The 53,894-nt window shown below is 70.5% G+C and carries 29 protein-coding genes and 2 pseudogenes; 21 read left to right on the top strand and 10 right to left on the bottom strand.

The annotated features are described in order from the left end of the window. From ACF088_RS40330 to ACF088_RS40300, 7 genes are all read left to right on the top strand, one after another. A partial coding sequence (locus ACF088_RS40330) for a type I polyketide synthase (protein ID WP_392380969.1) occupies positions 1 to 12,537 on the top strand: 12,537 nt, incomplete at its 5' end. Between the two features lie 46 nt (positions 12,538 to 12,583). After that, a complete protein-coding gene (locus tag ACF088_RS40325; protein ID WP_392380968.1) occupies positions 12,584 to 23,539 on the top strand; it encodes a type I polyketide synthase in 10,956 nt (3,651 codons plus the stop codon). A 540-nt stretch (positions 23,540 to 24,079) separates the two neighbouring features. Beyond that, on the top strand, positions 24,080 to 25,327 hold the full coding sequence (locus ACF088_RS40320) for an activator-dependent family glycosyltransferase (RefSeq protein WP_392380967.1): 1,248 nt from the start codon (positions 24,080 to 24,082) through the stop codon (positions 25,325 to 25,327). Positions 25,328 to 25,393: 66 nt separating this feature from the next. After that, complete coding sequence (locus ACF088_RS40315; RefSeq protein WP_392380971.1) at positions 25,394 to 26,461, top strand: glucose-1-phosphate thymidylyltransferase; 1,068 nt, start codon at positions 25,394 to 25,396, stop codon at positions 26,459 to 26,461. A 108-nt stretch (positions 26,462 to 26,569) separates the two neighbouring features. Further along, the gene (gene rfbB, locus ACF088_RS40310) at positions 26,570 to 27,592 is read left to right on the top strand and encodes a dTDP-glucose 4,6-dehydratase (RefSeq protein WP_392380966.1); all 1,023 of its coding nucleotides are present in this window, start codon (positions 26,570 to 26,572) and stop codon (positions 27,590 to 27,592) included. Next, complete coding sequence (locus ACF088_RS40305) at positions 27,589 to 28,611, top strand: NAD-dependent epimerase/dehydratase family protein (RefSeq protein WP_392380965.1); 1,023 nt, start codon at positions 27,589 to 27,591, stop codon at positions 28,609 to 28,611. The genes rfbB and ACF088_RS40305 overlap by 4 nt, the downstream gene beginning before the upstream one ends. A 10-nt stretch (positions 28,612 to 28,621) precedes the next feature. Continuing rightward, positions 28,622 to 29,851 carry a macrolide family glycosyltransferase gene (locus tag ACF088_RS40300; protein ID WP_392380964.1) on the top strand — a complete coding sequence of 410 codons (1,230 nt, stop codon included), beginning with the start codon at positions 28,622 to 28,624 and terminating at the stop codon, positions 29,849 to 29,851. A gap of 72 nt (positions 29,852 to 29,923) precedes the next feature. Here ACF088_RS40300 and rfbH read toward each other — a convergent pair whose 3' ends face one another. Beyond that, complete coding sequence (gene rfbH / locus ACF088_RS40295; protein ID WP_392380963.1) at positions 29,924 to 31,225, bottom strand: lipopolysaccharide biosynthesis protein RfbH; 1,302 nt, start codon at positions 31,223 to 31,225, stop codon at positions 29,924 to 29,926. Positions 31,226 to 31,889: 664 nt separating this feature from the next. Here rfbH and ACF088_RS40290 point away from each other — a divergent pair. The 3 genes from ACF088_RS40290 to ACF088_RS40280 all read left to right on the top strand — a co-directional run bounded on the left by ACF088_RS40290 (position 31,890) and on the right by ACF088_RS40280 (position 35,010). Then, the gene (locus ACF088_RS40290) at positions 31,890 to 32,327 is read left to right on the top strand and encodes a cold-shock protein (RefSeq protein ID WP_392380962.1); all 438 of its coding nucleotides are present in this window, start codon (positions 31,890 to 31,892) and stop codon (positions 32,325 to 32,327) included. A gap of 305 nt (positions 32,328 to 32,632) precedes the next feature. Continuing rightward, positions 32,633 to 33,856, top strand: coding sequence for a macrolide family glycosyltransferase (locus ACF088_RS40285; protein WP_392380961.1), 1,224 nt, complete (start codon positions 32,633 to 32,635; stop codon positions 33,854 to 33,856). 128 nt (positions 33,857 to 33,984) lie between these two features. Then, the gene (locus tag ACF088_RS40280) at positions 33,985 to 35,010 is read left to right on the top strand and encodes a methyltransferase (RefSeq protein WP_392380960.1); all 1,026 of its coding nucleotides are present in this window, start codon (positions 33,985 to 33,987) and stop codon (positions 35,008 to 35,010) included. A 74-nt stretch (positions 35,011 to 35,084) separates the two neighbouring features. On the opposite strand, the gene ACF088_RS40275 is transcribed toward ACF088_RS40280, so the two are convergent. After that, the gene (locus tag ACF088_RS40275) at positions 35,085 to 35,741 is read right to left on the bottom strand and encodes a dTDP-4-dehydrorhamnose 3,5-epimerase family protein (protein ID WP_392380959.1); all 657 of its coding nucleotides are present in this window, start codon (positions 35,739 to 35,741) and stop codon (positions 35,085 to 35,087) included. Between the two features lie 956 nt (positions 35,742 to 36,697). Here ACF088_RS40275 and ACF088_RS40270 point away from each other — a divergent pair. Both ACF088_RS40270 and ACF088_RS40265 read left to right on the top strand, forming a co-directional pair. Then, positions 36,698 to 37,426 (top strand): VC0807 family protein, encoded by a 729-nt coding sequence (locus ACF088_RS40270; protein ID WP_392380958.1) that lies wholly within the window; start codon positions 36,698 to 36,700, stop codon positions 37,424 to 37,426. A 307-nt stretch (positions 37,427 to 37,733) separates the two neighbouring features. Continuing rightward, positions 37,734 to 38,504, top strand: coding sequence for a thioesterase II family protein (locus ACF088_RS40265; protein WP_392380957.1), 771 nt, complete (start codon positions 37,734 to 37,736; stop codon positions 38,502 to 38,504). Between the two features lie 456 nt (positions 38,505 to 38,960). Here ACF088_RS40265 and ACF088_RS40260 read toward each other — a convergent pair whose 3' ends face one another. Then, positions 38,961 to 40,064 (bottom strand): Gfo/Idh/MocA family protein, encoded by a 1,104-nt coding sequence (locus tag ACF088_RS40260; RefSeq protein WP_392380956.1) that lies wholly within the window; start codon positions 40,062 to 40,064, stop codon positions 38,961 to 38,963. 901 nt (positions 40,065 to 40,965) lie between these two features. On the opposite strand from ACF088_RS40260, the gene ACF088_RS40255 reads away from it, so the two are divergent. Genes ACF088_RS40255 through ACF088_RS40245 form a run of 3 tightly spaced genes read left to right on the top strand, consistent with a single transcriptional unit; the run spans position 40,966 to position 42,876 of the window. Continuing rightward, the gene (locus tag ACF088_RS40255; protein WP_392380955.1) at positions 40,966 to 41,661 is read left to right on the top strand and encodes a type 1 glutamine amidotransferase domain-containing protein; all 696 of its coding nucleotides are present in this window, start codon (positions 40,966 to 40,968) and stop codon (positions 41,659 to 41,661) included. Then, positions 41,658 to 42,416 carry an SDR family NAD(P)-dependent oxidoreductase gene (locus ACF088_RS40250; protein ID WP_392380954.1) on the top strand — a complete coding sequence of 253 codons (759 nt, stop codon included), beginning with the start codon at positions 41,658 to 41,660 and terminating at the stop codon, positions 42,414 to 42,416. Before ACF088_RS40255 ends, ACF088_RS40250 begins: the two co-directional genes overlap by 4 nt. Positions 42,417 to 42,471: 55 nt before the next feature. Continuing rightward, positions 42,472 to 42,876 (top strand): nuclear transport factor 2 family protein, encoded by a 405-nt coding sequence (locus tag ACF088_RS40245; RefSeq protein WP_392380953.1) that lies wholly within the window; start codon positions 42,472 to 42,474, stop codon positions 42,874 to 42,876. A gap of 44 nt (positions 42,877 to 42,920) precedes the next feature. Here the strand turns inward: ACF088_RS40245 and ACF088_RS40240 are convergent, their stop codons facing one another. The 4 genes and pseudogenes from ACF088_RS40240 to ACF088_RS40225 all read right to left on the bottom strand — a co-directional run. Further along, complete coding sequence (locus tag ACF088_RS40240) at positions 42,921 to 43,121, bottom strand: hypothetical protein (protein WP_392380952.1); 201 nt, start codon at positions 43,119 to 43,121, stop codon at positions 42,921 to 42,923. Between the two features lie 58 nt (positions 43,122 to 43,179). Beyond that, complete coding sequence (locus ACF088_RS40235; protein WP_392380951.1) at positions 43,180 to 43,323, bottom strand: hypothetical protein; 144 nt, start codon at positions 43,321 to 43,323, stop codon at positions 43,180 to 43,182. Further along, the gene (locus tag ACF088_RS40230; protein ID WP_392380970.1) at positions 43,320 to 43,604 is read right to left on the bottom strand and encodes a LysE family translocator; all 285 of its coding nucleotides are present in this window, start codon (positions 43,602 to 43,604) and stop codon (positions 43,320 to 43,322) included. Before ACF088_RS40230 ends, ACF088_RS40235 begins: the two co-directional genes overlap by 4 nt. A gap of 172 nt (positions 43,605 to 43,776) precedes the next feature. Next, positions 43,777 to 43,896 (bottom strand): annotated as a pseudogene (locus ACF088_RS40225) (IS481 family transposase); the annotation flags it as partial. A gap of 196 nt (positions 43,897 to 44,092) precedes the next feature. Here ACF088_RS40225 and ACF088_RS40220 point away from each other — a divergent pair. The 3 genes and pseudogenes from ACF088_RS40220 to ACF088_RS40210 all read left to right on the top strand — a co-directional run. Continuing rightward, complete coding sequence (locus ACF088_RS40220; protein ID WP_327706969.1) at positions 44,093 to 44,314, top strand: hypothetical protein; 222 nt, start codon at positions 44,093 to 44,095, stop codon at positions 44,312 to 44,314. Positions 44,315 to 44,367: 53 nt separating this feature from the next. Continuing rightward, positions 44,368 to 44,724, top strand: coding sequence for a hypothetical protein (locus ACF088_RS40215; protein ID WP_392380950.1), 357 nt, complete (start codon positions 44,368 to 44,370; stop codon positions 44,722 to 44,724). Positions 44,725 to 45,119: 395 nt separating this feature from the next. Continuing rightward, a pseudogene (locus ACF088_RS40210) lies at positions 45,120 to 45,278 on the top strand (IS5/IS1182 family transposase); the annotation flags it as partial. A gap of 252 nt (positions 45,279 to 45,530) precedes the next feature. Here ACF088_RS40210 and ACF088_RS40205 read toward each other — a convergent pair. Then, positions 45,531 to 46,322 carry an alpha/beta hydrolase family protein gene (locus tag ACF088_RS40205; protein WP_392380949.1) on the bottom strand — a complete coding sequence of 264 codons (792 nt, stop codon included), beginning with the start codon at positions 46,320 to 46,322 and terminating at the stop codon, positions 45,531 to 45,533. Positions 46,323 to 46,444: 122 nt separating this feature from the next. Next, entirely contained in the window at positions 46,445 to 47,989 is a 1,545-nt protein-coding gene (locus tag ACF088_RS40200) for an FMN-binding glutamate synthase family protein (RefSeq protein WP_392380948.1), read from the bottom strand. Positions 47,990 to 48,935: 946 nt separating this feature from the next. Here ACF088_RS40200 and ACF088_RS40195 point away from each other — a divergent pair. The 3 genes from ACF088_RS40195 (at position 48,936) to ACF088_RS40185 (ending at position 52,122) form a co-directional block, all read left to right on the top strand. Further along, a complete protein-coding gene (locus ACF088_RS40195) occupies positions 48,936 to 49,676 on the top strand; it encodes a dienelactone hydrolase family protein (RefSeq protein WP_392380947.1) in 741 nt (246 codons plus the stop codon). A gap of 279 nt (positions 49,677 to 49,955) precedes the next feature. Next, positions 49,956 to 50,780, top strand: coding sequence for an AraC family transcriptional regulator (locus ACF088_RS40190; RefSeq protein ID WP_392380946.1), 825 nt, complete (start codon positions 49,956 to 49,958; stop codon positions 50,778 to 50,780). A 160-nt stretch (positions 50,781 to 50,940) separates the two neighbouring features. After that, entirely contained in the window at positions 50,941 to 52,122 is a 1,182-nt protein-coding gene (locus tag ACF088_RS40185) for a 4-hydroxybenzoate 3-monooxygenase (protein ID WP_392380945.1), read from the top strand. 463 nt (positions 52,123 to 52,585) lie between these two features. Here the strand turns inward: ACF088_RS40185 and ACF088_RS40180 are convergent, their stop codons facing one another. Next, on the bottom strand, positions 52,586 to 53,416 hold the full coding sequence (locus tag ACF088_RS40180) for a PIG-L family deacetylase (RefSeq protein WP_392380944.1): 831 nt from the start codon (positions 53,414 to 53,416) through the stop codon (positions 52,586 to 52,588). Positions 53,417 to 53,894 lie beyond the last annotated feature (478 nt).

The following is a 53,894-nucleotide window of genomic DNA, read 5'->3' as shown; positions in this document are numbered from 1 at the left end:
CGGCCGCGGGGGACGGTGCTGATTACGGGTGGTACGGGTGCGTTGGGTGCTCGTGTGGCGCGGTGGGTGGCTGAGTGTGGTGCGGAGCATGTCGTTCTGACCAGTCGTCGTGGCTTGGAGGCTCCTGGTGCGGTGGAGCTGGAGGCGGAGCTGTCTGGCCTGGGTGTGCGGGTGACGGTGGCGGCTTGCGATGTCGCTGATCGGGGTGCGGTCGAGGAGCTGCTGTCGGGGTGTGCGGTGGATGCGGTGGTGCATGCGGCGGGTGTGGTGGATTCCGTGCCGTTGGGGGATGCGGGTGCGGGGCATTTTGCTGAGGTGATGGGGGCGAAGGTTGCCGGTGCCGTGGTGCTGGATGAGGTGCTGGGTGATCGTGCGCTGGATGCCTTTGTGGTGTTCTCGTCGATTGCTGGTGTGTGGGGGAGTGGTGGTCAGGCGGCGTATGCGGCGGGTAATGCCTTCGTTGAGGGGTTGGTGGAGGCGCGTCGTGCGCGGGGTGTGGTGGGTTGTGCGGTGGCGTGGGGCCCGTGGGCCGGCGGCGGGATGGCCGGTGTGGAGGGTGCGGAGGAGCATCTGCTGCGTCGTGGGCTGAAGGCCCTCGATCCGGGGCTGGCGGTGTCGGCGTTGGAGTCGGCGGTTGGTGCGGGTGAGGGTTCGGTGGTGGTGGCGGATGTGGAGTGGGAGCGGTTTGCTCCGGCGTTCACGAGTGCTCGTCCGAGTCCGTTGCTGGACGACCTGCCGGAGGTGCGGGCGGCGTTGGCTGTCGGCGCTGGTGCTGGCGCTGGCGTTGGTGGTGAGGGTTCTGGTGCTGGGGTGGTGCGGGAGCGGTTGTCGGGGCTGTCGGTTGTGGAGCGAGAGCGGGCGCTGCTGGAGTTGGTGCGTACTCACGCCGCAGCGGTCCTCGGCTACCACAAGCCGGAGTCGCTTGAAGCCCGTTCTGCCTTCCGGGACTTGGGCTTCGACTCGCTGACCGCTGTGGAGTTGCGCGGCCGGTTGAACACCGAAACCGGTCTGCGGCTGCCCGCCACCGTCGTCTTCGACTATCCGTCGCCGGTCGATCTGGCGCGCTTCCTGGGCGATGAGCTGTTCGGGACCGGGGCGGACGCGGTACCCGGTCTGCCGGTGCTGGCGTCCACCTCGGACGATCCGGTGGTCATCGTCGGGATGAGTTGCCGGCTTCCCGGTGGGGTGGCCAGCCCCGAGGACCTGTGGCGGCTGGTGGCCGGGGCCGAGGACGCGATCTCCGAGCTCCCTCATGACCGTGGCTGGGACCTCGATGGCCTCTACGACCCGACCCCGGGCCAGCCTGGGAAGAGTTACTCGCGCCATGGCGGATTCGTCAGCGGGGTCGACCAGTTCGATCCGGCGTTCTTCGGTATCAGCCCGCGTGAAGCGGTCGCGATCGACCCGCAGCAGCGGCTGCTGCTGGAGTCCTCCTGGGAGGCGCTTGAGCGTTCCGGCATTGATCCGCAGACGTTGCGGGGGAGCCGGGCCGGGGTTTTCGTCGGTTCCAATGGCCAGGACTACCCCGCCCTGCTGCTGAGCACTCCGGAGGGCCAGGACGGCTACCTCGGTACCGGGAATGCAGCAGCTGTGGTGTCGGGCCGGGTGTCGTATGCGCTGGGCCTTGAGGGACCGGCGGTGACGGTGGACACGGCGTGTTCCTCGTCGCTGGTCGCCCTGCATCTGGCGGTGCAGTCTCTGCGCTCGGGCGAATGTGATCTGGCGCTGGCCGGCGGTGTGACCGTGATGTCGACGCCGGGTGCGTTCATCGAATTCAGCCAGCAGCGTGGCCTTGCTGCTGATGGCCGGTGCAAGGCGTTCTCGGATGCTGCGGATGGCACCGGTTGGGCTGAGGGTGCTGGTGTGTTGGTGGTGGAGCGGTTGTCGGATGCTCGGCGTCATGGTCATCGGGTGTTGGCTGTGGTGGCGGGTAGTGCGGTGAATCAGGATGGTGCGTCGAATGGTCTGACGGCGCCGAATGGTCCGTCGCAGCAGCGGGTGATCCGGCAGGCGCTGGCGGGTGCGGGGCTGTCGCCCGCGGATGTGGATGTAGTCGAGGCGCATGGCACGGGAACGTCCCTGGGTGACCCGATCGAGGCGCAGGCGCTGCTTGCGACGTACGGGCAGGATCGGGATGAGGACCGGCCGTTGTGGCTGGGGTCGGTGAAGTCGAACATCGGTCATACGCAGGCGGCTGCGGGTGCGGCCGGTGTCATCAAGATGGTGCTGGCGCTCCAGCACGGTGTGCTGCCGCAGACGCTGCATGCCGATGAGCCGTCGTCGCACGTGGACTGGTCGGCGGGCGACGTGCGGCTGCTTACCGAGGCTGTGGCGTGGCCGGAGGGGGAGCGGCTGCGTCGGGCCGGTGTGTCGGCGTTCGGAGTGAGCGGCACCAATGCGCATGTGGTGATCGAGCAGGCTCCGGTGGAGGAGAGCGCGGAAGCCGGGCCGGTTGGTGATGTGGGCGTGGTGCCGTGGGTGGTGTCCGCGCGGAGTCGGGAAGGGGTGCGGTCGCAGGCGCAGCGGTTGTTGGCGCATGTGGAGGCCCGCCCTGAACTCGGTGTGCCGGAGGTGGGGTTTGCCCTGGCCACGACACGTTCGGCATTTGAACACCGGGCCGTCGTCCTCGGCACCGAGCGCGGTGCGCTCGTCGACGGTCTCAGGGCGTTGGCCACGGGGAGCGAAGCTGCTTCCGTGGTGAGCGCTCTGGCTGCACCTGAAGCGCGCTTGGCGCTGCTGTTCACCGGGCAGGGTGCGCAGCGGTTGGGGATGGGTAGGGAGCTGTATGAGGCGTTCCCGGTTTTCGCCGATGCGTTTGACTCTGTCTGTGCGCACTTTGACGGCGAGCTGGCTTCGCCTCTGAGGGATGTGGTGTTCGGTGACGAAGGCGAACTGCTGAATCAGACGGGGTTCACTCAGCCGGCGTTGTTCGCGGTGGAGGTGGCGCTGTTCCGGCTGGTGGAGTCGTTCGGTGTGCGGCCCGACTATCTGGTGGGTCATTCCATCGGTGAGTTGGTGGCCGCGTACCTCGCCGGTGTGCTGTCCCTCCCGGACGCGTGCCGTCTGGTGGTGGCCCGTGGTCGCCTGATGCAGGCACTCCCGGCGGGCGGCGCGATGGTCGCCCTTCAGGCCACCGAGGACGAGGTGTTGCCGCTGCTGGAGGGCCAGGAGCAGCGGGTGAGCATCGCCGCGGTGAACGGACCGCGGTCGGTCGTGGTCTCCGGTGAGGAGTCCTCGGTTGCCGAGATCGCCGGGCGCTTCGAGTCTGACGGCCGGAAGGTAAAGCGCCTCAAGGTCAGCCATGCCTTCCACTCTCCGCTGATGGAGCCGATGCTCGACGAGTTCCGTGCCGTCGCGGAAGGCCTGACATTCGAAGAGCCCCGTATCCCGGTGGTCTCGAATGTCACCGGCACGCTGGCTACGTCACAGGAGCTGACCTCCCCCGACTACTGGGTGCGGCATGTCCGTGAGGCCGTCCGCTTCGCCGACGGCATTCGCTGGCTGGCGGAGCACGAGGTCACCCGGTTCCTGGAAATCGGCCCGGACGGCACCCTCACCGCCATGACACAGAGCTGCCTCGACAGCGACAGCGACAGCGACATCGACAATGACAGCGACATCGACAATGACAACGACAGCGACATGGATGCGGATCTGGACGCGGACCACGTCCTCATCCCCACCCTGCGCGGCGACGACCGCGGCGAGATAGCCGCCGTACTCTCCGCCGCCGGGCGCGCATTCGCCCACGGCATCGCCATCAACTGGCAGACCTTCTTCCCCACCACAGCCACCGCCACCCAAACCAAGACCGACACCCCCACCCCCACCCCCATCGACCTCCCCACCTACGCCTTCCAACACCAGCGCTACTGGCCCCGGTTCACGGGCTTGCCGACGAGTGATCTCGGTTCTGCCGGGCTGGAGTCCGCCCAGCACCCCTTGCTGGGTGCTGCCGTCTCCCTGGCCGGCAGCGCGGACGGTGCGGACGGCTTCGACAGCGGGTACGGCTCGGCCGAGGGCGGCGCCGTGGTGTTCACGGGGCGGGTGTCCGTCGCTGCGCAGCCCTGGCTCGCCGAGCATTGCGTCTCGGGCTCGGTTCTGCTCCCCGGTACCGCCTTCCTGGAGCTGGCCGTCCGTGCCGGGGACCAGGTCGGCTGCGGGCAGGTGGAGGAACTGACGCTGCAGGCGCCGCTGGTCCTGCCGGAGCGGGGCGCCGTACAGCTCCAGGTGGCCGTCGGGGCCGCGGACGAGACCGGGCGCCGGACGCTCAGCGTCTACTCCCGGCCGCAGGATGCGCAGGCCGGCCAGACCTGGGTACGCCATGCCGTCGGCGTACTCGGCACGGACGGCGCGGCCCCCGGGGCCGGCCTGTCCCAGTGGCCGCCCGCCGGTGCGGAGCCCCTCTCCGTCGAGGGGCTGTACGAGGGGCTGACCGCAGCGGGGTTCGGCTATGGGCCGGTTTTCCGCGGTCTGCGCCAGGTATGGAGCCGTGGTGACGAGTTGTTCGCCTCGGTCGAACTTCCGGAGAGCGCCGTCGCCGAGGCGGCCGGGTTTGGACTGCATCCGGCATTGCTGGACTCGGTGCTGCACGCGCTCGGACTCGTGGAGTCGGACCGGGCGGAGGAAGGCCGGGCGGACGAGGACCGGGCGGAGGAGGACCGGGCGGAAGAGGGCCGGGGCAGGCTGCCCTTCTCCTGGTCGGGTGCGACGCTGCACGCGTCCGGAGCGTCGGTGCTGCGTGCCCGGCTGACCGTGCACGGTTCCGACTCGGTCGCCCTGGAGCTGGCCGATGCCTCGGGCGGACCCGTCGCGACGATCGACTCCCTGGTGCTGCGGCCGGTGTCGGCCGACGGGATCGCCCAGGCCAAGGCGGGCGGCCAGGACACCACGCTGCACACGATGGACTGGATCCCGCTGCCGGAGCCCTCCGGGGCAGGCGGGTCCACCGCGCCCACCGCGCCCGCGGTATCCGTCGGTGCGGCCATCGACCTGTGCGACGGCACTCACGGCACTGACGGCACTGACGGCACCGACGGCACCGACGACACCGACGGCGCCCACGGTGCCGACGACCGACTCGATCTCTCCGCGATCGGCGCGTCCGTATACCCGGACCTCGGATCGCTTCCCCGGGACGAGGTGCCTTCCCACGTCCTGCTGCGGCTGGACGTTCCTGACGGCGACCCGGCCGCCGCCGCGCACACCGCGACCCACCGGACGCTCGCGCTGCTCCACGCATGGCTGGCCGAGGAGCGGTTCGCCGCGGCCCGGCTGGTCGTCGTCACCCAGGGCGCGGTCACCGTGGACGAACGGCGACCGGACCCGGCGCTGGCCGCCGTGTGGGGGCTCGTCCGGGCCGCGCGCTCGGAGCACCCGGACCGGTTCACGCTGGTCGATCTGGACGGGGCGAGCGAGTCCCTCGCCGCGCTCCCCGCCGCACTGGCCGGCGACGAGCCCGAACTGGCCGTACGCGCGGGCCAGGTGTACGTCCCGAGGCTCAGCCGGCACGTACGGCCCGATGCGCTGCCGGTGCCCGGGGAGAGCGGGGCGTGGTGCCTGGACATCGCGGAGAAGGGCACGCTGGCGAACCTGCACCTCGCCGAATTTCCCACGGCACAGGCCGAGTTGGGTGTCGGACAGGTGCGGATCGCGGTGCGTGCCGCCGGCCTGAACTTCCGTGATGTGCTGAACGCGCTCGGCATGTATCCGGGTGACGCCGTGGCGCTGGGGATCGAGGGCGCCGGTGTGGTCACCGAGGTCGGTCCGGGAGTGACCGGGTTCTCCCCGGGCGACCGGGTCATGGGGTTGTTCACCCAGTCGTTCGGTCCGTTCGCGGTGGCCGATGCGCGCACCCTCGCCCGCATACCCGAGGGCTGGTCGTTCGCGCAGGCGGCGTCGGTTCCGGTGGTGTTCCTGACCGCCTACTACGCCTTGGTGGACCTGGGAGAGCTCCAGGCGGGCGAGTCGGTGCTGGTGCATGCCGCCGCGGGCGGTGTCGGTATGGCCGCGGTGCAGTTGGCGCGGCATCTGGGCGCGGAGGTGTTCGGCACCGCGAGTCCGGGGAAGTGGGAGACGCTGCGCAGCTCGGGTCTGGACGAGGCGCATATCGCGTCCTCGCGTGATCTGGACTTTGAGGGGTCCTTCCTCGCCGAGACCGGTGGCCGGGGTGTGGATGTGGTGCTGGACTCCCTGGCGCGGGAGTTCGTGGACGCCTCGCTGCGACTGCTGCCGCGCGGCGGCCGCTTCCTGGAGATGGGCAAGACCGATGTCCGTGACCCGCAGGAGGTCGCGGCCGCGCACGAGGGCGTGCGCTACCAGGCGTTCGATCTCTTTGACGCCGGTCCGGAGCGGATCGGCGAGATGCTGACGGCACTCGTCACCCTCTTCGAACAGGGCGTGCTGCGACCCCTGCCGCTCACCGCGTGGGACGTACGCAAGGCGCCCGAGGCATTCCGCTACCTCAGCCAGGCCAAGAACGTCGGCAAGGTCGTACTGACGATGCCGGTTCCTCTCGATGCGGAAGGAACGGTCCTGGTCACGGGTGGGACGGGTGGTCTGGGCGCGTTGGTCGCCCGGCATCTGGTGACCGAGCACGGGGTCCGTCATCTGGTGCTGTCCAGTCGCCGGGGGCCGCAGGCTCCGGGTGCCACCGCACTGCGCGACGAACTCGCCGCCCTCGGCGCCGAGGTCACCGTCGCCGCCTGTGACACCGCGGACCGCGAGGCGCTGCGCGGGCTGCTCGACTCCGTACCGCCGCAGCACCCGCTGACCGGGGTCGTGCACACGGCCGGGGTGCTGGACGACGGCGTGCTGTCCTCGCTGACGCCCGAGCGGCTGGACGCCGTGCTCGTGCCGAAGGCGGACGCGGTGAGCGCACTGCACGAGCTGACCCGGGGCGAGGACCTGGCGGCGTTCGTCGTCTTCTCCTCCGTCGCCGGCATGTTCGGCGGCTCGGGACAGGCGAACTACTCGGCGGCGAATGCCTTCCTGGACGCGTTCGCCCAGGCCAGGCAGGGTGCGGGGCTGCCCGCCACCTCACTTGCCTGGGGCCCGTGGGCTCCCGGCGCGGGGATGACCGGCGAGCTGGCGGATGCCGATCTGCAGCGGATGGCGCGTGGCGGCATGGTGCCGTTCACGGCCGAGCAGGGCATGGCGGCGTTCGACGCCGCATTCCGTACCGCCGAAGCGGTGTACGCCCCCGTGCGGCTCGACCACGCCGCACTGCGGGCACCGCACTCCGCGCCGCCGGCCCTGCTGCGCGGTCTGGTGACCGGGTCCGCCCGGCGCTCGGCCGCGTCGGCGGCCTCCGGCGACGCCGCGCAGGGCCTGCGCACCGGACTGGCCGCGCTGCCGGCCGCCGAGCGGGAACCCGCGGTGCTGGAACTGGTGCGTGCGCAGGCGGCGCTCGTGCTCGGGCACGCCGGCCCCGAAGCCGTCGAACCGGCCCGGGACTTCCGTGGCCTGGGCATCGACTCGCTCACCGCCGTCGAGCTGCGCAACCGGCTGGGCGCCGCGACCGGTCTGCGGCTGCCGGCGACCCTCGTCTTCGACTACCCGTCGCCGACGGCGCTGGCCCGCCAGGTGTGCACCGAACTGTTCGGGGACGACGAGGCGGCCGCCGCCCCGGTGGCCGTGGCCGGCCGGCCGGCGAACGGCGAGGAGCAGCTCGCCGTGGTCGCCATGAGCTGCCGGTTCCCGGGCGGGGCGGGCAGCCCCGAGGAGTTCTGGCGGCTGCTGGCCGACGGCGTGGACGCGCTGTCGCCGCTGCCGGCCGACCGCGGCTGGCAGACCGGTGACGACGCGGCCCGCGTCGAGGGCGGATTCCTCTACGACAGCGGCGACTTCGATGCGGACTTCTTCGGGATCTCGCCGCGTGAGGCGGTCACCATGGACCCGCAGCAGCGGCTGCTGCTGGAAATCTCATGGGAGGCACTGGAGCGGGCCGGCATCGACCCGGCGTCGCTGCGCGGCAGCCGCACCGGGGTGTTCGCGGGCACGAACTACCAGGGATACGGCTCGGCCGCCCACGCCCTGCCCGAGGGCACCGAGGGGCAGCTGCTCACCGGCCACGCCACCAGTGTGACGTCCGGCCGGGTCTCCTACACCCTCGGTCTCGAAGGCCCCGCCGTCACGGTCGACACGGCCTGTTCGTCGTCGCTGGTGGCGCTGCATCAGGCCGCCCAGGCCCTGCGGCTGGGGGAGTGCGATCTCGCCTTCGCGGGCGGGGTCACCGTGATGGCCACCCCCGGTGCCTTCGTGGAGTTCGGGCGGCAAGGAGGACTGGCCGGCGACGGGCGGTGCAAGGCGTTCGCCGACGACGCGGACGGCACCGGCTGGGGCGAGGGCGCGGGCATCGTCCTCGTCGAGCGGCTGTCCGATGCGCGGCGCAACGGGCACCCGGTGCTCGCCGTGCTCCGCGGCTCCGCGGTCAACCAGGACGGCGCCTCCAACGGTCTGACCGCCCCCAACGGGCCGTCCCAGCAGCGGGTCATCCGGGCCGCGCTCGCCAACGCCGGGCTCGACGCCCCAGAGGTGGACGCGGTCGAGGCACACGGCACCGGGACGTCGCTGGGCGATCCCATCGAGGCACAGGCGCTGATCGCCACCTACGGCCAGGGCCGCGCGGCGGACCGGCCGTTGTGGCTGGGCTCGGTGAAGTCCAACATCGGACACACCCAGGCCGCCGCCGGCATCGCCGGTGTGATCAAGATGGTGCTGGCCCTCCGGAAGGGCGTCCTGCCCCGCACGCTGCACGTCACCGAGCCGTCCTCGCACGTCGACTGGTCGGCGGGTGAGGTGCGGCTGCTGACCCGGGCCGTGGAGTGGCCGCAGCACGAACTGCCGCGCCGGGCCGGGGTGTCCTCGTTCGGGATCAGCGGCACCAACGCGCATGTGGTGCTCGAAGAGTACGGGTCGGTTGACGGCGGACCGGAGGGGACCACTTCGCTCGACGGCGTCGCGCCCGCCGATGTCGTGCGGGCCGGGGACGACGGGGACGACGGGGCCGGCGACCTGCCGGGGCCCGTGGTCTGGCCGCTGTCCGCCCGGTCCGGCGCCGCGCTCCGCGATCAGGCGAAGCGGCTGCGTGCCCACCTCACCGACCGCCCGGACCTGCCGGTGGGCGACCTCGGGTACTCGCTCGCCACCACCCGGGCCGCCTTCGACCACCGGGCGGCGCTGGTCGCCGAGGACCGGGACGGGTTCCTCAAGGGCCTCGCCGCGCTGGCCCGCGGGGAGGACACGGCGGAGCTGGTGCGCGGGCGTGCGGACACCGGCGGGAAGCTCGCCTTCCTGTTCAGCGGCCAGGGGTCCCAGCGCGCCGGCATGGGACGCGAGCTCCACGCGCGCTTCCCCGCCTATGCGGCGGCCTTCGACGAGGTCTGCGCGGAGTTCGACCGCCACCTCGAACGGCCGCTGCGCGAGGTCGTCTTCGCGGACGAGGGCACGCCCGTGGCCGCGCTGCTCGACCGCACCGCCTACACCCAGCCCGCGCTGTTCGCCGTGGGAACCGCGCTGCACGCGCTCGTCACGTCCTGGGGCATCCGGCCCGACGTCCTGATCGGCCACTCCATCGGCGAGCTGACCGCCGCGCATGCCGCCGGGGTGCTGACCCTGGAGGACGCGTGCCGGCTGGTCGCCGCCCGCGGCCGGCTGATGCAGGCACTGCCGGAAGGCGGCGCCATGATCGCCGTACAGGCCGCCGAGGAAGAGGTCTCGCCCCTGCTGGCGGGCCTGGCGGACCGGGCCGGGATCGCCGCGGTGAACGGGCCGTCGGCCGTCGTCGTCTCCGGCGCGCAGGACACCGTCACCGAGATCGCCGGACAGCTGGCCGAGCGCGGGCGAAAGACTAGGCGTTTGCGGGTCAGCCATGCGTTTCACTCTCCACTGATGGACGCGATGCTGGCGGAGTTCGGCGAGATCGCGCGGGGAGTGCGCTACGCACCGCCGCGCCTGACCGTCATCTCCAACCTCACCGGGGAACCGGCGGCCGCCGCCGACCTGACCTCGCCCGACTACTGGGTGCGGCATGTCCGCGAGGCCGTCCGCTTCTGCGACGGCATCCGCCGGCTGGAGGCCGACGGCGTACGGACCTACCTGGAGCTGGGGCCCGACGGCGCGCTGGCCGCCACGGCATGGGAGAGCCTGCGCGCACCCGGCGAGGAGGCCGCCGCGCTGCCCGTGCTGCGGCGCGATCGACCCGAGGTGCGCAGCGCCCTGCTGGCCGCGGCGAGCCTGCACGTCCGCGGTCTCGGCACCGGGCCCGCCGCGCTGTACGGCGAGGGTGCGCGCCGCGTCGAGCTGCCCACCTACGCCTTCCAGCGCCGCCGGTACTGGCTGGAGCCGGCCGGCCCGCAGACCGGGGCCGAGGCGGCGCAGACGGTGGACGACCAGTTCTGGGCCGCCGTGGAGCACGCCGACCCGGGCGAGCTGGCCGAACGCCTCCACCTGGCCGGTGACGCTCCGCTGCGCGAGGTACTGCCCGCGCTGTCCTCGTGGCGCCACCAGCAGCGCGAACGCACCGTCGCCGACGGCTGGGAATACCGGGTCACCTGGCGGCCGGCCGGCGATGCACCGGCTCCCGTACTGTCCGGGACCTGGCTGCTCGCCCACCCCGCGGGCCACGGCGGCCGCGCCTGGGAGACGGCGATCGCGGCCGGGCTCACCGCCCACGGCGCGGCCGCGGTCGTCCCGGTCGAGGTCGACTGCGCCCGCGCCGACCGCACCTCACTCGCCGACCAACTGGGCACACTGCTGGGCGAGTCGGGCCCCGTCGACGGGGTGCTGTCCCTGCTGGGCACCGACCAGGAACCGCACCGCAGCGGGCCCGCCACGCCCGGCGGACTCGCCGCGACCATGGCCCTCGTCCAGGCGCTCGACGACCTGGGCACCGGCGCACCACTGTGGTGCGCGACCACCGGAGCCGTCGCGGTGCGCGAGCGCGAGGCCGTGCCGTCCCCCGCCCAGGCCGCCGTCTGGGGCCTGGGACGGGTCGCCGCGCTGGAGCACCCGCAGAGCTGGGGCGGTCTGGTCGACCTGCCCGCGGAGCCCGATGAGCGGGCCGTGGAGCGGCTGTGCGCGGTCCTGGAGGCCGGGCCGGGCGAGGACCAGGTCGCCGTACGCGGCTCGGGCGTGTTCGTCCGGCGGCTGGTCCGGGCCCAGGCCCCAGGCGCCGCACCGGGCACCGACGAGCCGTGGGCGTGCACCGGCACCGTACTGATCACCGGCGGCACCGGTGCGCTCGGCGCACACGTGGCCCGCCGGCTGGCAGACCGGGGCGCCGAGCACCTGATACTGGCGGGCCGGCGCGGCGCGCAGGCCGAGGGTGCGGCCGAGCTGCGGGCCGAACTGACCGCCCGGGGCACCCGGGTGACGCTCGCCGCATGCGACGCCGCCGACCGTGACGCGCTGGCGCGGCTGCTGGCCGAACACCCCGTCGACGCGGTGTTCCACGCCGCGGGAGTCCTCGACGACGGGCTGCTCACCGGACTCGACGGGGCCCGCCTGGACGCCGTGCTGCGGTCCAAGATGGCGGCCGCGACGCAGCTGCACGAGCTGACCGACGGCCTGACGGCATTCGTGCTGTTCTCGTCCTTCGCCGGCACGGCGGGGGCGACCGGCCAGGCCAACTACGCCGCCGCCAACGCCTATCTGGACGCCCTCGCCGAGCACCGGCACGCCCTCGGCCTCCCTGCCACCTCCCTCGCATGGGGCCCGTGGGCCGGCGCCGGAATGGCGGCCGGCGGCGCGGGCGACGAGCAACTGGCCGAGCGCCTCACCCGGGGCGGTATGGGCACACTCGACCCGCGGCTCGCGGTCGACGCGCTGGAGCGGGCCCTCACCCGTGGCGACACCACACTGACCGTGGCCGACGTGGACTGGGCCCGGTTCGTACCCGGCTTCACCTCGGTGCGGCCCAGCGCGCTCCTCTCCGACCTGCCGGAGGCCCGGCGGGCGGCCCCGGAACGCGAGCCCGCGGACGGCGACGGGCCGGGCGGTCTGCGGGCGCTGCGCGCACAGCTGGCCGGGCGGAGCGAGACCGACCAGGAACGCGTCCTGGTCACCCTCGTCCGCACCCATGTCGCCGGTGTCCTCGGGTACGACGCGGTGGACGCGATCGACCCGAAGCGGGCGTTCAGCGAGCTGGGCTTCGACTCGCTCATGGCCGTCGAGCTGCGCAATCGGCTCGGTCTCGCCACCGGTACGCAACTGCCCGCCACGCTGCTCTTCGACCACCCGACCGCCGCGGCCCTAGCCGGCCACCTGCGGAGGCGGGTCGCCGCAGGGGACGCGGCCGGAGGGCTGCCCGCGCTCGCCGAGCTGGACCGGCTGGAAGGCGTGCTGGGAGAGGTGCCGCAGGACGATCCACAACGCGCCAGGATCGCCTCCCGGCTGCAGATGCTGCTCGCGAAATGGAACGAGCGGCAGGACACGGAAGCAGAGGCGAAGGACGACGCCGGGGTGAGCGACCGGATCAGCTCCGCCACCGCCGACGAGATCTTCGACTTCATCGACAACGACCTCGGCATGTCATGAGCTGCCGACCGCAAGAGCCCGGAAACCGCCGCGTGGATGAGGATGCATGAACGAAAAGAAGCTCCTCGAGTACCTCAAGAAGGTCACCAACGACCTTCACCAGACCCGGCAGCGCCTGCAGGAAGTCGAGGCCGGGCTCCAAGAGCCCGTCGCGATCGTGGGGATGAGTTGTCGTTTTCCCGGTGGGGTGGCTTCGCCGGAGGAGTTCTGGCGGTTGTTGGCGGGTGGGGGTGATGCGATCGGTGAGTGGCCTGGTGACCGTGGCTGGGATGTGGCGGGGTTGTATGACCCCGAGCCGGGTGTGGCGGGGCGTAGTTATACCCGGGCCGGTGGGTTTCTCGATGATGTGGGGGGCTTTGATGCCGCTTTCTTCGGGATCTCGCCGCGGGAGGCGGTGGCGATGGATCCGCAGCAGCGGTTGCTGTTGGAGACGTCGTGGGAGGCGTTGGAGCGGGCCGGGATCGACCCGGTGTCGTTGCGCGGCAGCCGTACCGGCGTCTTCGCGGGCACCAACGGGCAGGACTACACCGCGCTCCTGCTCGGTGCCGCGGAGGAGCTGGAAGGGCATGTCGGCACCGGCAACGCCGCCAGCGTCGTATCCGGCCGGGTCTCCTACGCGCTGGGCCTGGAGGGGCCCGCGGTCACGGTGGACACCGCCTGCTCGTCCTCGCTCGTCGCCCTCCATCTCGCGGCGCAGGCGCTCCGGTCGGGGGAGTGCGACCTCGCACTGGCGGGCGGTGTCACCGTCATGTCCACCCCCGGCCTGTTCGTGGAGTTCAGCCGCCAGCGCGGACTGGCCGCCGACGGCAGGTGCAAGGCGTTCGCGGACGCGGCCGACGGCACCGCCTGGGGGGAAGGCGCGGGCATGCTCCTGGTCGAGCGGCTGTCCGACGCCCGGCGCCATGGGCACCCCGTACTCGCCGTCCTCCGTGGCTCGGCGGTCAACCAGGACGGAGCGAGCAACGGTCTGACGGCCCCCAACGGCCCCTCCCAGGAACGCGTCATCTGGCAGGCCCTCGCAGGCGCGGGCCTGGCCACGGCGGACGTCGACATGGTGGAGGCACACGGCACCGGCACGACACTCGGGGACCCCATCGAGGCCCAGGCGCTCCTGGCGACGTACGGGCAGGACCGGGACGCGGAACAGCCCCTGTGGCTGGGCTCGGTGAAGTCGAACATCGGACACACCCAGGCCGCCGCCGGAGCAGCGGGCGTCATCAAGGTCGTGCTGGCCCTGCGCGAAGGGCTGATGCCCAGGACCCTGCACCTCGACCGGCCGTCGTCACACGTCGACTGGTCGGCGGGCGAGGTGTCGCTGCTCGCCGGGGCCGAACCGTGGCCCGACCGTGGGCAGCCGCGCCGGGCGGGAGTCTCCTCCTTCGGCGTCAGCGGCACCAACGCCCATGTCATCCTCGAACAGGCCCCGGTGCAGGATCCCGCCCCCGGGGTGGATGGTGCCCCCGAAGCGGACGGTGGTGCTCCCGGGGCGGACGCCGCCTCCCGTGAGCTTGCCTTCCTCGTCTCCGCGCGCACCCCGGAATCGCTGCGCACGCTCAGTGCCCGGTTGCGCGAGCGGCTGTCCGACGAGCCGCCGGTGCCGCTGCCGGACATCGCCTGGTCGCTGGCCACCACGCGCTCGGAGTTCACACACCGGGCGGCCGTGATCGCCGGTGACCGCGACGAACTGCTCCGCGGCCTGGACACGCTCGCCCGTGACACCCCGGCCGCGGGAGTCGTACGCGGCACGAGCGGCAGGGACGGCCGTACCGCCTTCGTCTTCCCCGGCCAGGGCTCCCAATGGGCCGGTATGGCCACCGAACTGCTCGATACGGACGAGGAGTTCCGCGCCGCATTCACCGAGTGCGCGCAGGCCGTGCAACAGTTCTCCGGCTGGTCCCTCCACGAGGTGTTGCGCGGTGCCGAGGGAGCGCCGTCACTCGACCGCGTGGACGTCGTCCAGCCCGCGCTGTTCGCCGTGATGGTCGCACTGGCCAGGCTCTGGCGCGCCCGCGGTGTGGAGCCCGACGCCGTCGTGGGGCACAGCCAGGGCGAGATCGCCGCTGCCTGCGTCGCAGGGGCACTGACCCTGGAGGATGCCGCCCGCATCGTCGTCCTGCGCAGCCGGGCACTGACCGCGCTCGCCGGGCGCGGCGGCATGATGTCCGTACTGCTGCCGCTGACCGACGTGGAAGAGCGGCTCGCCCACTGGGGCGACCGGCTGTCGGTCGCCGCCGTCAACGGTCCCCGCTCCGTGGTCGTCTCCGGTGAAGCGGACGCCCTCGACGAACTGTTCACCGCCCTCGAAGCCGACGGCGCACAGGTCCGGCGGATCCCGGTCGACTATGCGTCCCACTCGGCGCATGTCGAGGAGATACGCGAGCAGTTGCTCACCGAGCTGGCACCGGTCCGTCCGCGCAGCAGCACGACTCCGTTCTTCTCGACGGTGACCGGCGACTGGATCGACACCGCCCGGCTGGACGCCGAGTACTGGTACCGGAACCTGCGCCGGACCGTACGCTTCGAACACGCCGTCCGCGCCCTCGGCGAACAGGACTACCGCGCATACATCGAGACCTCGCCGCACCCTGTGGTGACGACGGCCGTACGCGACACACTCGACGCGCTCGACATCACGGATGCCGCCGTCGTCGGCACCCTGCGCAAAGGGGAGGGCGGCCACCGGCGTTTCCTCACCTCGCTCGCCGAACTGTCCGTCGCCGGCGGACCCGTCGACCGGCGCGCGGTCCTCGGCCCCACCCCGGCCGGCCGCACCCCCCAGCGGATCGACCTGCCGACCTACCCCTTCCAGCGGCGCCACTACTGGCCCCGGCCCGCTCCCGAACTCCACGGCAACCCCGGCTCGTCCCTCGACACCCGCTTCTGGGAGGCCGTCGAGTCCGGCGACGCGGAGACGCTCGGCGCCGCGCTGGCCGTGGACTCCGGGACCCTCACCGGGATGCTGCCCGCCCTCTCCGACTACCGCAGGCGCAGCCGCGAGGGAGCCCTGACCGACTCGTGGCGCTACCGCGTCACCTGGAAGCCCGTCCCCGCCGGCGCGGCTCCGGCGGCCCTCAGCGGCACCTGGCTGGTGGTGGCAAGCGGTGACGACGCACCGGCCGACGGCGTGGTGGAGACACTCTCCGCCGCGGGAGCACACCCGGTGACCGTGCCGGTGGAACCCGAGCACGACAGGGCCGCACTTGCCGACGCGATCGGGGCGGCCCTGCGGGGCACGGCATCCCCGGACGATCAGCTGCCCTCGGTCACCGGCATCGTCTCCCTGCTCGCCCTGGACGAGGACGACCACTCCGCCCATCCCGGCCTGCCCAGAGGCTTCGCCGCCACCGTCGCGCTCGTCCAGGCACTGGACGACAGCGGCGTCGCGGCCCCGCTGTGGTTCGTCACCCGTGGCGCCGTGGCCACCGATCCGCAGCAGGGCGTTGCCGCGCCGGGGCAGGCCCTGGTGTGGGGCTTCGGCCGCGTGGTCGCCCTGGAGGAGCCGGAGCGCTGGGGCGGACTGCTCGACCTGCCCGAAACCCTGGACCCGGCCGCGGGCACCGCCATGGTCCGGGCGCTCGCCGGTATCGGCGACGAGGACCAGCTCGCGATCCGGCCGAACCGTGTACTCGCCCGGCGACTGGTCCGCGCCGCCACCGGCGAACTCGACACCACGCACCGGTGGACACCCACGGGCACCGTCCTGGTCACCGGCGGAACCGGTGCGTTGGGGCGGCACGTTGCCCGCTGGCTCGCCCGAAACGGCGCACCGCACCTGCTGCTCGTCAGCCGTCGTGGCGCCGACACCCCCGGCGCCGCGGAACTGGCCGAAGAATTGGCGGAGTGGGGCACCCATGCCGAATTCGCGGCCTGTGACATCGCCGACCGGGACGCGCTCGCCGCGCTGCTCGACGAGATCCCCGCCGACCGGCCGCTCACCGCAGTCCTGCACACCGCCGCCGTACTCGACGACGGGACCATCCAATCCCTGACGTCGGAGCAACTCGCGAGTGTGCTCCGGGTCAAGGCGGGCGGCGCACGCAATCTCGACGAACTGACCAGGCGGCACCCCCTGTCGGCGTTCGTGCTCTTCTCGTCCACCGCCGGCACCATCGGCGCGCCGGGACATGCCAACTACGCCCCCGGCAACGCCTACCTCGACGCCCTGGCCCAGCAGCGCAGGGCGGCCGGACACCGGGCCACCTCCCTCGCCTGGGGGCCCTGGGCGGAGAGCGGAATGGCCGAGGGCACCGTGGGCGAGCGACTGCGTCGGCACGGCGTACGCGTCATGGACCCGCAGTTGGCCGTGGCCGCATTGCAACGGGCTCTCGACCACGATGACACCGCACTGGCCGTCACCGACATCGACTGGGACACCTTCGCGCGCGCCTTCACCACGGCCCGCGCCCGCCCCCTGATCGCCGACCTGCCCGACGCTCAGCGGGCACGTACCGCCGCCGAACCGACGACGGAGGAAGCGGCCGCAGGACCGGCACTCGCCCGGCAGCTCGCCGCGCTCGACGCAGCGGAGCAGCGCCAGGCCCTGTCGGAACTCGTCCGCGCCCACGTCGCCGCCGTCCTCAACCACACCGACACCGACGAGATCATCCCCCATCGAGCCTTCCGCGAGCTGGGCTTCGACTCCCTCATGGCGGTCGAGCTCCGCAACGCCCTCAGTGCAGCCCTCGGCACCCGGCTCCCGGCCACGCTCATCTTCGACCACCCGACCCCGGCCGCGCTGGCCGGCCGACTGCGCACGGAACTGAACCTCGACGACGCGGCCGCGCAGCCCGCGCCGGCGCCCACCGCACCGGCGACCCACGATGACGACCCCGTCGCGATCGTGGGGATGAGTTGTCGTTTTCCCGGTGGGGTGGCTTCGCCGGAGGAGTTCTGGCGGTTGTTGGCGGGTGGGGGTGATGCGATCGGTGAGTGGCCTGGTGACCGTGGCTGGGATGTGGCGGGGTTGTATGACCCCGAGCCGGGTGTGGCGGGGCGTAGTTATACCCGGGCCGGTGGGTTTCTCGATGATGTGGGGGGCTTCGATGCCGCTTTCTTCGGGATCTCGCCGCGGGAGGCGGTGGCGATGGATCCGCAGCAGCGGTTGCTGTTGGAGACGTCGTGGGAGGCGTTGGAGCGGGCCGGGATCGACCCGGTGTCGTTGCGCGGCAGCCGTACCGGCGTCTTCGCGGGCACCAACTACCAGGACTACAGCTCCCGTTCCCTCGCCCCGGCGCCGGACGCGGAGGCACACCTCGGCACCGGCAACTCGGCGAGTGTCATGTCAGGACGCCTCTCGTACACCTTCGGCCTGGAGGGGCCCGCGGTCACCGTGGACACCGCCTGCTCGTCCTCGCTCGTCGCCCTCCATCTCGCGGCGCAGGCGCTCCGGTCGGGGGAGTGCGACCTCGCACTGGCCGGCGGTGTCACCGTCATGTCCACCCCGGGGCTCTTCCTGGACTTCAGCCGCCAGGGGGGTCTGGCGGCCGACGGACGGTGCAAGGCGTTCGCCGACCACACCGACGGCACCGGCTTCTCCGAGGGCGTCGGTGTCGTGCTGGTCGAGCGGCTCTCCGACGCCCGGCGCAACGGGCACACGGTACTGGCCCTGCTGCGCGGCTCCGCCGTGAACCAGGACGGTGCATCGAACGGCATCACCGCGCCCAACGGTCCTTCGCAGCAGCGGGTGATCCGGGCAGCCCTGAGCGGCGCCGGTCTGTCCGGCACGGACGTCGATGCCGTCGAGGCACACGGCACCGGCACGACACTCGGGGACCCCATCGAGGCCCAGGCGCTCCTGGCGACGTACGGGCAGGCCCGGGAGACCGAACGGCCCCTGTGGCTCGGCTCGGTCAAGTCGAACATCGGGCACACACAGGCCGCTGCCGGCGTGGCCGGCCTGATCAAGATGGTCCTGGCGCTCCAGCACGGCCTCCTGCCGCCCACCTTGCACATCGACCGGCCTTCGACGCATGTGGACTGGTCGGAGGGGAACGTACGGCTGCTCACGGACCCCGTGGAGTGGCCACGGACGGACCGGCCGCGACGGGCAGGCGTGTCCTCGTTCGGCATCAGCGGCACCAATGTGCACCTGATCCTCGAACAGCCCCCCGCCGCCGAAGCCCCGTCCGCCGAAGCCTCGTCCGATGCAGCCCCGTCCGGCCCCGTTCCCTGGGTGATCAGCGGCACCACACAGGACGCGCTCCGGGCCCAGGCCGGACACCTGCTCGCGCACCTGCAGTCCAGGCCCGAACTCGGCCTGCACGACGTGGGGCTGTCGCTGGCCACGACCCGGTCGGCGTTCGAGCACCGCGCCGCGATCGTGGGCGATCACCGCGACGAACTGCTGAGCGGCCTGAGCGCTCTGGCGGCCGGTGAGTCCGCGGCGAATGTCGCCACCGCAGTGGTGCGGGGCGAGGGCGGAACGGCCTTCTTGTTCGCGGGGCAGGGTGCGCAGCGGTTGGGGATGGGCCGGGAGTTGTACGAGGCCTTCCCGGTTTTTGCGGATGCTTTTGATGCGGTGTGTGCGTACTTCGATGGTGAGTTGGCAACGCCGCTGCGGGATGTGGTGTTCGGCGCGGATGCGGATGCGGATGCGGGTGTGGCGGGTGCGGGTGTGGGTGCGGGTGCGGAGAGGCTGAATCTGACAGGTTTCACCCAGCCGGCGTTGTTCGCCCTTGAGGTGGCGTTGTTCCGGTTGGTGGAGTCGTTCGGTGTGCGGCCGGATTACTTGGTGGGTCATTCCGTTGGTGAGTTGGTGGCGGCTCATGTGGCGGGGGTGTGGTCGCTGGAGGATGCGTGTCGTCTGGTGGCGGCTCGTGGCCGTTTGATGCAGGCGTTGCCGGCCGGTGGGGCGATGGTTTCCCTCCAGGCCACCGAGGCCGAGGTACTGCCGCTGCTGGAAGGGCATGCGCAGCGGGTGAGTATCGCCGCGGTGAACGGTCCGCAGGCGGTCGTGATCGCCGGTGAGGAATCCGCGGTCGCGCAGATCGCCGGGCGCTTCGAGTCCGAGGGCCGGAAGGTGAAGCGGCTGCGGGTGAGTCATGCCTTCCATTCGCCGTTGATGGAGCCGATGCTCGACGAGTTCCGCGCCGTCGCGGAGAGCGTGAGCTACACGCAACCCCGTATCCCCGTGGTTTCGAACCTGACCGGCGAACTCGCCATGAAGGCGGACCTGATGTCCCCCGGCTACTGGGTTCGGCATGTGCGGGAGGCGGTCCGTTTCGCCGACGGCATCCGGTGGCTGGAGGGGCAGGGGGCGACCCGGTTCCTGGAGATCGGGCCCGACGGCACCCTGACCGCCATGGCCCAGGGCTGCCTCGCCGCCGTCGACCGTGCGCTGGTCCCTGCACTGCGCAAGGACCGGTCCGAAACCCACAGTCTCATGACCGCGGTCGGCCGCCTCCACACGTCGGGCGTCCGCCTCGACTGGTCCGCGCTGCTTCCCGGCACCCGCCGCGTCGAGCTGCCGACCTACGCCTTCCAGAAGCGGCGCTACTGGTGGGACGCCGTGGCCGGGGCGGGCGACCTCGACTCCGTAGGGCTGAGTGCGGCCGACCACCCGCTGCTCGGCGCGGCCGTCACCGTGGCCGGTTCGGATTCCGTGGTCTTCACCGGGCGGCTCTCCCTGGCCAGCCACGCATGGCTCGCCGACCATGCGGTGCTGGGCCGGGTGATCCTCCCGGCGACGGCCTACCTCGACCTGGCGATCAGCGCCGGTGACCGGACCGGATGCGACCATCTCGCCGAACTCACCCTGGAGGCGCCGCTCGTCGTTCCGGAGCACGGCGCGGTCCATCTCCAGGTCGCCGTGAGCGCACCCGACGCCGCCGGGTGGCGGCCGTTCACCGTGTACTCCCGGCCCGTGGAGGGGGGCGACGGCACTCCGTGGACACGGCACGCACAAGGCGCGCTGGCCACCGCTCCCCGCAAGGAGCCGGGCAACCTGAGCAGTTGGCCGCCCGAGGCCGCCGAGCCCGTCGGACCGGGCGACTGGTACGAGGCCTTCGCCGAAGCCGGGTTCGCCTACGGGCCCGTGTTCCAGGGGCTCGGTTCCGTATGGCGGCTCGGTGACGAGCTGTTCGCCGAAGTCGCGCTGCCCGAGCCGTACCGGGGCGACGCCGCACGGTTCACGCTGCACCCCGCGCTGCTCGACGCGGCCGTCCAGACGCTTCTCGTCGGCGGCCGGGATGCGGGCGGCGCAGGTGACGGCAGGGCGATGCTGCCGTTCGCCTGGCGGGGGGTGACCCTCCACGCCGAGGGGGCCACCGCGCTGCGGGTGCGTCTGACGCCCGCCGGGGACCCGGCCACCTTCTCGGTGCTGGTCACGGACACCGCCGGCCGACCCGTCGCCAGTGCCGACGCGCTGACCTTGCGCACGGTGACCCGCGCGCAGCTTCCTGACGCCCGTCCGGCAGGGCCGGCCGCCCCGCTGCGCCTCGACTGGCGTGCCGCAACCTCCCTGCCCCCGCGACCCGAGGTGGCGCGGTGGGCCGTGCTCGGCAGCCCGGTCGGCGGCGGTCCGGCGGACGCCGGCATCGCGGAGGCACTGGACGACGCAGGCGTGCACGCGGAGTCGTACGCCGACCTCGACGCGCTGGCAGCCGCCGCGGCCACCGGGATGACGATGCCCGACACCGTCCTGCTGCTGTGCGGTCCGGAGACCCGTGAAGACGCCCTGAGTGTCCGGGAACTCCTCGCCACCACCCTCGCCACCTGCCGTCACTGGCTCGCCGAGGAACGGTTCGCCGGCTCCCGGCTGGTGCTCGTCACCCGGGGCGCGGTCGCCGCCGAGGCCGGCGAGGACGTCAGGGATCTTGCGGGCGCGGCGCTGTGGGGACTGGTCCGCTCCGCGCAGCTGGAACACCCCGACCGATGGCGACTCCTGGACCTCGACCACAGTGTGGCGTCCGGGGGCGCCCTCGCGGACGCCGTGGCCGCCGCTCATCCGCAGGCGGTGCTCCGTGCGGGCGAGCTGCGCCTGCCACACCTCGGCAGCGTCGAAGCTCCGGGGGCTCCGGGCTTCGCGTTCGACCCGGAGGGCACGGTGCTGGTCACCGGGGCCACCGGCGCATTGGGACGGCTCACGGTCCGTCATCTCGTCACCCGTCACGGTGTCCGGCATCTTCTGCTGGCCAGCCGCAGCGGGCCCGCGGCCGACGGGGCAAAGGCGCTGCTCGCGGAGCTGGCCGAGGAGGGCGCCGAAGCATCCCTGGTGGCCTGTGACCTCTCCGAACGGGAAGCCGTGGCGGGGCTGCTCGACTCGATTCCGCAAAACCACCCGCTGACCGCCGTCGTGCATATCTCCGGGGTCGTCGACGACGGCGTGCTGACGACGCTCAGCGACGAGCAGATCGATCGGGTGCTCCGCCCGAAGGCCGATGCCGCCCGGCTGCTGCACGAGCTGACGAAGGACCGGAAACTGTCGGCGTTCGTGCTCTTCTCCTCCGCGGCCGGCACCTTCGGCTCGGCGGGGCAGGCCAACTACGCGGCCGCCAACGCGCTCCTGGACGGTCTGGCCCACCACCGGGCGGCCCAGGGGCTGCCGGCGACCTCGCTGGCGTGGGGACTGTGGGCCGAACGCAGCGGGATGACGGCAGGACTCGCCGACACCGACCGATCGCGTATGGCCCGGGACGGCATGCGGCCACTCTCCGCCGACGACGGGCTGGCCCTGTTCGACGCCGCGCTGACGGCGGGTGACCCCGCCCTGGTCACCGTAGGTCTGGACAGGGGTGGACCCGGGCCGCTGCCGGGCAGCGCGGCTCCCGGTCGCCCCCGTCGTACGGTCCCCGCCCCCGGAGAGGACAAGGACGACCTGCTCGCACGGCTCTCGGCCGCCGGCCCCGCCGAACGGGAAGCGCTCCTGCTGGAGGTGGTACGGCGCCGGGTTGCGGGAGTCCTGGGCCACGGGTCGTCCCAGGAGATCGAACCGGACCGTGGCTTCACCGAGTTGGGCTTCGATTCGCTGACCGCCGTGGAGCTGCGCAACCAGCTCGGCACGCTCACCGGCACGCGGCTCCCGCCCACGCTCGTGTTCGACTTCGCCACCCCGCGGGAGCTTGCGTCCCGGTTGGGGAAGGAACTGGCCGCACCCGCCCTCCCGCAGCCCGGCTCCGGGGGATCCGATGACCGGCCCGCCGGGACGGAACCGACGCAGGACACGATCGGTGCCCTCTTCCGGACGGCGTGCGAGTCGGGACGGATGGACGAGGGGTTCGCCCTGCTGCAAGCAGCCGCCCGACTGAGGCCGACCTTCGACACGCCGGAGGAGTTCGGGGCCGATTGTGCGCCCGTGCGACTCGCCCGAGGAGGCGAATCCTCGGACGCGGGTGCGCCGGCCCTGATCTGCTTCAGCTCGTATGTGGCGCTCGCCGGCGTGCACCAGTACGCCAGGTTCGCCACCGCCCACCAGGGCCGACGCGACGTATGGGCGCTGCCGACACCGGGTTTCGGCCGGAGCGAGCCGCTGCCCGCCTCCTTCGATGCGGTCGTGCGGCTGCAGGCCGAGGCAGTGGTGCGGTGCGCCGACGGCGCCCCGTTCGTACTCCTCGGCTCCTCGTCCGGTGGCATCCTGGCACTGGCCGTGGCGCACTACCTGGAACAGTCGGGGACTCCGCCGGCCGGTGTCGCGCTGCTGGACACCTATCTGCCGCGCGAGGACTCGCCCTTCACCCGATTCGCCGGAGAGATGATCGGCGGCATGTTCGACCGCGAGTCGCTGTTCGCGCACATGGACTCGGACCGGCTCACCGCAATGAGCTGGTACATCCACGTCGTCGGCGCATGGTCGCCGGACCGCCTCTCCTGCCCGGTGTTGTTCGTGCGTTCCAGCGAGCCGCCGGTGACCGTCGAGCAGGCGGGACCGCTCGCACCGCACGAGTGGCAGGCCTCCTGGGACGGCGCGGACACCGTGGCCGACGTGCCGGGCAACCACTTCACGATGATGGAGGCCCATGCGGGCTCCACGGCGAGGACCGTCGCCGCATGGATGGACACCGTCTGAAGCCCGGCAGCCGCACGCGGGCACCTGGCACGGGCGAGGCAACGGCGAGGCAACGGCGAGGTGTGTCCGGTGTCCGACTCCGTCCTCACTTCGGACTCCACCCGCGCCGTGGCCGGAGCGAACTCGGCGAGCGCATGGCCGGAGCGAACTCCTGTGACCGGAGCGAACTCCTGTGATCGGAGCGAACTCCTGCAGGCACGCCGGAAGCTCCTTGCCGGTCCGCTCCGTGCGCCGCACGCTCCCCGGGACCGCGGTGTCCGTGGCCGGCAACCGGTCGACCCGTGCCCGAGGACATGCACGTTCCCCGACACGTCCCGCCGGACCGGGCACGTGTTTGGCCGGGAGGCATCTACCGGCCCGGATCCGAGTCCCGGTCCGGCCGCCATTGTCTGGAGGAATCCCCAGACCATGGCGGCGCCGTACCACAGGGCACTGCCGCAGAGCACAGGATGAGCAAAGGCGCCATCCGCGATCCGGCCATGCAGGTGCCTGACGGTTACATCGAGGCCACCCAACTGTTCGAGACCGAGAGGGGATCCCATGCGTGTGCTGTTCGCCGGGCTGTCGGAGAAGTCGCATCTGTATTGCATGGTGCCACTGGCCTGGGCACTGACCGCGGCAGGACATGAGGTACGGATGGCGAGCACGCCGGCGCTCACCGACATCATCACCGGCACCGGTTTGGTCGCGGCCCCCGTGGGCCGCGACCACGGAATGCACCAGGCCATGGCGCTGGCCCGCGACTCGCAGGACGAGGAGTTCGCCAACTGGAGCCGACTGGGACCGGGCGAGGTGGACTGGCCCTCCCTCCGCACCCGCTACGAGCTCAGCGTCCCCTACGGCTTCGCGCTGTACAACGACCCGGTGATCGACGATACGGCCGCACTGGCGCAGAGCTGGGAGCCACAGCTGGTCGTCTGCGACCCGCTCGCCTACGCCGGTGCCATCGCCGCCCGCGTCAGCGGTGCCGTCGATGTCCGGCTGCTGTGGTCCGCCGATGTGTACGGGAGGGCACGGCGCACCTACGTGGACCTGATGAGCCAAGTCCCTCCCGATGAGCGCGTGGACCCGCTCGCCGACTGGCTCGACAAGCGCGGTGCACCGTTCGGCGTCTCCTGCGACGAAGAACTGATCAACGGGCACTACACCATCGACACTCTGCCTCCGAGCCTGCGGCCGCCCAGCGCGCTGCGGGAACTGTCCATGCGCTACGTGCCGTACAACGGTGCCGCGGTGTGGTGGGACTGGCTGCGCGAGGCACCCGAGCGGCCGAGGGTCTGCGTGACCTTCGGCTGGAGCAACACCGAGGCGTACGGCGGTGACTACGTCTCCGTTCCGGAGATCCTCGGCGCGCTGGCCGGCCTCGACATCGAGGTGGTCGCCGCGCTTCCGCCACGGCAGCGTGCGGCGCTCGGCGACATACCGGCCAACGCGCGCGCCGTCGAAGGCGTGGCGCTGGACACCCTGCTGCCCAGCTGCTCGGCCATCATCCACCACGGCGGCTGGGGGACCTACTCCACCGCCCTCGTCCACGCCGTACCCCAACTCGCCCTGTCCACCACGGTCGCCGACCTGGAGTGGCGGGGCCGGTCTCTGGAGCACGCCGGCGCCGGGATCTTCGCGCACCACAGCGAGGCCGGCGCCGACCTGGTGCTCAGCCACACCCGGCAGATCCTCGACGATCCGGGCTTCGCCTCGGCCGCGCGGCGTCTGCGCGACGAGTCCGCGGCGATGCCCAGCCCGCGCGACATGGTCGCCACATTGGAGCAACTGGTCGCGGAGCGCTGACCAGGCCGAGTCGGCCCGCGACCGACAGGCTCTCCCCCTGACACTACTCGCCCTTGGATGGAAACCGTGAAGGCTCTCGTGCTCTCGGGAGGCGCTGGTACGCGCCTGCGGCCCATAACCCACACCTCCGCCAAACAACTCGTCCCGGTCGCCAACAAGCCCATCCTCTTCTACGTGCTGGAGGCCATCGCCGACACCGGCATCACCGACGTCGGCATGATCGTCGGTGACACCGGACCGGAGATCCGCGAGGCGGTCGGGGACGGCTCACAGTTCGGTCTCCAGGTGACCTACCTGCCCCAGAGCGAGCCGCTCGGCCTCGCCCACGCCGTCCTCATCGCCCGGGACTTCCTGGGCGAAGACGACTTCCTGATGTACCTCGGGGACAACTTCATCTCCGGCGGCATCACCGATCTGGTCGAGGACTTCCGCAAGGAGCGCCCCGACGCCCAGCTCGCCCTCAGCCGGGTCCCCGACCCCACCGCCTTCGGCGTGGCCGAGTTGGATGCCGACGGCCGGGTGGTGGGGCTGGAGGAGAAGCCACCGCATCCCAAGAGCGACCTGGCGCTGGTCGGCGTCTACCTGTTCACCCCCGCGGTGCACGAAGCGGTGCGGGAGATCGAGCCGTCCGCGCGGGGCGAGTTGGAGATCACCGACGCGGTGCAGTGGATGGTCGAGGACGGCCGGGACATTCGTTCCGGTGAGCTGTCCGGCTACTGGCGCGACACCGGCAGCGTCGCCGACATGCTGGAGGTCAACCGGATGCTGCTGGAGAGCCAGGAGCGCTGCATCGAAGGCTCGGTGGACAGCGCGAGCGAACTCCTCGGCCGGGTGTGGATCGAGCGTGGTGCGACGGTCCGCGGCTCGCGGATCGTCGGACCGGCCGTGATCGGTTCCGGCACGGTCCTCACCGACTCCTACATCGGGCCCTTCACCTCGATCGCGGAGGACTGCCGCATCCACGACAGCGAGCTGGCCTCCTCGATCGTGCTGCGCGGCGCGTCGTTCGAGAGCGTGCGCCGAGTCGAGTCCTCGCTCGTCGGACGCAACGCGCACGTCACGCTCGCACCCCGGCACCCCGTGGCACACCGGCTCGTGCTCGGCGACCACGCGAAGGTGCACATCCAGTCCTGAGACCGTCCCCGCGGGGTCGGCCGACCCACCTCACCCGTACCGAACAACCGGAAGGGAGGAGGGCGCTGTTCACCGGCCTGGGTCCCAGGCCGCCGCGCCACATCCTCGATGAGCCCCACGAGACTCCTGGTGACCGGCGGCGCCGGCTTCATCGGTTCGCACTACATCCGTACGCTGCTGGGTTCCCCCGGGGCGGACGACCTCCACATCACCGTCCTCGACAATCTCACCTACGCGGCCAGCCCGGAAAACCTCGACGAGGTCCGCCATCTGGACGGCTTCCGCTTCGTCGCCGGAGACATCTGCGACGAGGCGCTCGTCGCCGAACTCGTCGCCGGACACGACCAGGTGGTTCACTTCGCCGCCGAGTCACACGTCGACCGCTCCATCCGCAACTCCGTGGAATTCGTCCGCACCAACGTCCTGGGCACCCAGGTCCTGCTCGACGCCGCGCTCCGGCACGGGCTGCAGTCCTTCGTCCACGTCTCGACCGACGAGGTCTACGGCTCGATCGCCACCGCATCGAGTTCGGAGGCCCACCCCCTCAGCCCCAACTCGCCGTACGCGGCCTCGAAGGCCGCCAGCGACCTGGTCGCCCTGGCCTACCACCGCACCCACGGCCTCGACGTACGGGTAACGCGCTGTTCCAACAACTACGGCCGGAGCCAGTTCCCCGAGAAGGTCATCCCGCTCTTCGTCACCAACCTCCTGGACGGCAGGAAGGTCCCGCTGTACGGGGACGGGCTCCACGTCCGCGACTGGCTGCACCTCGACGACCACGTCCAGGGCATCGAATTGGTACGCACCCGAGGCCGCGCGGGCGAGGTCTACAACATCGGCGGCGGCACCGAGCTGAGCAACCGGGAGCTGACCGAGCTGCTGCTGGAGGCCTGCGGGGCGCCGTCCACCATGGTCGAGTACGTCACCGACCGGAAGGGACACGACCGGCGCTACTCGGTGGACTGGACCAAGATCCACACCGAGCTGGGCTACGAACCGCGCAAGGACTTCACCGACGGTCTGGCCGAGACGGTCGCCTGGTACCGGGACAACCGGGACTGGTGGGAACCGCTCAAGGCACGCGCCGAACGGCTCGCCGAGACATGCCGAGGGCGGAGGGCAGCATCGTGAGCAACGCGGAAGACCCGGACGGCAGGCACCGCAGGGTGATCGTCCTGGGTGCGACCGGATCCGTCGGCCGCCATATCACCGAGGCGGTCCGCGCCGCCGGCGAGGAAGTGCTGATGGTGGCGCGCCGGCCGGGCACCGCGACCGGGGCGGGGCGATCCTTCCCCATGGACCTGATCGGCGAGGGACCGGACCCCCTGGCCCGCCTCATCGACGCCGAGCGGCCCTACGCCGTGGTGAACGCGGCCGGCGCCGCATGGGTGTCTTCTCCGGAGGTCATGCAGCAGGCCAACCACGCGCTGGTCGACAACGTGCTGGCGGCCATGGCCGCCGCGTCCTGGCGTCCCCGGCTGGTCCACCTGGGCTCGGTGCTCGAGTACGCCCCGCAGCCGCCGGACACCTCGTTGGACGAGCAGGCGCCGACCCGGCCGACCTCGCTGTACGGACGGACGAAGCTGCGGGGCACCGAAGCGGTCCGCACCGCCTTCGCGGCCGGGCAGGTGGAGGCGGTCGTACTGCGGGTGTCGAATGTGATCGGTGCCGGCAATTCACCGGGCAGCCTGCTGGGGCAGGTCGCCGCGCAACTGCGCGCCGCGGAGGCGGACGGGGAAGCGGTGGTGCGGGTCAGCCCGCTGCGGGCGAGCCGGGACTTCGTCGACGCCCGGGACACCGCGGACGCGGTGCTGGCCGCGGCAGCCTTGCCGGTCGGCGGAGAGGTCATCAACATCGGGCGGGGCGAGGCGGTCCCGGTGCGCACCATGGTGGAGCGGCTGATAGCCGCCAGCGGTAAGCAGGCACGGATCGTCGAAAAGGCGGAACCCGGGGGAGTGCGGGCCCACACCGACCTGAACTGGATGCGGGTGGAGACCAGCAGGGCCAGGCGGCTGCTCCACTGGACGGCGCGCCGCAGCATCGACAGCTCGGCACGCGACCTGTGGGAGGGCACCGCCCCCGGCCCGGCCCGCCGCCCCCCGGACGACCCGGCAGCCCACCGTGCCGGCCCCGCCCCGACCAGAGAGTGAAGGTGTCGAAGTGTCAGCATTCGCAGACGCCCCCCCACGGCATGTCGCTGTGTTCCTGTTCGCCGACTTCGGGCACATCAGCCCGACGCTCGGCCTGACCCGTGAACTCGTCCGCCGCGGCCACCGGGTGACGTACTTCGTCGACCACCAGTACAGCGAGGTGATCGAGCAGACCGGCGCTCGGGTCGTGGGCTACACGTCCCGGCGCGGTGCGTTCTTCAAGGAGCCCTACGCCGACGCGGCCCGCCTGGCCGCCGAAGGCCTTGACCTGATGGTCGAGTCGATGGAGCGGGTCCATCCGCTCGCGCTGTCCGTCCTGGCGGCCGACCCGCCGGACATCGTGCTCTACGACTTCGAGTCGTTCCCGGCCGCGCGGATGACCGCGCACCTCCTCGGCTGCGTCACCACCGTGCAGCTGGGCGTCAGCCATGTGTCGAACGAGGCGTTCTCCCTGCGAGAGCTGCTGTTCGACCCCGAGGACCCGTCGATCCGCGAGGGCGGGGCGGCAGTCCTGCGGTTCGCCCAGGACAACGGCCTCACCCCGGAGGGGCTGGGCCGCTTCGTGCGGGAGTGGGACGAGCACAACCTCGCCTTCCTGCCGCGGGAGTTCCAGATCGAGGGCTCCACGTTCGACGAGCGCTTCGCCTTCGTGGGACCCACGGTCACCGTGCCCGAGGGGGACGTGCCGTGGTCGCCGCCGGCCGACGGCAGGCGGCTGGCGCTGGTCTCGCTGGGGACCGAGGCCAACCAGCAGCGCGACTTCTTCCGTACCTGTGTGGACGCCTTCGACGGAGCCGACTGGCACGTGGTGATGACGATCGGCCGCGACGGGGACCTCGCCGGCCTCGGCGCCCTCCCGCCGCACGTGGAGGCCCACCGGTGGCTTCCGCACCCGGTGGTGCTGCCGCACGCCGACGTCCTGGTCTGCCATGGGGGCATGGGCAGCGTCATGGAGGCGCTGTCCTTCGCCACACCGGTGGTCGCGGTGCCCCCGCAGAGCTTCGAACTCACCTTGACCGCACGGCGCCTGGACGAGCTGGGCCTGGGCCGGATGATCAGTGGCGACGAGCTGACCGCGGATACCCTCGCCGCTGTCGTGGGCGACATCGTGGCCGACCCCGAGAGCCCGGAGCGGATGGCGCGGATGCGGGCGAACACGGTCGGGGCCGGGGGCGCGGTCCGGGCGGCCGGCTTGCTGGAGCAGTGGGCCGGCCGGGCCGACTCGGACCCGCCGGGCTGACCCCGCGCGTCGACAGCCGGCGGCCGGTGCCCACCACCCCTCGGGGCGGTGGGCACCGGCCGCCCGGGCTTGTCAGGTACGGCTGGTGACGAACTCGGTGATGCTGCGGATGCTGTGGTCGATCATCTCGTCGGTCAGCCCGGGGAAGACCCCGATCCAGAAGGTGCGCTCGGCGATGATGTCACTGTTGGTCAGCGGCCCGCTCACCCGGAACTCCCGCTCCAGGTAGGCCGGGTGCCGGGTGAGGTTGCCGGCGAAGAAGCGGCGGGTGGCCACCCGCTGGGACTCCAGATGGTCGATCAGTTCGGCGGCCGAGAAGGGCGCGCTGTCCTTGACAGTGATCACAAAACCGAACCAGCTCGGGTCGCTGTCCGGCGTGGGCTCGGGAAGCAGAAGATGGGGCAGACCATCCAGCCCGGCGCGCAGCCGTGCCCAATTGTGCCGACGGGCGGTACCGAACTCCTCGATCCTCGCGAGCTGGGTGAGCCCCAGCGACGCCTGCAGATCGGTCGACTTCAGGTTGTACCCGATGTGCGAGAAGATGTACTTGTGGTCGTAGCCGTGCGGCAGGGTGCCCATCTGCTGGTCGAAGCGCTTGAAGCAGCGGTTGTCCTCGCCGGGCTCGCACCAGCAGTCGCGCCCCCAGTCCCGCAGCGACTCCACGAACCGGGCCAGCACCATGTTGTCCGTCACCACGCAGCCGCCCTCGCCCATGGTGATGTGGTGGGCCGGATAGAAGCTCTCCGTGGCCAGGTCCCCGAAGGTGCCGGTCAGCTTGCCGCGGTAGGTGCTGCCCAGCGCATCGCAGTTGTCCTCGATGAGGAACAGCCCCCGATCGCTGGCGATCTTCGCGACCTCCTCGACGGCGAACGGGTTGCCGAGCGCATGGGCGATCATGATGGCCCGGGTACGCGGGCCGATGGCCGCCTCGATGCGCTCCGCGGAGGCGTTGTAGGTGCCGAGTTCGACGTCGATGAAGACCGGCACCAGACCGTTCTGAAGGATCGGGTTGACCGTCGTGGGGAAACCGGCTGCCACCGTGACGACCTCGTCGCCGGGCACCAGCCGCAGGTCCTCCAACTGATGCGAGGTCAGTGCACTGAGCGCCAGCAGGTTGGCTGACGAACCGGAGTTGGTCAGATGCGCCTTCCGCAGTCCGAAATGCTTGGCGAGCGCGCGCTCGAACTTGCGGGAGCTGGTGCCGGCCGCGATCCGGAAGTCGAGGGCCGCTTCGACAAGGGCGACTCGGTCGTCCTCATCGAGGACCGCGCCCGACGCCCCCACCGGCGTCACCCCTGGCACGAATCCGGACGCGATGTTCTCCTGGTGGTAGCTGCGTACCAGTTCCAGAATGTCGCTCTTGCTGTACCCCATCGGTTGCCGCCTCCTGTGAGTGTCCTGCGGGATGATCCGTCGCGCCGCCGCGGGGCGCGATCCGTGATGCGCGGCGCGGAGCGCGGATGGCGGAGCGCGAATGGCCGACGATTGCGGGGCCACACGTCACACCGGTTGCGCGTATCCGGTCGGCTGGTCGGGCAATTCACTTCAGCACGGCCTTCCGGCAGGAAGCCAGGGAGACTTGCGAAGTCTAGGAATTGCCGTAGAGCCGGAGCAGTGAGCAGTGACCCGTCACTGCTGGGTAACCCATCGACGTACTCGTCCACAGCGCTGTCAATTGCCAGGCGAGTGGGGGCTTTCCCGCCGGGCTGCATGGAGCGCGGCGGCATCGGCAAGGTCCCGGGGCAGTACCTCGGGCAGAGTGCGGGTGATAATGTCCTGTCGATTTCTCAGGCACCCGGACGGCTCTGCACGGCGAGCGGGGTGACCATATTGAATCCGCCCCCTGGGTCGCGTGACACCACGATGATCGGCCGTGCGAGGGGTGGGACAGCAGCAGGGACGGGCGGAGGCAACGGACTGTGCCCCGCCCCGCGCCGGATGACCTGCCCGAGGTCTGATCGGAGTCCGGTGCAGGATCTGGCGCCCGGCTCCGGGGCGTGAGGGGACCGTGTAAGTGGTTGATGTGAGGGGAAAAGTGGTGGCTACAGGTACAGTGGTGCGTTTCGACGAGGTGCGCGGTTATGGCTTCCTCGCTCCCGACACCGGCGGTGAGGACGTCTTCGTCCATGTCAACGACTTGAGGGACGACAAGCAGCTGTTCCGCAGTGGACTCAGGGTGGAGTACACCGCGGAGGCCGGGGATCGCGGGCTCAAGGCCAGCGACGTACAGGTGCTGGAGCCCGTGCGGACGGCCGCGGTGCGGCGGCAGGCTCCGGTGGCCGGCGGGCCGGAACGGCCGGGGAGCGCAGAGTCCGACGAGGACCTGCTGTGTGATGTCCTGTCCCACACCGAATTCCGGAACGAACTGACCGAGGCACTGCTCGACGCGGCTCCCTCGCTGACCGCGGCGCAACTCGTGCAGGTGCGCAGGCGGGTCCTGGAACTGGTCCAGGCGCACAACTGGATCGAGGCCTGATCCACCGCCCCGGCGGGGCGGAAATGACAGGGCGGAGGAATCGGGCCGTCCGGGTGCCGCGTGCGCCGGACACACTGATTCCTCCGCCCTGTGGGTTTCTCTCCACCCTCCTTATGACCTCCGGCACCGTGTGACCGCTTGCGGAAACTGAGGAATAAACCAGTCATCCAGCGCGGTCGTTGACTCGTCGTTCCGGCCCCAGCACTCTCGCACTGTCCCCGAATCCGGGCATTGCCTCGCGCCGGGATACATGTGCTCAGCCGGGACTTCCGTGCGTCCCGCACTCAACGAGGAGAACCGCCGCCGTGTCCAGCCATATTGCCGTTTTCTGCATTCCTGCCCACGGACATATGCGTCCCGCCTTGGCAGTCACCGAGGAACTGGTGCGCCGCGGCCACCGCGTGACCTTTGTGGCGCCCGAAGGATTCACCCTGACCGTCAGGGAAACCGGGGCGAGCGTGGTGCCCTACACCTCACCACTGGCCGAGGCGTACGCCGCCTTGAAGGATGCGGATCTCCCCCCGGACCACCTGGCCTGGTACGCGGTCATGCTCCAGATCGAGAGTGAGGAAGTGATCCGGGCGGCCGAGGAGCACTTCACCGACGATCTGCCCGATCTCCTCTTCCACGACATGTCCCTCGCCTTCGCGGGCCGGGCCCTGGGAACGCTCTGGAACCGCCCCGCCGTCCAGTCCACCCCCGCCATGGCGTCCAACGCCCACTACTGGGAATTCGGCACCATGTTCGCCATGATGGGCTTCCCCGAGGATCACCCGGCGGTGCCCGAACTCTTCCGCCGCGCCTCGGAGTTCGCCGAGGAACGCGCGCTCTCCGTGTCCACCGAGGAACTGCTGGGTTGGCAGATGCCGGTGGAGGGCGTGGTCTACGCACCCCGGGCGTTCCAGACCGCCGAGGAGACCTTCGGAGACGAGACCGCCTTCGTCGGGCCGTGCTTCCTCACCGAAGACCTCACCGCCACCTGGGACACCCCGCAGGACGGTACTCCACAGGACGACACCCCCCTGGTCGTGATCTCCATGGGCACCCTGTCCCATGCGCAGTCGGAATTCTTCCGTACCTGCGTGCGTGCGCTCACCGGCCAGCCCTGGCGCGCCGTCATCACAGTGGGCAACGGCTTCGACACCGCCACGCTGGGGACCGTACCGCCCAACATCGAGGTGTATCCGTGGGTCCCGCAGGTCGCCGTCCTGGAACACGCCGATGCCTTTGTCACCTCCGGGGGCCTGGGCAGCCTCATGGGCGCGGTGCACACCGGCACCCCGATGCTCATGGCCCCCCACCTGCCGGAGCACCGGATCACCTGCGAACGCGCGGCGGAGCTGGGGCTCGGTGAGCTGCTCGACCCGGGGGAGGCCACTGAGGAGCACATCCTCGCCACGCTGCAGCACCTGATCACCGACGAGGCCACGCGGACACAGCTGCGCCGTATGCGGGAACTGACGGAGGCGGCCGGCGGGGCGGCGCGGGCGGCGGACGTGCTGGAATCGCGGATCCGGGCGGCTCGCTGAGCCCCGATCCCCACCGACGGCGCGGCCCGGGCGGAGAGCGAAACGGACCGCGCCGCCTGCGGTGTCCTCTCCACATCCGCCGAGCGCCGTACGGATACGTCTCGTGACCTACCCCGGGAGGATCGGGAATGGGAAACTCCAACCACCTGGACGATGCGACCATCGGGCCGCACTACAAGGCTCACTACCAGTTCCAGTACCTGACTGCTGCCTTCCAGTTCGGGCTGTTCGACATCTTGGAGAAGACTCCCGGCATCACCTTGGAGGAACTCTCCGTACGCATAGGCCTCGCACGCCGGCCGACCCGCATCCTGCTGCTGGGCTGCACCACCATGGGCCTGGTGTGGAAGGAAGGGGACGGCTACCACAACGCCCCCTACATCCAGCCGGTCGGTGACCTCTCCGACCAGCCGTCGGCCACATATCTGCACTGCATCTACCGTGCCGCAGGCTGGTTCTGCGAGTCCCTCAAGGAGGACACCAACGTCGGCCTGCAGCGCGAGATCCCCGGCACGGCACCCACCCTCTACGGCCGCCTCGCGGAGCATCCGGAACTGGAGTCCACCTTCCACACCATGATGGGGGCCGCGAGCCACCCCGTCCCCGAGGGCATCGCCGCCAAGGTCGATCTGTCGGAGTACAAGTACCTGCTCGACATCGGTGGCGGCGCCGCGCTGAACGCGGTGCACCTGGCCCGGTCCTGGCCCGGCCTGGAAATCACGATCGGCGACCTGTCCTCGGTCGCGCCCCGGGCCAACGAGAAAATCGCAGAACTGGGCCTGGCCGACCGGGTCCGCGCCGTCCGCCTCGACGCCTTCCACGACGAATTCCCCATCGGCCACGACTCGGTGCTCTTCGCACACTTCCTGGAGATCTGGTCCGCCGACCGCATCCGCGGGCTGCTCACCAAGGCGTCCCACGCACTGCCGTCCGGAGGCGGGGTCTTCGTGATGACCCACTACCAGGATGACGACGAAACCGGGCCGGAGCGTGCGGCCTACCTCTCCGCGTACGTCCACACGGTCGCGTCCGGCGAAGGCATGGTGTACACGGCCAAGGAGTACGAGCAGTGGTTCAGCGAGGCGGGGATCGACCCCGTGAAGCGCGTGATGTTCGGGCCGGACACCGTGGTGATCTGCGGCCGCAAGCGCTGAGGCGTACCGGAGCACCCGGGCAGCCCCACCGTGGGCTCGCCCGGGTGCTCCGGTTTCGGGGCACGGTGGGCTCCTCAGCCGGCAATACCCCCCTCACCGGTGGCCGGGCGGGCCGGCGGGCCGGGGACCACCGCCGGGTCGTCGGCCGGCCCCGCGGGCAGACAGTCGGCGTACCGGGGCAGCATGCCCCGGGCCTCGGCCTCGGCCAGGCTCGGCGCGACGGTGTCCCGTTCGGAGAGGCAGAACTCCGTCTCGCGCGGCCAGGGCAGGCCGATCGCGGGGTCCAGTGGATCGATCGCATGCTCCAGCTCGGCCCGGTAGGGAGTGCTCACCAGGTACGACATCACCGTGTCGTCCTCAAGCGCGAGGAAAGCGTGCGCAAGTCCGTCGGGAAGGTAAACGGCCCGGAAGGACTCCGAGTCCATGTTGACGAGGTCCCAGCTGCCGAAGGTGGGGGACCCCACCCGGATGTCCACGACTGCGTCCAGCGCCCGCCCCCGTGCACAGTAGACGTACTTGGCCTGGCCAGGGGGAGTGGCCGTGAAGTGGAGTCCACGCAGGACGCCCCCGGCCGACCTGCTGTGGTTGGTCTGCGCCAAGGGGAAGCGGTGGCCGACCGCCGCGAGGAATGCCGGCTCCTGCATCGGCGAGACGAACAGCCCGCGACGGTCCGAGTGGGTATCCGGCGTGAACTCGAATCCGCCGACGACGGCGAGTTTTCGGGTACGCATCAGCGATCACCTGCCTGTCGCGTCGTCAACGGGCGATGGTGCCAGGGAGGCGGACTCGCCGGACCGGACACGCCTGGCGTGGGCCGACTGTGCGCGGATATCCGGCTCGGCTGCGGCGGGGCTCGGAACGGCCCGTGCCGCGGGTCGGTCCAGGGAAGGCGGCACGCTCAGCACCCCCGTCCGGCGCGCTGTTGCCTGTGAGGCCCGTAAGGGGCCACTGCGGCCGGGTCAGTTCGGTGCGCATCATGCCATTCACGTTTTCGCGCTCCCAGCACATTCGGAATCACGTTCTTTGGTCCAGGGCCCGTCCGGTGGGCCGGCCGAGGTGCAGCCATTGCCTCGCCCGGGCGAGTACCCGCCTGCCCTGCCGGGCCGCCCCAGCGGTGGCGCTGCTCAGCGAAGAGCCCGGGATTCTGCCGTGCCACCGCAGCGGAGAGCACGGTCCTCGGTGTTCCGGCAGGAGCGACGGGCTGAACCCGGATGCCACAGCACCAGTATGGGCAGGACCGATGTGAAAGATTCCCTAAAGCCGGGTCCAGCCGGGTCCAGCCGGATCCAGCTGACTCTGCCGGCGTCTGCCGGGCCCTGCCGGGCCAGAGAAGGCAGGCAGCCACCAAGGGTCATTGATCTTCCAGGTCGCGTTCCACGATCGGCTGGCACGGACCGAACCGGCGTCGTGAACCCCCTACAGACGCGGCGCGGCGAGCCCCGCCGAGTAACTGCCGGTGACTCCAGCCTGAGAGGTCTCAGGCCCTCGTGATCCCCGAACGCATTCTGGTAAATGATCTAGAATCTGCTCGCCGAAGTTACCTTCTTGCCCGCCTGGGTGCTAACCCTTACGTGACTGTGCAACTCGTACGGTGTTCAAGGCTGGCCGATCCCCTCGCGACGCAGGCCCCGGAGAGCGGTCCTGACTCGACAACAACGGTCGGTAACCGACGGCTCAAGGAGTAGCGATGGCTGCACCACCTGACGAGATCGAAGCGTCGACGGACGGCAAACAGAGAGAACAGGGCGCCGCCCGCTGGCAGTTCGCGATCACGCTGCTCTGCGATGTCGTCCTTCCTGCGGGGCTCTACTACGTGCTGCGCGCAGCGGGCTGCAGCGAGCTGCTGTCGCTGCTCAGCAGTGCCGCCGCGCCGGCGCTCAGCACCGGGTACTCCATCGTCACGCGACGCAGAATCGACAGCGTCGGCGTCTTCGTCATCGCCATCCTCGTGCTGGTCGGCCTCGGTTCCTTCCTTTCCGACTCCCCGCGCCTGGTCCTGGCCAGAGGCGGCTGGTTCACCGGGCTCATTGCCCTGTGGATCCTTGCGACGCTTTTCGCCGCCCGTCCGTTCACCTACCGGGCGCTCAAGTCTCTGCTGCCGGGCAAAGCAGAGGCCCTGGAACAGTTTTGGCACACCGAGCCGATCTTCCGCCGGGTCTGGCGCGGCCTGACCGTGCTGTGGGGGTGCGGGCTGCTGATCGACGCGGCACTGCGCTTGATCATGGCCTACACGCTGCCAGTCGACTCGGTGCCGGCGCTCGACGGTCTGCTGTACGTCGTGACCTACATCGTGCTGCAGGTGATCACGCACATCATCCTGCACAGGACCGGTGTCCTTCGCATGATCTTCCCCGGACGTGCCAAGCCGGCAAAGTCCGCTGAAGCCGCGGAGGCGGAAGAGACCGGGACGGTGTGAGAAGGGTCGGCAGGATGGCTTGGCACGTCGGCAGGTGACCACGCAACGGTGCGGCGCCTTCACCCGTGTCCGGTGTGCAGGGGTGAGGCCGGGCCGCGTGCCGCCGATGCGGCCACCGGCCCGGTTCCCGGCCCCTGAGAACCAGGGAAACGACCAGACTTCCGGTGCATCGAGCCGAGAGGCCTTGCGCCGGCCGTCCGGGCGCCATGGATAGTGGCGGCAGTATGCACCTTCCCGATCCGCTCGGGACGACGGCGCCGGCAGTGGTTCGGCTGTGCCGGCCCACTGGAAAGGACTGATCAGACCCATGAGTTCACCCCTTGCGGACGACGGCCTGTGGTGCCGGCGCTTCCACCCGGCCCCGGACGCGGGCCGGCGCCTGGTGTGCTTCCCGCACGCCGGCGGTTCCGCGAGTTTCTACCACCCCGTCTCGGCTGCGTTCAGTCCCGACGTGGATGTCGTCGCCGTGCAGTACCCCGGGCGACAGGACCGTCGCCAGGAAGAAACGATCGACGACATCGGCCTCCTGGCGGACCGGATCGCCCAGGCGCTGGGCGCCTGGGCCGACAGGCCGTTGACCTTCTTCGGCCACAGCATGGGCGCGCTGGTGGCTTTCGAGGTGGCACGGCGTCTGGAACGCGCTGGGGACGGGCCCGTGTGGCTCTTCGCATCAGGGCGCCGGGCGCCGTCCGCCTACCGTGACGAGGCGGTTCACCGGCGCGATGACGACGGCATCGTCGCGGAGCTACGGGTGCTGAGCGGGACCGACTCGCGGGTCCTCGAGGACGACGAGATGCTTCGCATGGTGCTGCCCGCCCTCCGCAGCGACTACAAGGCGGTCGAGACCTACCGAAGCGAGCCCGGAGCCGTCGTGCGTTGCCCCGTCACCGCGCTCGTCGGAGACCAGGACCCCAAGACCTCCGTTGCGGAGGCCCGTGCCTGGGACGGGCACACGAACGGCGATTTCGATCTGCGGGTCTTCCCCGGCGGGCACTTCTACCTGGCCGACCGGCAGGCAGAGGTGATGAACGTACTCCGCGATCACTTCACCTCGACCGCCCTGCAGCGTCCTGCCTAGGTGTCGTCCTACCGCCCTGACCGAGCCGGCGGAGCCCTGACAGGTAGGTGACCGCTACCCACCCGCACCCCATCGGCCGCGCCTGCACGGCCCACCGGACAGGGAACTCTGCAGGTGAACACGTACACCGTCGGCCCGGGTGAACACGTATACCGTCGGCCCGGGGGAGGACGGATACGCGGTGGTGCGGGAGTCGCTCGGCCGGCGGCCGTCGCCGAGGGGCTCCCACCGCCTTTCGCTCCCGCCACGTGGGGCTTCCCGGGCGCCCGTCAGGCGCCCCGAGCGTCAGGGCGGCGCTGCGGACATGACCCTGCCCGGGAGGCGGCCCCGACCGGTGGTTCCGACGGTGCGGCGGTTGCCCTCCGGGCAGGGTGGGTTCCTTGACGGTGACGTCCGGAGGCCTGCCACAGACCCTCTCGGAGATGGGCGGCGAGCCCCCGGGCGTCGGCCGTATCGCTACTCGTCGACGGTCACGGGCACGGCCTGGGCGCGGATCGCGTCGACCAGCTGCATCGTGGCCACCGCGTCCTCGCGCCATTGAGCCTCCCGCGGGCCGGTGGCCGCGCCACCGGCGACCACAGCTGCGGCGAAACCGGCGAGGCACCGGCCCAGTTGGTCCGCCGCCGGGAGTGTGAACTGTTCGGTGTGATCCTGCTCTTCGAGCAGCAGCACCGGCTGATACCCGGCCGGTGGGGTGAACACCCGGTCCACGGTGACCTTCGCCCGGTCTCCCCACAGGCAATAGGACGATCCGTAGGCGTGCTCGAATCCGAACTCGACGGACGCCAGCACACCGGAGGGAGACACCAGCAACGCCTGGCCCGACAGATCGAGCCCGTCGGACCGCCGCACGCGTGTCGTGGCGCCCGCCACGCGCAGTCCGGGGCCCAGCAGCATCCTCGCCGCCCGCAGTGGATACACGCCGGCATCCAGAAGCGCACCGCCACCCAGCCCCGGAACGTAGCGGATGTCCTGTGAGGGCAGCGGAGGGAAACAGAACACACTGCGGAACGAGCGCAGTCCACCGAGCCGCCCTTCGGCGACCAGGGCCGCTACCGCGTCATGCTGTGGATGGTGCTGGAACATGAAGTTCTCCCGCAGCACCAGGCCGCGGTCCTCAGCCAGCGCCACCACTTCACGGGCCTCGGCTGCCGTCGTGCCCATCGGCTTCTCGACCAGCACATGCCTGCCTGCGCGCAGCGCTTTGGCCGCCCATTCGGCATGCAGAGCCGGCGGCAGCGACACATAGACGGCGTCGATGTCGTCGCGTTCCAGCAGCGCCTCGTAGGAGGAGGCGGCGCAGCCGAACCGGTCGGCGAACCGCTGGGCTCGCTCCGGGCTGCGGCCGGCCACTGCGACGAGTTCCGTCTCCGGACAGCCGGCCATCGCCGGCAGCACCCGCCGCCATGCGATGGACGAGGTGCCCAGCGCGCCGAAGCGCACCGGTGGTGTCACGACGGCATCCGCGGCGTCGCGATCAGGGGCCGAGCCGGTACGTTCGGACAGTGGCTGTACGTGACCCTGGTAAGGGATCACCGGCACGTTCGGCTCGTAAGCCATGACTCCTCCGTTGTCAGGGGTTGCTACCGGGCCGCTGCGACCTGAGCCCGTGCACAGCCATCGGCCAGGCCGGGCACCTCGGCAGCCGTCGCAGACCGACGAGGTCGGTCCGGTGGTGCAGCAGGACGGCCCGATGCCGTGGTCCACACCGATGGCGGCGAACGGGTCGGGCAGCGGGGCGAAAGGGGACCCGCGCTTCGAGGCGTGCGCGGCACCCGGCGGCGCCGGCGGATCCCATGGCGACTCCCCCTCCGTATGCCCTAGGCAGATGAGAGCCCCAGCCCAGCACGAACCGGTGGGAGGAGGCGAGCGCGGTGGGGCAACTCTAGGGAATCGCCGGTTGAGGGAACGACACCCGGTGCCTCGGCGCAGGGGAGCTTGGGCGGACGTTGAGGCAACGGCTCCTGACGTTCTGCTGGGGAAAACGAACCGGTGCCGTCGCCTGTATCTGTGCCGCCCGACTCCGGCGGCTGGGCGCCGCATGTGTGGGCGGTCTGCGCCACCGTCTTGCCCTCGACGGGCGTCGCACCTGGGGCTCGGGGGCGGGCCGCGCGGCGAGGTGGGGAGGGGCTGCGCAGACTGGGGCCCTTGGCCACCGCGGCCAGTGCGCGGCTCGCCATCAGGATCGGCCGGGCTCCGGCGTCCTCGACCCTGGTGAGCGAGCCTCGGCAGTGAAGTGCCACACCCGCAGCCCGGTACGAAGCACTCCCGGCGCGCCTGTTCCTCCCCGCCCGCAGTCGGGCCAGAAGTACTCCGCCAGGCGGTCCGCGCACAAAATACCCTGAAGCGGCGAATCATCGCATAAACGCCTAGAGTGGAAGGTGGGGGAGGGTTGTTGGCGGCGAGTGGTCACTGGTCGTCCCGCCGAACGCGTATGCGCGTGCGAGAGGGGATCTTTGCCATGGCCAAGGTGCTTTTCATCGTGAGCGGTGCCGGCTACTGGGTGCTGAAGGACGGCACGCGGCACGCGACGGGCTACTGGGCCGAGGAGTTCGCGAACCCGTACAAGATCTTGACGGACGCCGGTCACGAGGTCGTCGTCGCGACCCCGAACGGCGTGATCCCGACCGTTGACATGATGAGCCTGCGCCCCGAGTTGGTCGGCGGAAACGACAGCGCCCTGGAACTGGAGGCCGTGATCCGTTCCGCGGAGGTGATGCGTCGGCCGCTGCGGCTGTCGGACGTCCGCCTCGAGGACTACGACGCGGTGTACCTGCCAGGCGGTCACGGTCCGATGTCGGACCTGGCTTGGGACGCCGATGCCGGACGGCTGCTGACGCGGCAGCTGACCTCGGGCAGCCCGCTGTTCATCGTCTGTCACGCCCCCGCCTCGATGCTGGCGACCAGGATCCACGGCGAGTCGCCGTTCAAGGGCTTCAACGTCACATGCTTCACCAACGAAGAGGAGGAGGGCGTCGGGCTGGCCTCCAGGGCGCCGTGGCTGCTGGAGACCGATGTGCAGGAGAAGGTCGGGGTCAACTTCAGCCGCGGCCCGATCTGGGAGCCGTACATGGTCGAGGACCGCAACCTGGTCACCGGGCAGAACCCGGCCTCGGCCGCGGTCCTGGGCAACCGAATGCTGGAAATCCTCAAGTGAAACCGTCCCGGAGCGATCCGGCCCAGGCGCGTGCCCGCACGCACCGGCCGGGTCCGAAGGTCGCGATCATCACCGGCGCCGACGGGGGCATCGGCTCGGCCATCGTCACCGCCTACCGCGGCCTCGGGTACGCGGTCGTGGCCACCAGCCGTGCCATGCCGGATTCCGATGATCCGCAGGTGCTCGCCTGCTGCGGCGATCTGATGGAGTCCGGTGTCGGCGAGCGGATCACGGGGGCGGCGATGGACCGGTTCGGTCGGATCGACACCGTGGTCAACAGCGCCGGTGTCTACATCGGCAAGCCGTTCACCGACTACACGGACAAGGACTTCGACCTGATCGTCGGAGTGAACCTGCGCGGATTCTTCAACGTCTCGCGCAGTGCCATCGGCGCGATGCTCTCCCGCGACGAGGGCGGCGGTCACGTCGTGAACATTTCGACCTCCCTGGTCGACCAGCCGGATTCACAGGTGCCCTGCGCGCTCGCGTCGCTGACCAAGGGCGGGCTGAACGCGGTCACCAAGGAGCTGGCGATCGAATTCGCGGGGCACGGCATCCGCGTGAACACCGTCTCGCTCGGCGTCGTCCACACGCCGATGAACCCGGAGGTGACGCCCGAACTCATGGCCCGCCATCCACTCGGGCGGATGGAAGAGGTCGACGACGTCGTCCAGGCCATCCTGTACCTGGAGCAGGCGTCGTTCGTCACCGGCGAGGTCCTCCATGTCGACGGCGGCCAGAGCGCCGGCCACTGAAGGGAATACGAACGCCCCCCGGCGCGCTTCGGCCGCGTGCGGAAGGGACAATGCGATGGATCCTGACGTCCGGACCAGGGCCGCGATCGAGGAACACTGGCAGGCATCGGAACATGGGGACACCGAAGCCGAGCACGCCATCTACGCTGCGGACGCGATCCTCGACTATCCCCAGTCAGGTGAACGATTCCGGGGCCGCACGACGATCTCGGCGCAACGTGGCGGGCACCCCGCCGGCCGGCATTTCGCCGTCCACCGGATTGTCGGCGGCGGGGACCTGTGGGTCAGCGAGTGCGTCATCACCTACGACGGAGTGCCCAGCCGCTCGGTGAGCATCATGGAATTCGCCCACGGGCATGTCGTGCACGAGACGCAGTACTTCGCGGACGCCTTCGGCGCCCCCGGATGGCGGACAGCGCTCGCGGAGCCGATGCCCGGCAGGAACATCGCCAGGGCTTGATGCACCGGATGCAGGGACGTGAACCGAGCCGGGCCGCTCGTCCACTACTCGCCGAACGGGGCCGGGTCGATGAGGACCTGCCGCAGTTCGTCGACGTCGACCAGGTCCCACGGGTCGAGCCCTTGGGGCCGGTCCCACTCGTCCATCGGCGTGCCCGTGGTGGTGTGGCCGGTGGCGTACAGGGCGGGGACGTCGTGGTCGATGCCCTCGTCGTGGACGTAGGCGCGCTCGGCGCGGTACAGCACCGGCCCGCGCGTACGGGGGTGTTCACCGTCTCGCCGCTCGTTCCGGCCGTGCCCGGCATCAGGCGGCCTGGCCGAGTCCGGCGGCGGTCAGGTCCTGCTCGCGCAGCGGGGTGAAGTCGCCCCGGGGCGCAGCGTGACTCCTGACAGCCCGTGAGGCTGCGGCGATGTCCTCGACCGTGTAGTCGACGGAGCCGGCCGTCACGATGAAGAACGCGTTGCCCGCGACCCCCACCGCGATCCGGGCCAGCCCAACAGCAGTCCCTGCAGGCCGACATGGCCGTGCGCCGGGTCGACGAACTGCGGCAGCAGCGTGATGCAGAGGATGGCCACCTTGGGATTGAGCAGGCAGGTGAGGAAGCCCATCAGGAAGAGCTTGCGGGCCCCGTCCTGCGTCAACTCCTGGGTCGCGACAGCGGATCGGCCGCCCGGCCGGACGGCCTTCCAGGCCGGCCGGAGCAGGTAGCCCGCTCCGGCCGGCTTGATCGCCAGGTAGTCGACCGTGCGCTCCGCGCGGTGCGGCCTTACCTTGTCGACCAGGCCCGGCGCATGGCCGAGTCTCGTTCTCCGTGGGTGCGGTTCTGACCGTGTACCTGAACGCCGGCTACGACTCGGGCAGGATCCGCACCACCCGCGACCCTGACCCCGTACCTAGTACCTAGCTGTATTGCCCTGTGAGGTTGGGGACGCGGCTGGCGGGTGGTTGGCCATTCAGCGCGGTGTGTCCGCGGTGGTGATTGTAGGTATGAAGCCACTGTGGGAACCCTTGTCGGCGTTCGGCCTCTGAGCGGGGCGCAGGCAGCCTGGCTCCCGCCTTTGATCAGGGTGTGCCCCCGGCGCCCCGGGGTGGATCACTCGGGTGGGCCGCCTTCGTCGTGGGCCCTGCGCCGAACGTTAGTGATCATTTAGTGATCCATTAGCGGGGCCGGGCAGCGTGGTGATCGTCCACGGAAACACTTAGGAAGAGCGAGGATATGCGCAAGAAGCTCAGCAAGGCAGCTGTTGTCCTGGCCGGTATAGCGGCGGCCACCACGATCAGCATGGGGGCGGCGCAGGCAGCGGATGAATACCGTGGCTTCCCCACCCAGAAGGCGTGCATGGACAAGGGGGCAGCGCTGACGGACAACGGTCACACGGCCGGCTACATGTGCACCGAGCAGAGCGATGGCTGGCTGCTCGAGGTGGGCAACGACTGAAAACGGCTCGTGATGAGTGCCCCTGCGCTCTTCTTGGAGCCCATCGGGCCCGAATGTTCCGCATCGCATTGCGGCGGGCTCTGAAGCAGAACGAACATATTCCCCGGGCCTCCGCGGCGGCCCGGGGAATAGGTTTTCGTCAGCCACTGCATGCCGGGCACCAAGACCCAGGTGGCGACACACCTCGTGCGCAGCGTCCGGACGATCAGAGTGCGCACCGCCCGCAGCAGCCGGGCCCGACCAGGGCCCCGGAGCGCCAGCTCGCCGAGACCGACGGCCAGAACGCGGCCGCCGGCGCCCCGTACGACCAGGCACACCCCGCGATCGCCACCTGGACCCAGAGCAGCGCGGCCGACCGCGGCACGAACGAGCTGACGCTGGACGACCTCAAGGCAATGCAGCAGAGCTGACCGACGCCACGCGCTGACGCCCATGGGCTGGATGTCCGTGGGCATCAGCGCGTACGTCGGCCAGTCCTGTGCCCACCACCATGCGGTGACCGCCTCAGCGACCTCGAATGCCTCACCGCCGACGGGGGAGCGGCGCAGCAACCGCCGGTGATTGTCCTGCGCCTGGGCCACCTCAGGACACCCGGCCACTCCCACGACACGGCCGCCACTGTCCGGCACCGTGGCTTTATCGAGCAGTAGTGACGTCACTTGTCGACGGGTTTGGGAGGCACCCAAAACCACGGTCGGGTGATGTTGATGAGTTTGGGTTCTGGCTCACTTTCCGTGGAAGCAACCGTCCCGATCCCGGCGGACCGGGCCCGCAACCGGCAGAACCTCGGCTTCAAGGGTGTCGGCCGCCCAAGTTCGACAAGGCCGACTACTGCGAGCGTCATGCGGTCGAGTGCGGGATCAACCGCCTCAAGCGCCACCGAGCAGTGGCAACTCGATACGACAAACTCGCCGTGCGCTACGAAGCGACCGTGCTGATCGCAGCCATCAACGAGTGGCTCTGACCGACCTAAATCCTTCAATGGCACCCTCTTCCGAGCACTAACGTGGCCTCATGGGGATCAGCGTCCAGGTCCGGACATTCACAGGTGTGGTCGAAGCCACGTGCGTGCATCCTGCCGTCGCTGCCCTATGCGGACGGGCGGCGAGCCAGAATCTGCCCCTGCTCGGATGCGTCGACCCCTGCGACGACACCGCAAGGCTCACCGATACCTCGTCTTCAGCGGCGACTGACGACGCCACTTTCACAACAGGCCCTAACACACCTGAGATGTCTCTCCTGCGGGCCGTGGCCCGTGGATGTACTGATCGGCCCAGGCGCTGATGATGTGGGCGGCTCGCTGCGCTTGTCCTCGGGCGGTCAGGAGATGGTCTGCTCCTTCGAGCGAGACGAAGCTTCGCGGGTGCCGTGCTTCGCGGAAGATCTCCCCGGCGTTGTCGATGTCGACGGTGTTGTCGGTCGGCGAATGCAGGACGAGCAGCGGCAGGTCCAACTCGCCAATGCGGTCGCGCAGATGAGCTCGGCGGACGTCTTCGACGAAGGCGCGCTTGAGGACCAGGGTCCTCCCGCCGACGAACCACTCGTGCGAGCCTTCGCTGAGCACGCGATCCACGACCGCGTCGTACTGTCGCTCGACGTGGCTGGGGTCGACAGGCGCCCCGATCGTGGCGACCGCGCGGACGCCGGTTGCCTCGGCCGCCGCGGCGAGGACGGCGGCGCCTCCCCATGAGTGCCCCACCAGCAGGTCCGCCGGAGTTCCCCGCTCCGCCATCATGGCCGCGGCACGGATCGTGTCCTGGACCTTGACGGTGAAGGAACCGTCGCCCCAGTCGCCGTCGGAGTCCCCGATCCCGAGGTTGTCGAAGCGCAGCATTCCGATCCCCTCGCGCGCCAGCTGCTTGCTGACGCGCGACGCGGCCGGCGAGCCCTTGCCGAGTGTGAATCCGTGTACGAAGATTCCCCAGCCGCGGATCTCGCCGTCCGGCAAGTCGATCGCTCCGGCCAGTTCGGGGCCGACGACGCTCTGGAATCTCACTTTTTCGCTCATGTTGTGATCACCTAGGCAGGGGCTGTTCGTGGAGCAGGTGAGACGAGGGTGACACAGGCCGACGCCACGCGCGTGCTCCGGGCGGGGGAGCGGCAAGCGCGGTGCCTGCCGTGATCGGCGCGTCAGGCGGTCGGCTTCCGGTCGGAGGACGGCTCGGCGGTGAGCAGCGCAGTGATCTCCTCGGCGAGGTGCGGGCCGAGCTCGCCCCAGCCGTCCTTGTAACCGTAGACGCCGGCCAGGGTGCGGGCCTCGTAGTCGCCGTTCATGATCTCGATGTCGGTGGCCGTGATGAGCGCCGGGTGGGCGACACCGACGGCCGCCGAGATCTTCAGCAGCTCCTTGCGGAGGGTGCGCAGGTAGACAGCGGCCCGGGTGGCCTTCGAGGTCGGGTCGAGGCCGCGGGCCAGCCACGGGCTCTGGGTGGCGACGCCGGTGGGGCACTTGTCGGTGTGGCACTTCTGCGCCTGGATGCAGCCGATCGACAGCATGGCCTCACGGGCCACGTTGATCATGTCGGCACCCAGAGCGAAGGCGACCGCGGCGTTCTCGGGCAGGCCGAGCTTGCCGGAGGCGATGAAAGTCAGGTCGTCGGTCAGTCCCCGCTCGGCGAAGGCGCCGTAGACCCGGGAGAAGCCCATCCGGAAGGGCAGCGACACCGAGTCGGAGAAGGTGAGCGGCGCCGCCCCGGTGCCGCCCTCTCCGCCGTCGATGGTCACGAAGTCGACACCACGGTCACCTCGCGCCATCAGCGTGGCCAGCTCCTCCCAGAACTCCATCTCTCCCACCGCGCTCTTGATCCCGACCGGCAGGCCGGTCTCGGTGGCGAGCAGTTCGACGAAGTCGAGCATCGAGTCGACGTCGCTGAACGCGGTGTGCCGCGACGGGGAGGCGCAGTCCTCGCCGAGCGGAATGCCGCGGATCTCGGCGATTTCCGGTGTCACCTTCGCGCCCGGCAGCATGCCGCCCAGCCCTGGCTTGGCGCCCTGGGAGAGCTTGATCTCTATCGCCTTGACCGGGGCGCCGGCGACCACATCCCTGAGCTTGTCGATGTTGAAGCTGCCGTCCTCGTTGCGGCAGCCGAAGTAGGACGTACCGATTTGAAGGACGAGGTCGCCGCCGTTGCGGTGGTACGGCGAGAGACCGCCCTCGCCCGTGTTCTGCAGGGTGCCCGCCAGCGCCGCCCCCTTGTTGAGCGCCGTGATCGCCGCGCCGGAGAGCGATCCGAAGCTCATCGCCGAGATGTTCACCACGCTCGCCGGTCGGAACGCCTTGGCGCGCCCGCGCGGCCCGCCCAGCACCTTGGCTGACGGCAGTGGGGCCTGCGGGTCGTGTACGTCGGGCAGCGTGCCGGCGAACGTGCGCTGCTTCAGGTAGGCGTGGCCCTGCGTGTGCTCGACGTCGTTGTCGGTTCCGAACCCGAAGTAGTTGTTCTCCCCCTTCGCCGACGCGTAGATCCAGGTGCGCTGGTCGCGGCTGAACGGGCGCTCTTCGTCGTTGGAGGTCACTATGTACTGCCGCAGCTCAGGCCCGATCGTCTCCAGCAGGTACCGGGCGTGCCCGAGCACGGGGAAGTTCCGGAGCAATGCGTGCTTCTTCTGGACAAGGTCACGAGCGGCCACCAGTGCCAATGCTGTTGCGGTGGCCGTGGCGATGCTCCGGGCGCGCATGTACGTTCCTCTCCTCGATGCTCGACTCCATTGCCGTGCGGTGGAGTCGTCGTGCCGGGCGTTGGGCGGCGGGCACGACACAGCGGGCGTCAGCGTCCGTCGGAGGACGCCAAATGATATTAGGGGCTCGCCCGGACAGAGGGTCGCGCGTGGGGTGGTCTTCCCAGTGGTGGGTGGTCCAGGCGCGTCGGAACAGGCTATGCACGGTGACGCTGGCGTAATACGGCGTAACCCGGCGTAACGTCTAAGTGTCGGCCGGGCCGGGCCGGGTGGGACAAGGGCTGCCGGACGGTCTCGTCGCCGAGACCGCGACCCAAGGAGCTGCGACCCGGTACCTTGCCCAAGTCGTTGGTGCTTCCTCACGTGTCGCCGCCGGCGACCTCGACCGACTCGTGGGCGACGAGCTCCTGGTGCTCGTCACGGACGGCGTGACTCCCGCTCTCCGGACGTACTGGCTGGCTTCCTGGCCCGAACCAATGCAGTGGCTGCGCGCGAGTCCCGTGGCTCGACGCGATACGAAGCAGGCGGCCCCCGGTTGGTGAAACCGGGACCGTGCAGAGCACATGCGAGGAAGTCGGACGTGCAGCGCAATCCGGGCCATGGTCCGAATGGGACAAACGGGACGAGCGAAAGGCGCCCGCCGGGCAAAAAACCCAACGAGGGTCCACGACAAATGACCGAAACGGATCACTGCTTCGGGAAGACGCGACGACACGCCAAGTAGCTCTGCGTAGCGCCTCCGTGGCATCCGGCCCGGAGACTCCGCAAAAACCCGTTAGGCGGACGGGAGCGGCCACTGCTAGCGTTCCGGAGGCCGTGCGAGAGATCGAGGAGGTGGTACCCGTGAACGCAGTATCGACATGGGTGCTCCCCTCCGGGGTCACGGTCGGGCGATAGGCAGGTCGTCCGGGAGCGCCGTCCCAGTGCACTCCCGAAAGGCACAACCATGCATGTCACTTCCGAGCAGCGCCTCGACGACGGCGTCCTCGAACGAGAATTCACCCTCGGTGAGATCCCCGGCATCCTGTGGGCACCCGCATCGGTATCCGCATCATCACCGGCGCCGCTGATCCTGCTCGGCCACCCTCCCCTCGGGCTGCGCAAGATGTACCCCCGACTGGTGGCCCGGGCCCGGCATTCCGCGGCGGATGGCTTCGCCACGGCCACCATCGAGCTCCCCGGAAGCGGTGACCGGCCCCGGTGGCCCGCCGCCGAGCAGGCCCGCGCCGACCTGCGCCGGGCGATGGAGGCCGGCGAGCCGGTCGGCGACGAGATCGTCGACGCTCTCATCCTCCCGCTGGTCGAAAAGGCGGTCCCGGAATGGCAGGCCGCCCTGGACGCCCTCCTTTCACTGCCCGAGATCGGCGGCCCGGTCGGTTACTCAGGGGGAGTGATCTCCCTCGGCATCCGGCTGGCGGTGGTCGAGCCGCGCATCTCGGCGGCCGTCTTGTTCGCCGGGAGTTTCGTGCCTCGCGCCATGTTCGAGGAGGCCCGGCAGGTCACCATTCCCCTGCACGTCCTGCTGCAGTGGGACGACGAAGGGAACGACCGGCAGGCGGCCCTGGACCTGTTCGACGCATTCGGCTCCAAGGAGAAGTCCCTGCACGCCAATATGGGCGGGCACACCGGCGTCCCGCAGTTCGCGGGGGACGCCGCGGCCCAGTTCTTCACCCGACAGCTGAAGTGAGGCCGGGCCGTCAGACCGGCAGCAGACGGTAGCTGATGTCGGCCGGCATGCCGCTCATCGAGGACGGGCCCCGGCCCTCCGCAGCTCTCTGCCGTGGGCCCCTGCTGCACTCTCGGCAGGGGCCTGTGCTGCCTGAGGTCAGCCGACGGGGCCGCCCATGCCGTTGCGGTTCGGTTCGCGGCCCCCATTGGTCCCACCAGGCCGGTGACGGTATCTCGCTCCTCAGGTGGGCGACTCCTGAATCGGCACAGACATCATTCACCGGTAAATTGACGCCCTATGTCCAAAACTCGCCGATCCGGTCCGTTATCCCCTCAGTCACGGTCGACCGCGCCTCACAGCGGGGCCTGGATCTCGCACGGCTTCCAACTCGCTCCGCACTCCCACTCCGAGGGCCAGCTGGTGTACGCGGCCGCCGGGGCACTGGCCACCACGACCGAGCGTGGAACCTGGGTCGCTCCTGCTCACCGCGTAACGTGGACACCGCCGGGGTTCGAGCATGCGCACCGCTTCTACGGCACTACCGACGCCCGCCTTGTCACGGTCCCGGTCGACCTGTGCGGCGAACTGGTGGCACACCCCAGCGTGTTCGCGGTGGGCCCGCTGCTGCGCGAGGCCCTGCTGGCGCTGACCGACCGAGCGGAAGCCCGCCCCGGCCCCGTGCGACGGTTGCTCGCCGTGGTGATCGACGAGCTCGCCGAAACCCCCGAGCAGTCCCTGCACCTGCCCGAGCCCCACGACGACCGGCTGCGCGCGGTCACCGATCTCCTGCACGCAGATCCCGGCCGGAGCGCGACCCTGGCCGACCTCGGGCAGGCCGCGGGAGCCAGCGAGCGGACCTTGAGTCGCCTGTTCCACGCCGAACTCGGCATGAGTTTCCACCGCTGGCGCACCACGCTCCGCATCCACCACGCCCTGGCGCAGCTCAGCACGGGCCGGTCGGTCACCGGCACGGCGATGGAGTGCGGCTGGTCCAACCCGTCGAGTTTCATCGACGCCTTCACCGAGATCGTCGGCCAGACCCCCGGCCGCTACCAGGCCGATCTGCGCAACCACAGAAGTAGCCGATTGAGGTCCGCCGCGCGTCCCGGCGCTGCCCGCTGACACGTTGGCGGGTTTCCGGTATGCCCTGTCTCCATCCCGGTTGGTGGCGATGGCTGCCGCGCCCACAGTGGTGAGGCAGGCCGCACTCTCCGTGCGGCACGGCGGCCGTGCATCTGTGGCACGGCCGGTTGTCCTCCTCGCCGAAAGGCTCGCACCACACATGGTTGAGACAGCGGAGAACACCACCACCAGCGTCGTCATCGTCGGCGCCGGAGTGGCCGGGCTCACGCTCGGCAACTTCCTCCTGCGCAGCGGCATCAGCTGCCTCATCGTGGAGAAACACAGCCGCGCATACGTCGAGACGCGGCAGCGTGCGGGTACCGTCGACAGCCGCGGCGTACGGATGTTCCGCCAGTGGGAGCTTGCGGACGTCGTGAAGGACGGCTCCTCCCCGAAGGAGATCACCGGCGGCACCTGGATCGACGGGGTCATGTACCCCTTGAGGTTCGGAGCCGACGACACCGACGCTGTCTTCATCCCTCAGCAGGTCCTCGTCCGCAACCTCACTGACGCCTTCCTGGAGGCCGGTGGCGACCTGCGCTTCGAAGCCCTCGACGTCAGCTTGGAAGACATCGACAGCGAGCGCCCCGCGGTGCGCTACCGCAATTCTGACAGCTCGGCCACAACCGTCACCTGTGACTTCATCGCCGGCTGCGACGGTTTCCACGGCGTCAGCCGGGCCTCCATCCCCGCCGACGCGCTCACGCTCCACTCCCACGAGTACAAGTTCTCCTGGCTCAGCGTCATGGCCGAGGTGCCGGCGGACCCCTTCGGCATGGCGATCCACGACCGTGGCCTGGCCGGACGGTACCCCCGTGGAGCGGACGCCAGCCGCCTCTATCTCCAGTGCCCGGCCGGCGACACTCCCACGCAGTGGCCGGACGAGCGCGTCTGGAGCGAGCTGCAAGCCCGCTTCGGCGCCGACGTGCCCACCGGCCGCATCGTCGACAAGCGGATCGTCCCGCTGCGGTCCGTGGTGTACAGCCCGATGAGCTACGGCCGCCTCTACCTGCTCGGCGATGCGGCCCACCTCGTCCCGCCGATGAGCGCCAAGGGCATCCACCTCGCCCTCTACGACACCGAGGTGTTCGCCCGCGCGATCATCGCGAAGGTCCAAGACGGCGACGCGAGTCTGCTCGACAGCTACTTCGACACCTGCCTGCGTCACGTCTGGAACTACCAGGCCTACGCGATCTGGATCACTGACCTGATGCACAACGCCGGCGATGCCTCCTACGAGGGAGCCTTCCGCAAGCAGATCACCCGAGCGGAACTGCAGCGCCTGAACGACTCTCCCACGGCCGGCCGCCTGTATGGCGAACTGATCGACGGGCTGCTCTAGTAGGGCTTTGTTACGTGGTCCGAGCCAGGAGCACCGACGTGGCGCCCGGGTGGGCGCATTTGCCCTACTGCACGGCGACGCCCCTGTCCGGAGTCCGGTACAGGGACGTCGCCTGGTATGCCAGGCGGGCGAAGGAGCACTCGGACACGCCTGGTCGGGACATCCCAGAGGTGCAGCGAGGCGCCTCAACGGACGGTCGCAACAGCTTGTCATTGTGGCGACACGCGGCGGCCGTGGGCCGGCACCACACCCGCGGGTAGGGGGAGCAGCTACACCCCGCTACCCGCAAGGGCAGGACCCGGGGACCGACCCCGCGGCCGCGGGCACGCGTCGACGCCGCCGGCGAGTGCCTGGACGTGGGCTGCCGGAGCGGAACTCGCGTGGACAAGCCTCCGGGTGTGTGATCCGCTCGATCGCGCCGTGCGGCCGATGAGCCTTTCCGGGCCTCGGTCGGACGGGCGGATCAGCGCAGTCCGGCGAAGAGATCGTTCTCGGGTACGGCTGCGCCGGTGGCGTCCTTGACACGTACGAAGGTCTCCATGCCCATCAACTCGCCGAACCTCTCCTTGCCCATCTTGAGGAAGAAGATGTTCTCGCCCTGACTGGCGTGCGCGGCCAGCGCATCGAACTTCTGACTGCTGAATGCGGTGGTGTCCACCCACGTGGTGATCTCATCGTCGGGGAGGCCGATCTCGGCCATCGCGGCGGCCTCGGCAGGATCCGGCTCCGGCATGTCTCCAAGCTCACGCATGGTCTCCCCGAACCGCTGCATCATCGAGCGGGGCATCGTCGTCCAGTACACCTTCGGTGTCAGTGCGGTCATCTCCAGCGCCGCCATTGTGATGCGGTGGGCCTGAATGTGGTCGGGGTGGCCGTAGAAGCCGTTCTCGTCGTAGGTGACGACCACATCGGGTCGGTAGTGCCGCATGAGTTCCGCAAGTCGGGCGGCGCCTTCCGCCACGGGGGTCTGCCAGAAGGATCCGGGGGCGTCGTTGCTCGGCCAGCCGATCATCCCGGAGTCGGCATAGTCCAGCATCTCCAGATCGCTGACCTTCAGGACGTCACAGCTCGCCTGGAGTTCTTGGCGGCGCATCGAGGCGACGGCCGCCGGATCGTGCCCGGGATCGCTCGGCTTGACGCCCCCCGGTCCGTCACCGCAACCGCCGTCGGTACACGTCACGAGAACCGTGCGGATGCCCTCCGCCGCGTACTGCGCGAGGACCCCTCCGGTTCCGGTGGCCTCGTCGTCGGGGTGGGCGTGTACTGCCATGAGCGTCAAGGGCCGGTCAGTCATGAAAAAGTCCTCCTGCAGAAATACGTCGTGGTCCGAGCGCGCGGCGGGCGTACCGCGATCCCGGGGCCCGGATCCTGGTGGGGCGGACGACCTTGTGGTCTCCGTGTTCCCCGCCCGTGCGGCGCCGGTCCCTCGGTTGATGCAACCGTGCCGACCGGCCCGGCTGTTCCCGCCGCGGGCGTGGTCTTCGAGGCTTCGGGTTTCCACGCGAACGAGGTACCGGCGCGACCTGCCGTCCTGTGGCACTGCGTCTGGCGTGTGGTGGGTTGCTGACCAGCGCGGTTGCCAGGTCGTTTGAGACCGACTGTGGCCAGCGTCCTCCAACGACCTGGCTCTCGCGGAAGTCTCGTTCGCGATGGATGACTCAACAGGGGTGAACCGTTCCGGCAGGTGCCCCGTACAGCCCCGTGTGTGCGGTCCCGGTGGCCGCGGCGATACGCAGCGAGGGAAGGAGTCGGCATGGCCGGCGGCAACATTC

The sequence above is a fragment of the Streptomyces sp. NPDC015125 genome, from assembly GCF_043080045.1.
Lineage (GTDB): Bacteria > Actinomycetota > Actinomycetes > Streptomycetales > Streptomycetaceae > Streptomyces.
Note: the sequence above shows the minus strand (reverse complement) of the source record. Positions and strands in the feature narration are given on the sequence as shown.

Coding starts and splice junctions, on each gene's coding strand:
- ACF088_RS40325 (WP_392380968.1), top strand. CDS start 12,584: ATGAACGAAAAGAAGCTCCTCGAGTACCTCAAGAAGGTCACCAACGAC.
- ACF088_RS40320 (WP_392380967.1), top strand. CDS start 24,080: ATGCGTGTGCTGTTCGCCGGGCTGTCGGAGAAGTCGCATCTGTATTGC.
- rfbB (WP_392380966.1), top strand. CDS start 26,570: ATGAGCCCCACGAGACTCCTGGTGACCGGCGGCGCCGGCTTCATCGGT.
- rfbH (WP_392380963.1), bottom strand. CDS start 31,225: ATGGGGTACAGCAAGAGCGACATTCTGGAACTGGTACGCAGCTACCAC.
- ACF088_RS40280 (WP_392380960.1), top strand. CDS start 33,985: ATGGGAAACTCCAACCACCTGGACGATGCGACCATCGGGCCGCACTAC.
- ACF088_RS40275 (WP_392380959.1), bottom strand. CDS start 35,741: ATGCGTACCCGAAAACTCGCCGTCGTCGGCGGATTCGAGTTCACGCCG.
- ACF088_RS40270 (WP_392380958.1), top strand. CDS start 36,698: ATGGCTGCACCACCTGACGAGATCGAAGCGTCGACGGACGGCAAACAG.
- ACF088_RS40265 (WP_392380957.1), top strand. CDS start 37,734: ATGAGTTCACCCCTTGCGGACGACGGCCTGTGGTGCCGGCGCTTCCAC.
- ACF088_RS40260 (WP_392380956.1), bottom strand. CDS start 40,064: ATGGCTTACGAGCCGAACGTGCCGGTGATCCCTTACCAGGGTCACGTA.
- ACF088_RS40255 (WP_392380955.1), top strand. CDS start 40,966: ATGGCCAAGGTGCTTTTCATCGTGAGCGGTGCCGGCTACTGGGTGCTG.
- ACF088_RS40245 (WP_392380953.1), top strand. CDS start 42,472: ATGGATCCTGACGTCCGGACCAGGGCCGCGATCGAGGAACACTGGCAG.
- ACF088_RS40220 (WP_327706969.1), top strand. CDS start 44,093: ATGCGCAAGAAGCTCAGCAAGGCAGCTGTTGTCCTGGCCGGTATAGCG.
- ACF088_RS40215 (WP_392380950.1), top strand. CDS start 44,368: ATGTTCCGCATCGCATTGCGGCGGGCTCTGAAGCAGAACGAACATATT.
- ACF088_RS40205 (WP_392380949.1), bottom strand. CDS start 46,322: ATGAGCGAAAAAGTGAGATTCCAGAGCGTCGTCGGCCCCGAACTGGCC.
- ACF088_RS40200 (WP_392380948.1), bottom strand. CDS start 47,989: ATGCGCGCCCGGAGCATCGCCACGGCCACCGCAACAGCATTGGCACTG.
- ACF088_RS40195 (WP_392380947.1), top strand. CDS start 48,936: ATGCATGTCACTTCCGAGCAGCGCCTCGACGACGGCGTCCTCGAACGA.
- ACF088_RS40190 (WP_392380946.1), top strand. CDS start 49,956: ATGTCCAAAACTCGCCGATCCGGTCCGTTATCCCCTCAGTCACGGTCG.
- ACF088_RS40185 (WP_392380945.1), top strand. CDS start 50,941: ATGGTTGAGACAGCGGAGAACACCACCACCAGCGTCGTCATCGTCGGC.
- ACF088_RS40180 (WP_392380944.1), bottom strand. CDS start 53,416: ATGACTGACCGGCCCTTGACGCTCATGGCAGTACACGCCCACCCCGAC.